General features: G+C 69.6%; 53 protein-coding genes and 1 pseudogene (2 of these 54 cut by a window edge). 24 read left to right on the top strand and 30 right to left on the bottom strand.

Going from position 1 to position 55,080, the window contains the following annotated elements:
- The 3 genes from ACNF49_RS39600 to ACNF49_RS39590 form a co-directional block, all read right to left on the bottom strand.
- A protein-coding gene (locus ACNF49_RS39600) for a prolyl oligopeptidase family serine peptidase (RefSeq protein ID WP_482940896.1) crosses the window boundary here: on the bottom strand, positions 1–399 show its 5' portion. It extends 1,707 nt beyond the left edge of the window; only the first 399 of its 2,106 coding nucleotides appear in the window; it begins with the start codon at positions 397–399; the stop codon falls past the left edge of the window.
- 257 nt (positions 400–656) lie between these two features.
- Entirely contained in the window at positions 657–3,557 is a 2,901-nt protein-coding gene (locus ACNF49_RS39595; protein ID WP_482940895.1) for an AAA family ATPase, read from the bottom strand.
- Positions 3,558–3,570: 13 nt separating this feature from the next.
- Positions 3,571–7,428, bottom strand: coding sequence for a CHAT domain-containing protein (locus tag ACNF49_RS39590; RefSeq protein WP_482940894.1), 3,858 nt, complete (start codon positions 7,426–7,428; stop codon positions 3,571–3,573).
- Between the two features lie 206 nt (positions 7,429–7,634).
- Here ACNF49_RS39590 and ACNF49_RS39585 point away from each other — a divergent pair, with 206 nt between their 5' ends.
- From ACNF49_RS39585 to ACNF49_RS39575, 3 genes are all read left to right on the top strand, one after another.
- Positions 7,635–7,931, top strand: coding sequence for a hypothetical protein (locus tag ACNF49_RS39585; RefSeq protein ID WP_482940893.1), 297 nt, complete (start codon positions 7,635–7,637; stop codon positions 7,929–7,931).
- Complete coding sequence (locus tag ACNF49_RS39580) at positions 7,928–8,821, top strand: hypothetical protein (protein ID WP_357971396.1); 894 nt, start codon at positions 7,928–7,930, stop codon at positions 8,819–8,821. Before ACNF49_RS39585 ends, ACNF49_RS39580 begins: the two co-directional genes overlap by 4 nt.
- A 561-nt stretch (positions 8,822–9,382) precedes the next feature.
- Positions 9,383–9,718, top strand: coding sequence for a hypothetical protein (locus ACNF49_RS39575; protein WP_482940892.1), 336 nt, complete (start codon positions 9,383–9,385; stop codon positions 9,716–9,718).
- Positions 9,719–9,740: 22 nt separating this feature from the next.
- On the opposite strand, the gene ACNF49_RS39570 is transcribed toward ACNF49_RS39575, so the two are convergent.
- The gene (locus tag ACNF49_RS39570) at positions 9,741–11,327 is read right to left on the bottom strand and encodes an MFS transporter (protein ID WP_482940891.1); all 1,587 of its coding nucleotides are present in this window, start codon (positions 11,325–11,327) and stop codon (positions 9,741–9,743) included.
- Positions 11,328–11,436: 109 nt separating this feature from the next.
- On the opposite strand from ACNF49_RS39570, the gene ACNF49_RS39565 reads away from it, so the two are divergent.
- Entirely contained in the window at positions 11,437–12,291 is an 855-nt protein-coding gene (locus ACNF49_RS39565; protein WP_498703301.1) for a TetR/AcrR family transcriptional regulator, read from the top strand.
- A gap of 134 nt (positions 12,292–12,425) precedes the next feature.
- On the opposite strand, the gene ACNF49_RS39560 is transcribed toward ACNF49_RS39565, so the two are convergent.
- From ACNF49_RS39560 to ACNF49_RS39550, 3 genes are all read right to left on the bottom strand, one after another.
- Positions 12,426–13,187: an alpha/beta fold hydrolase gene (locus ACNF49_RS39560; RefSeq protein ID WP_482940889.1), complete on the bottom strand. Its 762-nt coding sequence runs from the start codon at positions 13,185–13,187 to the stop codon at positions 12,426–12,428.
- 26 nt (positions 13,188–13,213) lie between these two features.
- Positions 13,214–14,191 (bottom strand): alpha/beta fold hydrolase, encoded by a 978-nt coding sequence (locus ACNF49_RS39555; protein ID WP_482940888.1) that lies wholly within the window; start codon positions 14,189–14,191, stop codon positions 13,214–13,216.
- Positions 14,192–14,285: 94 nt separating this feature from the next.
- On the bottom strand, positions 14,286–15,131 hold the full coding sequence (locus tag ACNF49_RS39550) for an AraC family transcriptional regulator (protein WP_482940887.1): 846 nt from the start codon (positions 15,129–15,131) through the stop codon (positions 14,286–14,288).
- Positions 15,132–15,207: 76 nt separating this feature from the next.
- Here ACNF49_RS39550 and ACNF49_RS39545 point away from each other — a divergent pair, with 76 nt between their 5' ends.
- The gene (locus tag ACNF49_RS39545; protein WP_482940886.1) at positions 15,208–16,431 is read left to right on the top strand and encodes an FAD-dependent monooxygenase; all 1,224 of its coding nucleotides are present in this window, start codon (positions 15,208–15,210) and stop codon (positions 16,429–16,431) included.
- 324 nt (positions 16,432–16,755) lie between these two features.
- Here the strand turns inward: ACNF49_RS39545 and ACNF49_RS39540 are convergent, their stop codons facing one another.
- Positions 16,756–17,739, bottom strand: coding sequence for a serine hydrolase domain-containing protein (locus ACNF49_RS39540; protein WP_357971389.1), 984 nt, complete (start codon positions 17,737–17,739; stop codon positions 16,756–16,758).
- Positions 17,740–18,149: 410 nt separating this feature from the next.
- Here ACNF49_RS39540 and ACNF49_RS39535 point away from each other — a divergent pair, with 410 nt between their 5' ends.
- Together ACNF49_RS39535 and ACNF49_RS39530 are read left to right on the top strand one after the other, a co-directional pair.
- Entirely contained in the window at positions 18,150–18,713 is a 564-nt protein-coding gene (locus tag ACNF49_RS39535; protein WP_482940885.1) for an RNA polymerase sigma factor, read from the top strand.
- A 181-nt stretch (positions 18,714–18,894) separates the two neighbouring features.
- Positions 18,895–19,878 (top strand): hypothetical protein, encoded by a 984-nt coding sequence (locus ACNF49_RS39530; RefSeq protein ID WP_482940884.1) that lies wholly within the window; start codon positions 18,895–18,897, stop codon positions 19,876–19,878.
- 363 nt (positions 19,879–20,241) lie between these two features.
- Here ACNF49_RS39530 and ACNF49_RS39525 read toward each other — a convergent pair whose 3' ends face one another.
- A complete protein-coding gene (locus ACNF49_RS39525; RefSeq protein WP_482940883.1) occupies positions 20,242–20,826 on the bottom strand; it encodes a TetR/AcrR family transcriptional regulator in 585 nt (194 codons plus the stop codon).
- 94 nt (positions 20,827–20,920) lie between these two features.
- Between ACNF49_RS39525 and ACNF49_RS39520 the strand changes: the two genes are divergently transcribed.
- A complete protein-coding gene (locus ACNF49_RS39520; RefSeq protein ID WP_482940882.1) occupies positions 20,921–22,123 on the top strand; it encodes an alpha/beta hydrolase family protein in 1,203 nt (400 codons plus the stop codon).
- Between the two features lie 22 nt (positions 22,124–22,145).
- A complete protein-coding gene (locus tag ACNF49_RS39515) occupies positions 22,146–22,763 on the top strand; it encodes a TIGR03086 family metal-binding protein (RefSeq protein WP_482940881.1) in 618 nt (205 codons plus the stop codon).
- Between the two features lie 207 nt (positions 22,764–22,970).
- Here the strand turns inward: ACNF49_RS39515 and ACNF49_RS39510 are convergent, their stop codons facing one another.
- The 4 genes from ACNF49_RS39510 to ACNF49_RS39495 all read right to left on the bottom strand — a co-directional run bounded on the left by ACNF49_RS39510 (position 22,971) and on the right by ACNF49_RS39495 (position 27,340).
- The gene (locus ACNF49_RS39510; RefSeq protein ID WP_482940880.1) at positions 22,971–24,707 is read right to left on the bottom strand and encodes a CocE/NonD family hydrolase; all 1,737 of its coding nucleotides are present in this window, start codon (positions 24,705–24,707) and stop codon (positions 22,971–22,973) included.
- A 231-nt stretch (positions 24,708–24,938) separates the two neighbouring features.
- Positions 24,939–25,943: a hypothetical protein gene (locus ACNF49_RS39505; RefSeq protein ID WP_482940879.1), complete on the bottom strand. Its 1,005-nt coding sequence runs from the start codon at positions 25,941–25,943 to the stop codon at positions 24,939–24,941.
- A 4-nt stretch (positions 25,944–25,947) separates the two neighbouring features.
- Entirely contained in the window at positions 25,948–26,445 is a 498-nt protein-coding gene (locus ACNF49_RS39500) for a SigE family RNA polymerase sigma factor (RefSeq protein WP_482940878.1), read from the bottom strand.
- Between the two features lie 160 nt (positions 26,446–26,605).
- The gene (locus tag ACNF49_RS39495) at positions 26,606–27,340 is read right to left on the bottom strand and encodes a TetR/AcrR family transcriptional regulator (RefSeq protein ID WP_482940877.1); all 735 of its coding nucleotides are present in this window, start codon (positions 27,338–27,340) and stop codon (positions 26,606–26,608) included.
- Between the two features lie 97 nt (positions 27,341–27,437).
- Here ACNF49_RS39495 and ACNF49_RS39490 point away from each other — a divergent pair, with 97 nt between their 5' ends.
- The gene (locus ACNF49_RS39490; protein ID WP_482940876.1) at positions 27,438–28,124 is read left to right on the top strand and encodes a GNAT family N-acetyltransferase; all 687 of its coding nucleotides are present in this window, start codon (positions 27,438–27,440) and stop codon (positions 28,122–28,124) included.
- A gap of 42 nt (positions 28,125–28,166) precedes the next feature.
- Here the strand turns inward: ACNF49_RS39490 and ACNF49_RS39485 are convergent, their stop codons facing one another.
- The gene (locus ACNF49_RS39485) at positions 28,167–29,234 is read right to left on the bottom strand and encodes an oxidoreductase (RefSeq protein WP_482940875.1); all 1,068 of its coding nucleotides are present in this window, start codon (positions 29,232–29,234) and stop codon (positions 28,167–28,169) included.
- A 91-nt stretch (positions 29,235–29,325) separates the two neighbouring features.
- Between ACNF49_RS39485 and ACNF49_RS39480 the strand changes: the two genes are divergently transcribed.
- Positions 29,326–29,955: a TetR/AcrR family transcriptional regulator gene (locus ACNF49_RS39480; protein WP_482940874.1), complete on the top strand. Its 630-nt coding sequence runs from the start codon at positions 29,326–29,328 to the stop codon at positions 29,953–29,955.
- 281 nt (positions 29,956–30,236) lie between these two features.
- Here the strand turns inward: ACNF49_RS39480 and ACNF49_RS39475 are convergent, their stop codons facing one another.
- The 9 genes and pseudogenes from ACNF49_RS39475 to ACNF49_RS39435 form a co-directional block, all read right to left on the bottom strand.
- A complete protein-coding gene (locus tag ACNF49_RS39475) occupies positions 30,237–30,638 on the bottom strand; it encodes a hypothetical protein (RefSeq protein WP_482940873.1) in 402 nt (133 codons plus the stop codon).
- The gene (locus ACNF49_RS39470) at positions 30,635–31,762 is read right to left on the bottom strand and encodes a hypothetical protein (RefSeq protein ID WP_482940872.1); all 1,128 of its coding nucleotides are present in this window, start codon (positions 31,760–31,762) and stop codon (positions 30,635–30,637) included. Before ACNF49_RS39470 ends, ACNF49_RS39475 begins: the two co-directional genes overlap by 4 nt.
- Before the next feature lie 11 nt (positions 31,763–31,773).
- Positions 31,774–32,361: a hypothetical protein gene (locus ACNF49_RS39465; protein ID WP_482940871.1), complete on the bottom strand. Its 588-nt coding sequence runs from the start codon at positions 32,359–32,361 to the stop codon at positions 31,774–31,776.
- Positions 32,361–35,498, bottom strand: a complete 3,138-nt coding sequence (locus ACNF49_RS39460; protein ID WP_482940870.1) for an ATP-binding protein — start codon at positions 35,496–35,498, stop codon at positions 32,361–32,363. Before ACNF49_RS39460 ends, ACNF49_RS39465 begins: the two co-directional genes overlap by 1 nt.
- Positions 35,495–35,935 (bottom strand): hypothetical protein, encoded by a 441-nt coding sequence (locus ACNF49_RS39455; protein ID WP_482945727.1) that lies wholly within the window; start codon positions 35,933–35,935, stop codon positions 35,495–35,497. Before ACNF49_RS39455 ends, ACNF49_RS39460 begins: the two co-directional genes overlap by 4 nt.
- Before the next feature lie 144 nt (positions 35,936–36,079).
- Positions 36,080–36,202, bottom strand: a pseudogene (locus ACNF49_RS39450) (double zinc ribbon domain-containing protein); the annotation flags it as partial.
- A 191-nt stretch (positions 36,203–36,393) separates the two neighbouring features.
- Entirely contained in the window at positions 36,394–36,630 is a 237-nt protein-coding gene (locus ACNF49_RS39445) for a hypothetical protein (RefSeq protein WP_482940869.1), read from the bottom strand.
- Between the two features lie 407 nt (positions 36,631–37,037).
- On the bottom strand, positions 37,038–37,655 hold the full coding sequence (locus ACNF49_RS39440; protein ID WP_357971372.1) for a LysE family translocator: 618 nt from the start codon (positions 37,653–37,655) through the stop codon (positions 37,038–37,040).
- Positions 37,652–38,401 carry a metallophosphoesterase gene (locus ACNF49_RS39435; protein WP_482940868.1) on the bottom strand — a complete coding sequence of 250 codons (750 nt, stop codon included), beginning with the start codon at positions 38,399–38,401 and terminating at the stop codon, positions 37,652–37,654. Before ACNF49_RS39435 ends, ACNF49_RS39440 begins: the two co-directional genes overlap by 4 nt.
- 73 nt (positions 38,402–38,474) lie before the next feature.
- Here ACNF49_RS39435 and ACNF49_RS39430 point away from each other — a divergent pair, with 73 nt between their 5' ends.
- Together ACNF49_RS39430 and ACNF49_RS39425 are read left to right on the top strand one after the other, a co-directional pair.
- The gene (locus tag ACNF49_RS39430) at positions 38,475–39,113 is read left to right on the top strand and encodes a CGNR zinc finger domain-containing protein (protein WP_482940867.1); all 639 of its coding nucleotides are present in this window, start codon (positions 38,475–38,477) and stop codon (positions 39,111–39,113) included.
- A gap of 80 nt (positions 39,114–39,193) precedes the next feature.
- Complete coding sequence (locus ACNF49_RS39425) at positions 39,194–39,562, top strand: MFS transporter (protein ID WP_482940866.1); 369 nt, start codon at positions 39,194–39,196, stop codon at positions 39,560–39,562.
- 37 nt (positions 39,563–39,599) lie between these two features.
- Here the strand turns inward: ACNF49_RS39425 and ACNF49_RS39420 are convergent, their stop codons facing one another.
- Positions 39,600–40,154 carry a TetR/AcrR family transcriptional regulator gene (locus ACNF49_RS39420; RefSeq protein ID WP_357971368.1) on the bottom strand — a complete coding sequence of 185 codons (555 nt, stop codon included), beginning with the start codon at positions 40,152–40,154 and terminating at the stop codon, positions 39,600–39,602.
- 86 nt (positions 40,155–40,240) lie between these two features.
- Between ACNF49_RS39420 and ACNF49_RS39415 the strand changes: the two genes are divergently transcribed.
- Complete coding sequence (locus ACNF49_RS39415) at positions 40,241–41,692, top strand: alpha/beta fold hydrolase (protein WP_482940865.1); 1,452 nt, start codon at positions 40,241–40,243, stop codon at positions 41,690–41,692.
- Here the strand turns inward: ACNF49_RS39415 and ACNF49_RS39410 are convergent.
- The gene (locus ACNF49_RS39410; protein WP_482940864.1) at positions 41,682–41,891 is read right to left on the bottom strand and encodes a hypothetical protein; all 210 of its coding nucleotides are present in this window, start codon (positions 41,889–41,891) and stop codon (positions 41,682–41,684) included. The genes ACNF49_RS39415 and ACNF49_RS39410 overlap by 11 nt on opposite strands.
- Positions 41,892–42,122: 231 nt before the next feature.
- Positions 42,123–43,196, bottom strand: a complete 1,074-nt coding sequence (locus tag ACNF49_RS39405) for a twin-arginine translocation signal domain-containing protein (RefSeq protein WP_482940863.1) — start codon at positions 43,194–43,196, stop codon at positions 42,123–42,125.
- A gap of 349 nt (positions 43,197–43,545) precedes the next feature.
- On the opposite strand from ACNF49_RS39405, the gene ACNF49_RS39400 reads away from it, so the two are divergent.
- Positions 43,546–44,052 carry a hypothetical protein gene (locus ACNF49_RS39400; protein ID WP_482940862.1) on the top strand — a complete coding sequence of 169 codons (507 nt, stop codon included), beginning with the start codon at positions 43,546–43,548 and terminating at the stop codon, positions 44,050–44,052.
- Positions 44,053–44,174: 122 nt separating this feature from the next.
- Here ACNF49_RS39400 and ACNF49_RS39395 read toward each other — a convergent pair whose 3' ends face one another.
- On the bottom strand, positions 44,175–44,396 hold the full coding sequence (locus tag ACNF49_RS39395; protein ID WP_482940861.1) for a hypothetical protein: 222 nt from the start codon (positions 44,394–44,396) through the stop codon (positions 44,175–44,177).
- Between ACNF49_RS39395 and ACNF49_RS39390 the strand changes: the two genes are divergently transcribed.
- Positions 44,383–45,225 carry an NAD(P)H-binding protein gene (locus tag ACNF49_RS39390; protein ID WP_482940860.1) on the top strand — a complete coding sequence of 281 codons (843 nt, stop codon included), beginning with the start codon at positions 44,383–44,385 and terminating at the stop codon, positions 45,223–45,225. The two genes, ACNF49_RS39395 and ACNF49_RS39390, sit on opposite strands and share 14 nt — an antisense overlap.
- A 31-nt stretch (positions 45,226–45,256) precedes the next feature.
- Here the strand turns inward: ACNF49_RS39390 and ACNF49_RS39385 are convergent, their stop codons facing one another.
- The 3 genes from ACNF49_RS39385 to ACNF49_RS39375 form a co-directional block, all read right to left on the bottom strand.
- Complete coding sequence (locus ACNF49_RS39385) at positions 45,257–45,475, bottom strand: EF-hand domain-containing protein (RefSeq protein WP_357971362.1); 219 nt, start codon at positions 45,473–45,475, stop codon at positions 45,257–45,259.
- A 229-nt stretch (positions 45,476–45,704) separates the two neighbouring features.
- Positions 45,705–46,316, bottom strand: a complete 612-nt coding sequence (locus tag ACNF49_RS39380) for a hypothetical protein (RefSeq protein ID WP_482940859.1) — start codon at positions 46,314–46,316, stop codon at positions 45,705–45,707.
- A gap of 1,024 nt (positions 46,317–47,340) precedes the next feature.
- Complete coding sequence (locus tag ACNF49_RS39375; protein ID WP_482940858.1) at positions 47,341–47,502, bottom strand: hypothetical protein; 162 nt, start codon at positions 47,500–47,502, stop codon at positions 47,341–47,343.
- Between the two features lie 573 nt (positions 47,503–48,075).
- Between ACNF49_RS39375 and ACNF49_RS39370 the strand changes: the two genes are divergently transcribed.
- The 8 genes from ACNF49_RS39370 to ACNF49_RS39335 all read left to right on the top strand — a co-directional run.
- On the top strand, positions 48,076–48,468 hold the full coding sequence (locus tag ACNF49_RS39370) for a VOC family protein (protein WP_357971358.1): 393 nt from the start codon (positions 48,076–48,078) through the stop codon (positions 48,466–48,468).
- 32 nt (positions 48,469–48,500) lie between these two features.
- The gene (locus ACNF49_RS39365) at positions 48,501–49,721 is read left to right on the top strand and encodes a hypothetical protein (protein WP_482940856.1); all 1,221 of its coding nucleotides are present in this window, start codon (positions 48,501–48,503) and stop codon (positions 49,719–49,721) included.
- A gap of 13 nt (positions 49,722–49,734) precedes the next feature.
- The gene (locus ACNF49_RS39360) at positions 49,735–50,583 is read left to right on the top strand and encodes a hypothetical protein (RefSeq protein WP_357971356.1); all 849 of its coding nucleotides are present in this window, start codon (positions 49,735–49,737) and stop codon (positions 50,581–50,583) included.
- Entirely contained in the window at positions 50,583–51,275 is a 693-nt protein-coding gene (gene ccmA, locus ACNF49_RS39355) for a heme ABC exporter ATP-binding protein CcmA (protein WP_482940855.1), read from the top strand. Before ACNF49_RS39360 ends, ccmA begins: the two co-directional genes overlap by 1 nt.
- Positions 51,256–51,927, top strand: coding sequence for a heme exporter protein CcmB (locus ACNF49_RS39350; RefSeq protein ID WP_357971354.1), 672 nt, complete (start codon positions 51,256–51,258; stop codon positions 51,925–51,927). Before ccmA ends, ACNF49_RS39350 begins: the two co-directional genes overlap by 20 nt.
- 3 nt (positions 51,928–51,930) lie before the next feature.
- Positions 51,931–52,692: a cytochrome c biogenesis protein CcsA gene (gene ccsA / locus ACNF49_RS39345; RefSeq protein WP_482940854.1), complete on the top strand. Its 762-nt coding sequence runs from the start codon at positions 51,931–51,933 to the stop codon at positions 52,690–52,692.
- Positions 52,693–52,804: 112 nt separating this feature from the next.
- Positions 52,805–53,182, top strand: a complete 378-nt coding sequence (locus tag ACNF49_RS39340; protein WP_357971352.1) for a cytochrome c maturation protein CcmE — start codon at positions 52,805–52,807, stop codon at positions 53,180–53,182.
- Positions 53,183–53,339: 157 nt separating this feature from the next.
- On the top strand, positions 53,340–55,080 hold the 5' portion of the coding sequence (locus tag ACNF49_RS39335; protein ID WP_482940853.1) for a heme lyase CcmF/NrfE family subunit. 56 nt of this gene lie beyond the right edge of the window; 1,741 of the gene's 1,797 nt are visible here — the first part of the coding sequence; the start codon lies at positions 53,340–53,342; its stop codon lies off the right edge, out of view.

The following is a 55,080-nucleotide window of genomic DNA, read 5'->3' as shown; positions in this document are numbered from 1 at the left end:
GGGAGAGGGCACGTACCAGGCGATGGCGTGGTGCGCCGCGCCGGGCACGGTGTCCGGGTCGAACAGGACCCTGCTCGCTCCCTCGGGCTCACGCACCATCAGCACGAGTACGCCGGCGCCTGGTTCGCGCGCCAGGTAGAAGATCCTGTCGCCCGCCGGCGTGAAGTGCGAGTACTGCGGGAGCGCGCCGCCCAGCTCGCGGATCCGGGTCAGCAGCTCCTCCCGGCGGGGCAGGGTGTCCAGTTGCTCGCGGGCATGTCCTGCCTGGCCGTCGAGCCAGCGGTGGAACTCCTGGCCGTCCGCCTCCATCCACCGGTAGGCATCGTCGAGCGTGATGCCGTGGTGAACGTCGCGCACCACGTCCACTCGGGCGACCGGGGGCCCGCTGATGTCGGTCATCCGCATGATCATAGGCGACGCTCGCGAAGCCGGATGAGCTGGTGAGGGCGACCGAGATCGCCCCGTGCCGTCGCGCTCGGCCATGCGAGTCGACGACGCGGCCACATCCGCCCTGGCCTGGCCTGTGCCGCAGGCCGAGTGGCAGCAGGTGGGCCGTTACTGGCCGATCCCGTCGGGACGACTGCCTGAAGAGCTTGAGGCGACTCAAGCACGTCCGGGCCCCTGCTCGGCCGACAGCCGGGGGCGCGGCGGGTGGGCTACGGCTCCCCGAGGTTGCGCAGCAGGGCGCTCTCCAGGTGGGCGGGGATGTCGGCCAGCCGCCAGCCCTCCCGCTCGGCGCGGCGGGCCAGGTCCTCGTGCAGCTCGGCGCTCACCGGGACGACCTGGTGCCGCGAGTCGAGGATGGGCTGGTACTTGCGGCGGATCTCGTGGTCCTGGCGGCGGATGAAGTCGAGCAGCCCCTCATGGTCGTGCGTCAGATCGGTGACCGCGAGCACCGCGCGGTCGGCGAGCCAGGCGGGCATCGGGTAGTGCGCCGTGACCTCCTCGGCCACCCCGGCGGCGTCGGCACGGCCGTCGTCCTCCCCGGGCGGCGGAAAGGCGCCTGCGAGCACGACCAGCAGCCGGTCGGTGGGGAAGCCGCCGGGCAGGGGACGGCCCTCGACGAGGGGCCTGACCACGCCCGTCAGCGCCCGCCCCGAGTGCCCGCCGAGCAGGACGTCGACGCCGTCCACCAGCACGACACCCCGGTGGATCGCCGCCGGCCGGCCCGAGGAGCGGGAGACCAGCTCCTCGACGATCTCCGTCACCCACCACGGCTGCCCGCCGCCTTCGTTGACCGCCTCCGCGTCGCCCGCGGTCAGCGCGGCCCCGTCCAGCACCGCCCATGGCACGTCCCAGACCTCGGCCAGCGCCCTGACCAGGGCGGTGCGCTGGCCGGTGCGCGGGTCGACCAGGACGACGCACTGGCGGGCGGCGTCGCCGCCGGGAGAGCCGTAGTGCCTGCTGCTGACCACCGCCAGGGTCTCCCTGGCGCGGACGGCCCCCGGCAGCAGGTCGCCGAGCTTCCTCGCCACCTGGTGCGGCGTCAGCGGGCGGCCGCCGGCGGACGGGGAGACCAGGGCGGCGGTGTTCAGCCCCCTGCCCACCAGCGCCGCGTCGACGATCAGCGGCGGCGCGCCGGGCTCGGGCCGCTCGAACATCGTGGCGGCCAGCGCGTTCTCCAGGACGCCGCGCAGCCCGCGCGCCCCGACGCCGCGCAGGAGCGCCTCCTCGGCGACGCGCTCGACGCCGTCCTGGGTGAAGACCGTGCCCTTCCTGCCCTGGAGGGCCAGCAGTTCGGCGTACTCGTGGGTGAGGCCGTTGTGCTCGTTCTGCAGGATCTTGACCAGCTCGGCGTGGCCGAGGGGGAGCGTGGCGGTGATCACCGGGAAGCGGCCGACCAGCTCGGGCAGGAAACCGTACTCGATGACGTCCTCGGGCAGGATGTGGTCCATGAGCGCGGCCCGGTCGCCCAGGGCGTTCTCGGGCAGGCTGAGCCTGCGGGCCACGTGCTCGGCGAGTCCGTTGAAGGCGCCGAGGCACACGAAGAGCACGTTCTTGGTGTCGAACTGGTAGAAGTCGAGATTGGCCGACAGCTCCGAGCCGCCCTTGGGCACGTCCACCACCGACCCCTCGACGAGCTTGAGCAGCTCCTGCTGCACGGCCCCGCTGGAGGCTCTGCTGCGCTCGCCGTGCCCGAGGGCGAGCTTGTCGAACTCGTCGACGCAGACGATGCCGTACTCCGCCCGGCGCAGGTTGAAGGAGCTGGCGATCAGCAGCCGGTAGAGCATCTTCTCCACCGTCGTCCCGCCGTAGCCGGTGCTGCTCAGCACGGTCGCGTTGGTGATGACGAACGGCACGTCGAGGAGGCGGGCGATGGTCTCGACCAGCATCGTCTTGCCGGTGCCCGTCGGGCCGAGCATCATCACGTTCGCCTTGCGGATGGCCACCGGCGGCGCCTCGAACCGGTTGGCCATCGTCAGCCGCAGGTAGTGGTTGCCGACCGCGACGGCCAGCCGCTCCTTGGCGGTGCGCTGGCCCTCGATCCTGCTGTCCAGGTGCCGCACGATGTCGGGCGGGTCGCGCAGGTCCACGCGCGGCAGGATGCGCGTCTTGGCGTCGATGAAGTCGTCCAGCGTCAGCCGCGTGGCCGCGCGGGCGCTCGCGGCGGCGGCCGCCCAGTGGACGAGCTGCCGCAGCTCGGCGCCGGTGAACCCGGCGACCCCCGCGGCGATGGCCTTGAGGTCCACCGCCGCGGTGAGGTCGTGCTCGGCCAGCAGCAACCGCAGGATGTCGGCGCGCTGCGCCTCGTCCGGCGGCTCCAGGTCGATGCGCAGGCCGAAGCGGGCCGGGGCGAACAGCGCCCGGTCGATCACCCGGGGCCTGCTGGTGGCCGCGATGACGTAGACCCTGCCGTTGGCGCCGAGGTCGTCCATGGCCGTCATCAGCTGCGCCATCGTGCGGTGGGCCTCGGACTCGCCGCCGACGCCGGAGCCGGGCTCGCTGCTGCGCTCGACGGCGATCAGGTCGATCTGGTCGATGAAGACGACGACCGGGCTGCCGCTCCCGGCGCTCCTGCTCGCCTCCTGGAAGGCCTGTCGCATCCGGCTGGAGCCCATGCCGATGAGGATCTCGTGGAACTCGGCGCCCGAGTAGGCGTACAGGCGGACGTTCGCCTCACCGGCGACGGCCCGGGCGAGGACGGTCTTGCCGCATCCGGACGGCCCGGTGACGAGGACCGCGCGGGGCACGTCCGCGCCCAGCTTGCCGTGCGGCTTGCGCAGCCAGGCCACGACCGGTTCGAGCTGTGCCTTCACTTCGTCGAGCCCGCCGAGCCGGTCGAAGCGCTCGTCCGGTTTCTCCGCCGGCCGGCCGAGGGTCTGCCCCTGTTTAGGCTGGTTGGCGGCGAGCTGTTGCAGGCCGCCCGCCAGCATCCTGATCGCCAGCCCGACGAAGATCAGCGGAAGGCTCACCGCCAGGACCAGCGCCCACGGCACGCCGAGCAGCCAGGTGACCGCCGTGCCGACCCAGGTCCCCACGTTGCGCCATTCGCCGCTGAACAGCAGGTAGAACGCGAACGCGAGAGCGGGCACCGCCAACGACCGCAGGAACTTCACAGGGGCCTCCCGCTCAGGGTCCGGTATGAGTGAACAACGCCCAGACGAGCGGCGCGTACGGCATCCGCTCGCGCAGCTCCAGCACGGCCTCGTGGAGCGCTCGAGCCGTGCCGGACGGGTCCAGGCCGCCCTGCCCGTCGCCCAGCCGCCGGTAGACGCGGGCCGCGACGTCGGGCGCCGTGCCGTCCTCCAGCTGCCACTGCGCGCCGATCACGTGGCGGTACCCGGCCAGGTGCACGGCCGACGACAGCGTGATCGCCTCGTCGGAGAGCCGCTCGTCGCCGCGCGAGGTGTCGCAGCCGGACAGGAACGCCAGCCGCGCGTGGTCGGACAGGTCGAGCGCGGCCAGGTCGCGAACCGTCAGGGGCCCGTCCTGGAGCACCAGCCAGGCGTGAAACGGGCTGGCCGTGTCCTGCGCCCCGTGGCAGGCGAAGTGCGCCCAGGGGCTGGCCCGCAGCACGGTGAGCACGGCCTTGCGGGTGGCGCTCGCGCCGCGCAGCAGGCGGGCGCCGGGGAAGCAGCCGAGGAAGATCTCCTCCTCGCGGGCCGCGCCCGGCAGGTCGGCCGCGTCCGGCGTCACCGGCATGGACACGACCAGCGGCCGGCCGTCGGGCCGCGAGACGGGCGGCGGCAGCGCGCGGACGTGGGCCAGCGCGCGCACGGTCGGCGTGTAGGAGGACACCACGCGGTCCATCACCGTGCTCGGCCGGGCGTCGTGCCGGGTGCGGTGGTCGCCGGAGGCGTGCAGCGGCAGGAAGACCGCCGGCCCGGTCGGGCACCACCACACCCGCCGCGCGCCGGGCAGCCGGTCGAGCACCGGCTCGGTGATGGCGTCCCAGGTCCAGCGCAGGGTGTCCTGGACGGTCTGCCGGGCGGTCAGCCGTTCCTCGAACTCCTCCGCCGCACCGCCGAGCGCGTCGATCGCCTCGGTGAGTCCGGTCACCTGGGCCTCGGCCGCCTCCGCCGTCAGGCGGGGCAGCGGCACGACGGTCACCTCCCCGGCCTCGACGACGAGCGCGTCGCAGCGGTAGGGGCTGACGTTGACCACGACCACGGGGCCGTCCGAGGCGGCCGCCGCCAGCCGCCCGAAGTCCATCGACCGCTGGAAGTCCTCGAACCCCGGCTGCCGGCGGATCTCCGCCACCAGCGCGGCGCGCCGCCGGGCCGCGAGGTGCCGGCGGTCCATGTCGGCGGAGCGGGCGTCGAGCTCGGCATGGACCTCCGCGAGGCGCCCGGCCAGTTCGGGCAGCTCCCGGGCCAGCCGGTCCCGGTCGGCCCGGGCGTCGAGCGCCTGCGCCAGCAGCACGCCCCGGCCCTGCTCCAGCAGCTCGACGGCCAGGCGGGCGTCGCCGGTCTCCAGCGCGCAGGCGGCCGCGTCGCTCGCCGCCCCCTGGAACTCCGCCAGCAGCCGCTCCTGGTCGCCGCGGTTCAGGCCGCGCCAGGCCATCGCCTCCAGCAGCCGGACCATGATCGCGAACCCCTGCACGGCCAGCGCGAAATCCCGCCGGCCCGCGGCGAGCCGCCCCCAGAACCGGGCCGCGCCCGCGCGGGTGGTCGCCGGGGCCGCCTCGACGGCCGTGCTCTCGCGCAACGCCTCGATCGCCTCCGCACGCAGGCGCCGCGCGTCGGCCGGCTCGTCGTCGGCCCACCGGTCGAGCAGCAGGGCCAGCTGGTTGAGCACGCTGGCCCTGAGCGGCTGCCCGGGGGAGATCAGGTCCAGCGTCTCGCGCAGCAGGCGCACCGTCTCGGCGTACGGGGCCGGCTCGCCGGTGGCCTTGGCCCTCAGCGACAGGCTGAGGCCGAGCATCGAGAGCCACAGGGGATACTCGGCGTGCGTGACGGGCCCGGCGGCGACCGCGTCGCGCAACATGTCGACGGCCTCGTCGAGATCGTCGGCCACGTGGGCCGGCTGGGGGCCGCCCCGCATCTCGTGGACCATCCGCGCCAGCGCGTCGGCGTCGGCCGGCGCCGGGCTCTCGTCGCCCGCCAGCCGCAGGAGCAGGCGGGCGACCTTCCGCTCCTCGTCCGTCACCAGCGACGCCTCGGCCCGCGCGACCAGCGCCATCCCCAGGCTGGCCATCATGCCCGCCCGGCTCACGTGCGTCCGGCCGAGCCTGGCCAGGGCGGCGCGGAGCAGCTCGACCGCGTCCCCGGACGCCGCCGCCTGGTCGTGGACCATGAGCGCGTTGGCCAGGTTCCGGCTGGCCAGGCCGCTGTCCGGCGTCTCCTTCGGCACGGAGGCGACGGACTCGCGCAGGATCAGCCGCGCCTCCTCCAGCGCCGCCGTGTCGTCGTACTGGACGTAGCGGCGGAACAGGGCGCTGCCGAGGTTGGACAGGTAGGAGCCGCGCAGCGAGTGCTCGCGCGGGGTCAGCCGCACGCACTCGCGCAGCGCCTCGATCGCGTCGTCCAGGTCCTTCTCCACCCCGAGGTCCTCGAACCGGGCGAGCAGGGAGCCGCCCAGGTTGGCCCGGTAGAGCGCGGCGTCGTAGTGATGGTCGGGGGTGGCCCGCACCGCCTCGGAGTGCGCCCTGATCGCGGCGTCGATGTCCTGCTCGCGATGCCGGCGCTCGAAGGCGGCGTGCAGGGCGCTGCCGAGGCCGGTCAGGGCCATGCCGCGGTTGGCGTGGTCGGGCGGCGTCGCCGCCACCCCCTCCCGGCACAGCCGCAGGCACTCCTCCAGGTGCTCCTCGCGCCCGGTGATCCGGTACGCGATCAAGTAGGTGTTGGCGAGGTTGGCCAGGTGCAGGCCGCGCTCCGGGTCGCCCTCGGGCAGGCGCTCGACGCCCGCCAGGAGCAGGTCCTGGGTCGCCTGGAGGTCGGCGGCGGACCCCGTCGCCTGCATCCTGCGTCCCATCGCGGTGCCCAGCGCGGACAGCAGCTCGCCGTGCGCGGGGTGCCCGGCGGGCAGGCCGGCCAGGCTCGCCCGCATGGCCGCGATGACCTCGTCGAGCAGCGTGAGCCGGCCCGACATCATCGCGATGATCGAGGCGTGGTAGGCGATCTCGACCAGGTGGGCGGTCCGGAGGGCGTGCTCGGGCGGCAGCAGCGTCAGCTGCTCGCGGATGTGGGGGATGAGCCGGTCCGCCGTGAAGACCTGCTCCGAGACCTCGATGCCGTGGTCGAGCAGCCAGCCGAGCCCCGCCCTGATGCTGCGCCGCTCCAGCTCCGAAGCCGTGGGGAAGCGCCGCCGCACGATCTCCAGCAGGTCGCGCAGGCGCCGGTTGCGGCCGGGCAGGTCCGGTCGCCGGGCGAGCAGCATGGCCAGCTTTACCACCCGCGACAGGTAGTAGGTGTGGCCGGGGTCGGTCTCGGCCACCAGCCGGCTCAGGATCGCGTGGGTCTCGTCCTGGTACTCCCTGAGCCGCTCCGGGTCGAGCTCGGCCTGCCTCTCCAGCGCCAGGACCAGGTTGGCCATCGCCGAGTCGCGCAGCTCGGGATCCAGCTCCGGGCCGTCGCGCAGCTCGCGCAGCAGGGCGACCGCCTCCGCCAGCACTTCGCGGTTCTCCGCCGCCATGCTGTGGTCCGGGTGGTGCAGGTCGTAGGTGTTCAGCAGCGCCGCGGCGCGGCTCAGCCGGGCCACCGCCCCGGCGTCGGCGCCCCCGGCCAGCCGCACGACGTCACGGTGGGCGGTGAGCGAGTCCTCGATGTCCTCGATCCGTCCTATGTGGTCGAACCGCATCGACAGCCCGTCGCCGAGCGCCGACAGCCACTCCGCCCGTTCGGGATGGTCGTCGGGCAGCCGGTCGAGGGCGTCCCTGAGCGCCGCGAGCGCCTCGTCGAGCTGCTGGAGGTCCTGGCTCGACGGGTGCTCGCGGATGACCCACACCGCGTGCCGGGCGGCTCGGACGGCTCGGCTGCGTCGAAGCATCGGTGTCCTCCCGCCGGGGCCGGGCCGAGGCGATCCTCGTCGCATCGGGGCGCTCTCCTGCGCTTCGCTTTCCGCGACGCGGGTGTTACCGTCCGTCCGTCTTGCCGACGTCGCCGGGCGGGTGGTAGACACCGAGCCATGGCAGATCCGCCGGACGACGGCCGCGCGCTCGCGGCCCTGTGCGAGAGCCTCCCCGACTGGTCCGCATGGCCGGGTCGGAGGGATGGTCGGCCGAGCTCGACGAGGCCAGGCGCGCGCTGCGCGGCGGCGAGCGCCGCCCCCAGGAGATCGTCGACGACCTGAGCCGCATGCTCGGCCTCGACGTCCTGGCCCGCGGCAAGCCGGTCGTCCCCGCTCTGCCGACGGCCGGCGACCTGCCGCCGCCGCCCGGCGGGTACCGCTGCCCGCTGGGCCGCTGCCGGCGCGAGGCCCGGCCCGAGCCCGGCGGCGCGATACCGGCGTGCGACGTCTACGAGCTGCCGCTGGAATACGCGCCGGGATGACGGGGTTCCTGTCGAGCCTCGGGCAGAAGCTCGCCGAGCGCTGGCTGACCGTGCTCGTCCTGCCCGGCGCGCTGTTCGAGGGCGTGCTCTGGCTCGCCGCCGTCCTCGGCCACCGGCGCCCGTGGGACGTCCCGTTCCTGGCCGCCCGGGCCACCGCCCAGACCAGGGCCCTGGACGGCGAGCCCGTCGCGCAGGCGCTGCTGCTGGTCGCCCTCCTGCTAGGCGCGTTCGGGGCGGGGCTGGCCGCGAACGCGCTGGCGGGGCCGGTCGTGCGCTGCTGGTTCGCGCGGGGGCCGCGCCGACTGGCCCGCCCCCTGGTCGAACGCCGCAGGCGGCGCTGGGACGACGCCCACCGCGCCTACGAGTCGGCGACGGCGGCCGAGGGCGAGAGCACCGCGGACTTCGAGCGCCGCCGGGGCGAGCTGGCCGCGCGCCGCAACGCCATCGCGCTGGCCCGCCCGTTCCGGCCCACCTGGATGGGCGACCAGCTCGACGCCGTCGCCGTCCGCGTGCGCAACCGGTACGGCATCGACCTCGACGCCGCCTGGCCGCGCCTGTGGCTGGTCGTCCCCGACCACGCGCGGACCACGATCGGCGACGCCCGCGCCGCCCTGACCGGCGCCGCGACCACCGCCGCCTGGGGCGTGCTGTACCTGGCGGTCGCGGCGGTCACCCTGTGGTGGCCGGCGGCGCTGGTCGGCGTGGTGACGATCGCGGTCGGCCACCGCAGGGGGAGGTCGGCGACGGGCACGCTGGCCCAGGTGTGCGAGGCCACCGCCGACCTGTACGGGGCGGAGCTGGCCAGGGCGCTCAACGTGCCGCTCGCCGACGGCAAGGTGACCCAGCGCGTCGGCTTCACCATCACCGAGCTCCTCCGCAAGGGCGCCTGAGCCCGGCCGGCCCGCCGGCCGGGGGTGCGCCGCCGATCGCGACGTCGCCCTCCCCGGCGCACGAGAGATCATCCGGCGGCCACTGCTCGTGCCATCGCCCACGAGACGGCCTGGGGATCAGCATTGGGCGGCTCCCGGACGGCGATATCTGCCCGCACACCGGCTACGACCGCGCCCGCGGACGCCGCAAGGTCGAGGCGCGGGCGCGGCTGCGCAACGCGCTGCTTCCGTCGGTCCACTGAGTGGACCGAAGATTGCCCGTCGCCGTCCGTCACCAACACTATGGACCTGTCAAGGGGCGATTACTGTCTGTGACCGACCGAAGGTCGAGCGGTCGGACGGCAGGCGCTCCAGCCTGAAGGCCCGGCGTCCGACCGCCGTCGACGCGACACCCATATCCGGCGGCGGCGATCAGGCCGTTCACGAAGGGAAGACCACGATGAGCATCCGATCGGCGAGGGGCCTGTCACGAGCCCTGATCGCAGCGGCGGTGGCGGGCGCTGTGACGATGGCGCCGGGCCTGACCGGCACGAGCGGCGCCCTGGCCGCGGCCGACCCTACATGCGGGAGCTGGATCTCCAGTCTCGTCTTCCCCGGTCTGTCAGCCCGAGCCTGCATCTGGGGGCCGGTGCCGCCTGGAAGCAGGCCCAGACGGAGGTCTTCAACGGCACGGGTTTCTCGGTGGAGGTCGAGAACCTCACCGCCCGCCTGGAGTCTCTTCCCGCGGACGCCCGCTGCGTCAACATCAGCCTCCAGAACGGGCAGACGGCGTTCTGCGGCACCCGCAGCGTGCCCGACAACAACCCCTTCCAGTTCGACCGCGCTCTGGGCTCCGCCCAGGTCACAGATCTGGTCAGGCGGGAGCAGTTCTCCTTCGAGTCCCCCTTCGTGGGCTGAGCAGGGCTTCTCGCCGTTCGGCTCAGCCGGCACCGGCTCCGCTCATGCCCGCCTCGCAGCCGCCGTCATGGTGGGCAGGGGTGTGGCGCCCGTGGTCGCGGCTGCGGATGAGGGTCAGCACGACGACGACGGTGATGAGGGCCAGGCCCGCGGAGCTGTAGAGCACGGCCGACGCGCCGGAGGCGATGGCGTTGCTCAGAAGGTCTTCGACGGCGGCTCGGGCGGCGACGGGAGTGACGTCGAGGGCGCGCTGGATGTCGCCGTCGGCGGCGAGGACGGCCTCGCGGGATGCCGCGGGCAGGGACGGTCCGGTGGCGACGACACCGGCGATGCGAGTGGTGTAGACGGCCCCCAGGACGGCGGTGCCGATGCCGGCTCCGGCGGAGGCCAAGCCGGTGATCGTTCCGGCGACCATGCCGGCTCGCCGCTTGTCGGTGACGTTCATGGCGACGGCCATGACCGGTGCGCCGGCGATTCCGCCGCCGATCCCCCAGACGAGCAGGGGGATTGTCAGGAGCCAAGGGGTGACGGTCGGGGTGAACGCCAGTGCCAGCGCGGTGGCGCCCACCGCCTTGCACGCGTAGCCGCCTGCGATGACGTAGCCGGAGGGGAACCGGCTCAGGAGTTTTCCTCCGAGCATGCCCGCCGCCATCTGGGCGAGGAAGACGGGCGTCAGCAGCAGTCCGCTCTGTGTGGGGTTCAGGTGCAACGACCACTGAAAGTACTGCACGAAGTAGACCGTGCCGCCGATGGTCAGAACGCGGGAGACGAAGACCGCCAGGGCGGCGCCGGCGAAGGCGGGCCTGCGGAACAGGGCGACGTCCAGCGTGGGCGCACCGATCCGGCTCTGGAGGAGAAGGAAGGCCACGAACAGGACGACCGCGATCGCGAGCTGCGTCAGTGTCGCCGCCGATCCCCAGCCCTGGTCCTCTCCGCGCAGCAGGGCCAGGTTGATCAGGGCGAGTGAGGCGATCAGCAGTGCGGTGCCCGTCCAGTCGATCCGGCCCTGTCGGGCGGAGGCGGAGCCGTCGGGGGGAAGGATGCGCAGGCAGAGCACGAAGGCGACCGCGCCGATCGGGACGTTGATCAGGAAGATCGCGCGCCAGCCGAGCGTGTCGACGAGTGTGCCGCCCAGCAGGGGGGCGATCAGGCCGGCCGCGGTCGCCGCGCTTCCCCAGGTGGAGATGGCCATGTTGCGCCGTTCTCCGTCCAGGTGCTGGGAGAGCAGGGGGAGTGCGTTGACCATCAGGATGGCGCCGCCGATGCCCTGCGCGGCGCGAGCGAGGTCGAGCACCATGGTGGTCGGCGCCGCGCCGCAGACGATCGACGCGGCCGTGAACAGGGCGATGCCGAGCAGGTACATGCGGCGTCGGCCGATGCGGTCGGACAGGCTGCCGACGACCTGGGTCACCGCGCCCATGGTGATCATGTAGCTGATGATCACCCATTGGATGCCGGCGAGTGTTCCGCCGAGGTCGGCCTGAATCGCGGGCAGGCCGACGGTCACGATCGTCATGTCGATCACCACCAGCGCGGTGCCCGTGATGGCCAGGCCGAGAACGGCACGCCCCCGGGCGTCGGTCGAACGGGCGACCGTCGGCGGGGTCATCGGAGAGCTCCGGGAAGGTGTGCGGAGGTAAGGGTCACCTAAGGAGAGTGGCGCAGGCCGGAGGTTAAAGTCAACATAGTGTGAAACTCAAGGGCGGTATGCTCGGATGGTGCTCCACGATCCGGACCAGCCCGGCGCCTCCAGCCCTGATGCCACCAGCCCGGGCGGGCCGCGTCGCCGCCGGCGGCCGCTCACGCGCAAGGGCCGGCCGACCCTGACCAAGGACCTCATCGCCCAGACGATGCTCGACCTCGCGGGCGTTCACGGCTTCCGCGCGGTGACCATGCGACTGCTCGCCGAGCATCTCGGTGTGACTGTCCGGGCCCTGTACAACTACGCCGACGACCGCGGTGAGATCGTGGAGCGCGCGGTCGCGCTGTTCCTCGAGCAGTGGCCGGCGCCTCGTCTGGATCCCGGGAACTGGGAGCGCGGCATCAGGGAGTACGGCGCCGCCCTGCGCGCGGTCTACCGGCGCTACCCGCGGGCACTGCTGGTGTCGCTGGACGAGCAGCTCGGCGACGTGGCAATCCACCAAGACCGCCTGATCCACACCGACGCCTTCCTGGGCATGCTGCGTGACATCGGGCTGGGTGTCGCGGAGGCGCAGATCGTGCACCGCGATCTGACGCTGCGGCTCTTCGGGTTCGTGCTGCTCGTGGACCATCGTCAGGACCAGGGGGAGTCGGTCATGGAGCACACTCCCGTCCCGCCGCTCTGGTTGCGGGCACATCCCGACCTGGCCGTTCCGCACCTTCGCGAAGCGGCCGCCGCCGCTCCCGTGATGACGGTGGACGAGGCGTTCGAGCACGTCATGCACGGGGTGATCGTCATCGTGCGCGACCTGCTGGCTCCTGCCGGGGAGCTTCACATGGAGGTCGCAGACCAGGTCGAGGTCTTCCGCAGCGCGGGCCCAGGGACGGGCGGGGGAAGTGCCGGCATCACGTCCAGGCCGCCCGTCCGGTAGGGGACGTCGAGAACCGCCACACCGTGGCGATCCGGATGGGCCTCGTCGTCGTGGAGGCCCCGGAGCCCGTCCAGAGGGAGCTGGCCGAACCGGCCACCCAGCTCACAGCGCCGTACCAGGACGGGTGACCCCCGTCAGGAGGGTGCGGTGCGCCGCAGGAAGGCCGAGATCTCGTACGCGACGACGTCCGGCCGCTCCAGGCCGCACAGGTGGCCGAGCTCCTGCAGCAGGACCGCGCGGCTTCCGGGGATGCGCCGCACGTCGTCAAGCTGCTTCGCCTGGTCCACCACGACGTCCTTCCCGCCCAGGAGGTAGCAGGTCGGTACGCGCATCCCGGGCAGCTCGTCGGCCTGGCTGGTCAGCGCGCCGCCGGCCAGCCAGCCGTGCCACATCCGTTCGGTGACGGTCAGCATGCTGCTCGTCAGGCCCGATGTCCTGGACGGGTCCACGGAGATCGCCGCCACCGCGTGCGTGAGAGCCTCGACGTCGCCGTACGCGGCGTCGAAGCCGGCGATCATCGCGTCCTCGGCCGTCGTCCCCCCGGCGTTCCACGGGACGACGCCGATCAGGGCGCGTACCTCGTCCGGGTGGTCGAGCGCGATCCGCACCGCGATCGCGCCGCCGAGGGAGTAGCCGACGAGGCAGTAGTCGTCGGCGCCCGCCTCTTTGATCGCCTCGTGCAGGATCGCCGCGAGCGAGGGCAGCCGTCCGTCCGCGGGCGCGCGTACGGACCGGGCGTGTCCGGGCAGGTCGAAGATCAGGACGCGGAACCCGTCAAGGTGCCGCGCGATCCCGGCCATGAGATCGGCCGAGGCGCCGAACCCCGGCAGCATGACAACTGTCGACGGGCCCTGTCCGTGTTCTTCCCAGTGGATGCCGGAGCTGGTGTGCGGCATGGCGATCTCCCTTGGTCGGACGAAGGTCAACGGTGTGCGTGGCGGGCGGCGAAGGCCAGGAGGAGCGCGGCGGTCCGCGGCGGATCCTCCATGATGGGCGAGTGCCCGACACCGGGCAGCACCTCGACCGTCGCGCCTGGGACGGCGCGGTATTCGGCGGCGGAGGAGGAGCGCCACCTGCGGTCGTCGGCGCCGAAGATCACCAGCAGCGGCTTGCCGAGGGGGATCAGCCGGTCAGGGAGCGCGCGTCGGTTCACGTAGTCGTCGCCGTCCTGCGAGGTCGCGACGAAGGCGTGGTAGGTCATCTCGCGCGCGTCGTCCACGACCGCCTGTGGGACCTCGTAGCCTGGGCGGCTGAACGCGCTGCTCGCGGCGTCGCGGATCAGGCTGTCGGTTCGGAGCCGCCACAGCAGCTGCCCGATGACGGGCTTGTCCAGGAGCCCGCCGACGAAGCCGGTTGAGACGGCGGCGTTCAGGCGCGGTGCCGTGTCGATGATCGCGAGCGCGGACACCAGGTCGGGGCGCTGCTCGGCGAGGGCGGTGGCGACCGCGCCGCCGGTGGAGTGCCCGACCACCACGGCGTGCCTGACGCCGAGCCGGTCCATGACCTGGCCGACCCGGCGTCCCTGCTCCGGCATGCCGTAGCCGCCGTCGGCCGGTTTGGCCGACCGGCCGTGTCCCAGCAGGTCGAGCCTGATGACGCGGTAGGACCCGGCCAGCAGCGGGACGAGGGCGTCCCACGAGCGGGTCGAGGCGGCGAGCCCGTGGATCAGCACGAGCGCCGGGGCGTCGGAGGGGCCGTCCTGGCGCACGTGGACGTTCCCGCCGTCGAGCGGCAGGGTCGGGCTTCCGCCGGCGCTCTGGCGGGTCACCACCGCCGCGTTGGCCAGCAGCGATCCGGCGATGACGAGAAGGACGGCCGCGGCGATCAGGAGGCGCCGCCGGCGCCGTGTCAGCCTCCGGGGCGGAAGGCTGCGGCGAGTGGCGCGATGGAGAGTGGTCATGGACCCACGGTCGCCGCCGGCGCGCGCGGGTGTCTTGAACGAATGTCCTCAGGCGCGGGAGGGCGTGCTGCCGGGACAGGCGGTGCGAACGCGCTCAGGCGGGCGAGGGCGCGCTGCCGGGCCAGGCGATGTCGTCGACCGCGAGGAACGGCTCGGCGGCGACGGTGGCGGGGGTCGCGCCGGTGAACGCCATGACGTCCCGATGCAGATGGGACTGGTCGGCGTAGCCGGTGTCGGCCGCCACCCGGGCCGCGGCCACGCCCGCGACCAGCCGGTGGGCGGCGTGGTCGAAGCGGACCAGCTTCTCGGCCTGCTTGGGTGCCAGGCCGAGCTGCGACCGGAACCGCGACCACAGCCGCTTACGACTCCACCCGACCTCGGCCGCGAGCCCATCGACCCTGGCCCGACCCCGGCTTCCGACGATGCGCCGCCAGGCCCAGGCGACCTCCTGGTCCACCGGCGGCTCCGCCTCGTGCCGGCGGGCGAGCAGCGCGTCGACCAGGGCGAAGCGATCCTGCCACGACGGGACGCCGCCCAGCCGCTCACGGATCCGTGACGCCTCTCGCCCCCACAGGTCCTCCAGGGACACGACGGCGTCTCCGAGGTCGGCGGGCGAGACGCCCAGTACCGCGCGGGCGATCAGCGGCGACAGGCGTACCTGCACGCACTCGACGTTCTCACCCCAGACCCGGACCGAGCCGCCGAATCCGAGCCCGGGCCCGGCGACCATGCTGCCGCGCTGCCGCCGCCCGCCGTCACGGTCAAGGACGGGCGAAGCGGCGCCGAACTCCACCAGCAGCGTCATGGCCGGATGGGGGACCATCCGGAGCGCGTCCAGGTCACGGACGCGGAACCCGGCCATGGTGACACCGGCCACCCGGCTTGGCCGCGAAGGGCACGCGACGTCCCACACGGCCGTATCGCGCACGAATGTCCGCATCGTCCCATGCTAGCCAGCCGACTCGTGGGAACATTCGTCCAATCCAGCGGCGTGCACCGGCGGCGACAGTGAGTGCATGACGACAAGGATTCTCATCTCCGGAGCCGGCGTCGCCGGCCCGGTCCTGGCCTACTGGCTCACCAGGCACGGCTTCGAGGTCACCGTCGTGGAACGGGCCCCGAGCCTGCGCAAGACGGGCGCGCACGCGGTCGACCTGTTCCGGCCCGCGATGGACATCTCGGAGAAGATGGGCGTGCTCGCGCGCGTCGAGGAGCGGGCCACCGGCACCAGCCGGATGAGCGTCCACCAGGAGGGCGCGCGGCGTCCCGTCCGGGTGGACCTCTCCAAGATCTTCGGCGCCGCCTCCGGCCGGCACGTCGAGATCATGCGCGACGACCTGAGCGAGATCTACCACGATGCCACCCGCGACGACGTCGAGTACGTCTTCGGCGAGTCGATCACCGCCATCTCGCCCGACGGCGAGGTGCGGTTCGAGAACGCCGCGCCGCGCCGCTTCGACCTCGTCGTCGGCGCGGACGGGCTGCACTCGAACGTGCGCCGCCTCGTGTTCGGGGACACGTCCGGCGCCTTCATCGGGGCCTACTTCGGGGTGCTGACCCTGCCGAACGTCTCCGGCCTCGACGGCGAGCTCGTCATGCACGTCGGCGTCGGCCGTACCGTCGGGGTCTACGGCGCGCGTCACCTCGACGGGGCGCGGGCGTTGTTCCTGTTCCGGAGCGCGTACGAGCTGGACTGCCATCACCACGACGTGCCCCGTCAGAAGAAGCTGCTGCGCGAGGCGTTCGACGGTATGCACCCGGCCGTGGACGGCTGGCTGGACGAGCTGGACCGCAGCCCGGCGTTCTACTTCGACTCGATCAGCCAGCTCCGCATGGACTCCTGGTCGCGGGGGAGGGTGACGCTCGTGGGCGACGCGGGCTACAGCCCCGGCCCGGCCGTCGGCGGCAGTACCAGCTTGGCCGTGGTCGGCGCGTACGTCCTCGCCGGGGAGCTGGCGCGGGCGGGCGGCGACCACGAGCGCGCCTTCCCCGCCTACGAGCGGGCGATGGCCGAGCACGTGCGCGGCAGCCGCGAGGCCGCGCTCAGCGCGGCGAAGACCCTGATTCCCACCTCACGACTGGGGGTGGCGGGACTGGCGCAGGGAGCTCGCCTGATCTCCGGCCTGCCGTCCGGGATCGGCCGCGCCCTCCTCCGCCTCACCACGAAGAGCGCGCGCCTCCACAACTCCATGACCGTCGAGGACTACTCGTTCCCTCCATCACGGGCCCCGCTCGCGTAGGCGCATATGACGGCAGGGACACAGTCCAATCCGTTCACAAAGAGGGGGAGCTTCGGGATCGTGGTGGGGACCCTTTCGGGGGCGAGAAGGGAGTCCGCAGGAATCAGCGGTAGCGCACCGAGCTCATGCGGTGGTGGCTCGCTTCCGGCGGCGTAGGGGATCGCGGTTGGCGACACGCTTCGACGCTGGGCCGCACGTAGCGCTCCAGGGAGCGTACGGAGGCGTGTCGGGAGCGGGCCAAGAGGGTTGGGGCGTTGGTGCCGTCCTCGCACCGCCGAGACGGGCTTGGACTTCCAATCGCCCTGACCTCAGCCTCAAGGCTCTCTAAGGGCACAGTGCAGAGGTCAGCAGGGTCATGGCCGCCTGATGAGGGTCGCCGGAGAACGGGGTGATCGACAATGTGACCTGTCGCGAACCGTCGGCTGAGTTGAACGCCACCGTGAGGTAGCCCGGGGCACCGCCGCCGTGGCCGAACGCAGTGCCGCAGGGAAGAGGCGCCAGCTCCAGCCCCAGCCCGTACCCCCCGGTCGTGCCGGGATCCTGCATCTCCTTCAGCAGGCCGGGGCGGAGCAGCTTGCCCTGGAACAGGGCGCGGTAGAACCGGTTGATGTCCCCGGTGGTGGAGATGATCTCGCCCGCCGCGCCGGCCATCGTGGGATTGAACCGTGTGACGTCAACGGGGACGACCTTGCCGGCCCTGGTGACCGGCACATATGCGTGGGCGTGCGGGCCGTACACCTCCGGTGAGGCTCCCGGCACGCGGGTGTGCCGCAGGCCGAGCGGCCGCAGGATCCGCTCCCTGATCTCTGTCGCGTACGGCCTGCCGGTGACCCTCTCGATCAGCATGCCGAGCACGATGTAGTTGGTGTTGGAGTACCTGAACTGGGACCCGGGTGGGAAGTCGCGCGGGAGCTTTTCCGCTCTTTCCACCAGTTCGCGTGCCGACCAGGTGCGGTAGCGCTCCTTGGGGATGCCCGCCTCGTCCATCATGTCCGTCGAGTACTCGGGAAGGCCGCTGGTGTTCTGGAGGAGGTGCCTGATCGTGATGTCGGCGCCCCCGTCCACGAGCTCCGGCAGCCACTGCTCCACACTGTCGGACAGGTGCAGCCTTCCCTCTCCCACCAGTTGCAGCACCGCGGTCGCCGTGAAGGACTTGGTCACGCTCCCGGCCCGGAAGCGCCCGTCCACCGGGGCCGGCCGGGCGTTGTCGATCTTCGCCTTGCCGCTGGCGGCTCGCCAGGTCCTGTCCCCGTCGCGAACCTCGGCGATCGCGGCGACCGCACCGCCTGCGACGACCTTGTCCAGCATCGCCTGCAAACTCGGCCGACCGCTCGGGCTCGCGTCTGCCGCCGCGGTGGCGGTCACGGCAGGCGTTGCCGCCAACGACACGGTCAAGCACGCCACGACGGCCGCGCTGATGCGTCTTCCCTTCACGTTGCTCCTCCGATTCACGGAGTCCGGCTCTCGGTCTCCGCCGTATCAAGATCCGACACGAGAGGGCGGTACGGCGTCGGAGTTGTCCCCTACGGAAACCCTGGTTCCACACCGACGATCTCCGACTTGGGAAGGACGCCTGTGCCGGCCTTCAGGCCAACCTCACAGCCCTTCGCCTGGAGCCGGGCGATCAGAAGAGAGTCGGCGGCCGTCCGTGAAAGCATCGAGGCACTTCGGGCAAGAAAGGGCGACCATCGTTCACTTGACCCAGCGGAGACGCCTGCATGGCCGTTCCACCTGACCTGGCCGACCCACCCGATCTACGGGTGGACTTCGAGCAGATCTTCAATGCGCACTTCTCCGAGATCCACCGCTACATCGTCAGGAGGTTGTCCGACGACGTCGCTGACGACCTGGCCGCCGAGGTGTTCCTGGCGGCCTATCGGGGTGGCTATGACGCCTCGCGCGGCGGGGTGCGTCCGTGGCTGTACGGCATCGCCACCCACCTCATCGCACGGCACCGCCGTACCGAGATCCGTAGATGGAAGGCGCTCAGCCGGACGGCTGAGCGCGCCGGGCACAGTCCCGAGCACAGTCCCGAGGACGCAGCCCTGGCCCGCGTGGCCGCAGGCCGGCTGACCGGCAAGCTGGCGGGGGCGCTGGCCGGGCTCAATCGTGGGGACCGCGACGTGGTGCTGCTGAGCGTGCTGGGCGACCTCAGCCACGCCGAGGTCGCCGCCGCCCTGGGGGTCCCGGCGGGGACGGTGGCCTCCCGGCTCAGCCGCGCTCGCAAGCAACTCCGCAAGGCACTCGGCGACGTCAACCCGTTGGAGGAGACCCATGGATGAGCTGAGACTCCTGGCGAGAGCGCTGCCTGACGCGCCGCCGCCCTCGGCGGAGGTGGTCGAGAAGGCCCGCCTCCGACTTGCCGCCGCCCAGCGCAAGCCGGTACGGCCAGGTAGGGCGAATCGGCGGGGCCTCGCCTGGGGATGGACTCTGGGAGCGGCCGCGACAACGATCGCCGTCGTCATGGCCGTCGTCACGCTGGTGTCGAACATGACCGCTGTTCCCGCAACGATGCTCGCGCCCCCGGCCGGCAACGATACCCTGCTCCGGCTGGCGGACCAGATCGCGAAACTGCCGGACGAACGCGGCGACTACTGGCGCAGGCCGCTACTCAACAATGGGCTGATGAGGGTCCGGGCGGGCGGCGAAACGTTCAACGTCCTGTCCTCGTCACGAATCGACCTCTGGCAACCGCGCGACCCCGGCGACCCCGTTCAAGCGGAGCAGCGGCAGCAGTTCGTCCGTCCTGCCACAGCGGCCGACGAGCGTGCGTGGCGAGCGGCGGGTTCTCCGGTCACGGTCCAGCGCGTGTGCACGCCGGGCGGCATGCCGGACACCTGCGCGAGAGTCCAGTTGCGGTCCAAGCCCTCACAGTGTGTTTACACGCGCGCGGCCGAGCCGGGCGGCGTGCTCGGTGACAGACGGCTGGGTGAACTCACGCTGGCCGACCTCGCGGCGCTGCCCGGCGACGCCGAGCGACTCCGGGAGAAACTGCGAACCTACTGGAAGACCCGAAAGGACGGCCAGCCCAAGGAGAGCTTCGAAGAATTCCTCTCCACCTCCTCCCACCTGCTGGAGCTCCCGGTCAAGCCCTCGGTCAGGGCAGCCACCCTGCGTCTCCTCGCCGGCCTGCCGACGACCAAGGTGCGCGGCCCGATCACCGACCCTCTGGGACGGAAGGGAATCGAGGTCACCTTCACAAAGAGCGAGGGCTTCACCGCCGGATTCGGTTCCGATGGCGAGGTGGCGCAGCGGTACACCACCATCCTCGACCCGCGGACCGGCACCGTCTTGGCGGTGGACGTCGCGATCGCCGTCGAGAGCACGGAGGGGCTCACCAAGGGGACGTTCATCGACTATCAGGCATGGGCACCTGAGGCGGGCTGGACCAGCGAACGCCCCGAGCGGCCGCGCGGCTGCCGGCTCAGCGACCGTCCGCTCCCGTGACGGGACGCCCCGGGCACGCACGCTCACCACCCTCCTTTCCATCAGAGCCTGCGGGCGGCGAAATCGCGTCCGGCTTGTCAGCGCGCAAGCGGCTTTGCCGGAGACTCCCGAGGACAAGCGGCGAGGCAGCAGGCGAGCCTCCAGGGCGCAGTCGCTCATACCGGGGTGGGAACAGGCTGTCCTCCCGCTGCGCCGCGCCCGCCTGCCTGCGTGCGACCAGGCCGGACAGGTCGGCGCGCAGAGCGTCGATGGCCTCGACCACCAGCTGGTGGTTGTCCACACGTCGCGGGATCGGGAGCGGCAGTCTCCTTGCCCGGGGGCGGGCAGGAGTCCGCCGGCGGCACTGGCCCCGATGACGTCTGGTCAGGCCGCCAACGCGGCGATGATCTTGTCTGCCAGGCGCTGCGTGCGCTCCGGGCTGGGCGGGGCCTGACTGATGTTGACGCCCCAGTAGAGAGGCCCGGCCAGCAGGTCCAGGCCGAGTTCGATGTCGATGTCGGCAGGAAGTTCGCCGCGCTCGATGGCGCGGTACAGGATCGCCGCGACCTTGTTGCGGCGCGCGCCGCCCACCTGTTCCCGCAGGACCACTGCCACCTCGGGAGAGCGGGTTGCCTCGGCGAACATGTCGGGCACGATTCGGGCGACCAGAGGGTGGCGCAGCGCCTGGTCGGTGATCGTCAGGAAGGCCAGCACGTCGCCGCGGAGCGTCCCGGTGTCGGGTGTGTCGGCTGCCCGGACGGCGACTTGGGTGATCAAGTCCATGACCATGGCCTGCTTGGAGCTCCAGCGGCGGTAGACGGCCGTCTTGCCGACCCCGGCCCGGCGCGCTACGGACTCGATGGACAGTCGGCCGTACCCGGTCTCGGCCAGTTCGGCGAATGCGGCGGTGGCGATGGCGTCCGTGACGTCCTGCTGCAGGACGGCCGCTCCGGCTGGTTTGCGCGTCATGAGCCTATCTTAGCGATGCGACGCAACGGTTGCGTTCTATCGTTGGGTTCCACTAGCGTCGATACGGCAACGTTTCGACGTGAGGAGTGACGTCATGAAGTTCCTCTTTGAGGATGAGTCGTTCTCCTTTGAGGCGCTACGCACCGCGTGCTTCGCCACCTATGGCGGCGCCGATCTGGGGGAGGTTCTGGTGACCGCGCGCGCCATAGGTGACGGGGACGAGGCCGCCTGGCATCGCGAGTGGAAGAACACAGCCGGACGCGTGCACGAGCTCGGCAACCGCTCACTCGCAGCCGGGCACCGGGTCAGCGCCCGGGAGGCGCTGCTGCGGGCGTCGAACTACTACCGCACCGCGGAGTTCTATCTGCGCGACAACCCGTTCGACGACCCCGACGCCAAGGAGCTGTCGGCGCTGGCCCGCGACACCTTCGCCACCGCGGCCGGCCTGATGGACACCCCGGTCGAGGCGGTGGCGATTCCCTACGCGGACACGACGCTGCCCGGCTGTCTGTTCCTCGTCGACGACTCCGGGAGACCGCGTCCGACGGTGGTCTTCACCAGCGGCTTCGACTCGATCCTGGAAGAGGCCTACTTCGCCGTGGCCGCCGCGGCGCTGCGGCGAGGCTACAACTGCCTGGCCTACGACGGCCCTGGGCAGGGTGCGGCGCTGCGCGAGCAGCGCCTGTTCTTCCGCCCCGACTGGGAAAGCGTGCTCACCCCCGTACTCGATCACGCCCTGACTCGCCCGGAGATCGACCCCACCCGCATCGCCCTGCACGGCTACAGCTTCGGCGGTCTACTGGTCGCCCGCGCCGCCGCCCATGAGCACCGGGCCGCCGCACTGATCCTGGACGACGGCATCTACAGCTACTTCGAGGCCACCACCCGGCTCATCCCGCCGTTCCTGCTCCAGTGGATGCTGGAGGGCCGGGACGAAGAAGCCGAGCGGGTGCTGTCGCTGATGCTGCCCCGCAACACCGCGTTGCGCTGGGCCCTGCGCAACGGAGTCTGGACCTTCGGCGCCGACTCTCCCTCCGACTATGTACGCCGCTCCCGCCCCTACACCCTCGACGGGCTCGCCCACCAGGTCACCACCCCGGCCCTGATCTTCGACCCGGACAACGACGCCACCTTCAAGGGCGAACCTCAGCGGCTGCACCAGGCGCTGACCAGCCCGAGCACCCTCATCACCTTCCCCGAGGCGGAAGGGGCCGGCGAGCACTGCAGCTACGGCGGGCGCGCCACGCTCCACCAGCACCTGTTCGACTGGCTCGACGACACCCTCGCCATCGCCTGAACCCCGAGCGGAGACCACCACCATGACCACCGTGATCGATCAGATCGACCGTGCCCTCGACATGACCGCCGCCGTCGTCAAGGGCATCACCGACGCGCGGCTCACCGACCCCACCCCCTGCCCGGAATGGGATGTCCGCACCGAACTCAACCACTTGGTCGGCGGGATGCGCATCTTCGCGGCCGAACTGTCCGGCGCCGACCCCGGCGGCGCCCACGAAGACGACTGGCTGGGCAGCGACCCGCACGCAGCCTTCGTCACCGCCGCCGAACTGGATCGCACCGCCTGGCATCGCCCGGAGGCCCTGAACACGACCGTCCGCTTGGGGTTCGGCGCCGTCCCCGGGCCGATGGCCGCGCTCGTCCACCTCACTGAGGTTCTGGTGCACGGCGCAGACCTGGCCGTGGCCACCGAGCAGGAACATCTCCTCGACCAGCCTGCCTGCGATCACCTGCTCGCGATCATGCGCGAGATGGACTTCGCAGCCTTCCGCCGTCCCGCCATGTTCGGCCCCGAGCGCGAGATCCACGCCGACGCCCCTGCCCACCAGCGGCTACTGGCCTTCCTCGGCCGCGATCTGCGCAGCGCGGATGCCGCTGCTTCGGAGCGGGCGCCGCAAGCGGCACGGAACATGTCCTGACTCCTGCTGCCGGTGGTGGCGGGTCGGAGAACGTAGAGCGATCTGGTCGCGGCAACCGGATCTGCGGCCTGGCCTGGCCGGGCCGGCAGGTAGGGCGGCGCGGCACGTTCGGCCGCCGCCCGACGACTTGGGGGATGCTCCTACTCGTCGGCGTTTCCGGGACCGGGCGAGCGGCTGCCCCGGGCGGCGGTCCCAAGCGGTCCGAGGTCAGTTCGCCAAGGGGAGCAGCACGTTGCTCGGGCCGAGGTCGATGGTCACGGACTTGGCGGCCGGGTCGGTGGTGACGTAGTCCTTGTCGTTCGCGACGATCACGATCCCGATGCGATGGCCGGCCGGGAAGACGTAGTCCGTGGCGTGCAGGCGCCAGCTGACGGTGTACGCCTGGCCGGGACGGACGGCCCTCGGACGGGTCACGGAGTCGCGGTTCTTGACGTCGATGGAACCACGCGTGACGACCGGGAGCTTGGTCGGCTTGCCTCGCGGGGAGGGGGCGAACAAGTCGGCGCTCTCCGGCTGGGCCGCCGTCGCTTGCGGAGCCGCCGGGCCGTGGTCGACCAGGAGGGCCGTCAGCGGAGTGCTGGTCGACGTGCTCGTCATGCGTACGCTCACCTCTGCCGTACCGGAGAGGTGTGTGGGCCGGGTCAGGGGAGCCGTGAGGTAGGCGAGCCGGTAGGGTGCGCCGACCGACGGGTCGGCGATCATTTGCGCTTCGTACCGCGTGGGGTCGTCGGTGAAGGTTTGGGTCGCGCTCGTGGCGGGCGTGTCCGCGAGGGTGCCCACAGCCGACGAATCGGCCGGACCGAACCACATGCGAACCGGCCGGGAATCGGGATGAGGCCAGCTGGCGGCGGTCTGCCAGGAGTTGTCCGATTGCTGGACGGTCACCCGCGGCTCTCGCATGATTCCGTTGTCGAGGTCGTAAAGCCAGTGGTCCATCCAGCGGTGCAGGGTCTCCTGCCAGTAGCCGGCGCCGGTGACGAGCGGGTCCTCGTGTCCGCCGTTGTGCAGCCAGAGCTTGCGCGGCACGTCGTTGTCCTCGAGCCGCTGCCACCATTCGGCGAACTGGCGACCACGAACCTTCGTGTCGTTCAGCCCCTGCGCCGGCAGGACGGAGGCCCGTACGCGAGAAGCATGCCGCCGGTAGTTCCGTTCGGCCCAGAAGGGGGTGTAGTCGGCGGTGTCGTCGGCCGCGTCATCCCCCAGCTTCGTCAGAACGTCCCCGCACTTGGTCTTGGCGCTTTCGCTGATGACCCGGTTCGCCTGGTACTCCGGGTAGCGGTCGCCGAGCGAACCGCCATAGGCGATCCCCTGGTCTCGCGCGTAGTCGTACCAGCTGGAGATGGCTCCTTCCGGAACGATGGTCCTGAGCCCCTTCACCCCCTGGGCGGCGGCCGCCTCGGCGAGGGTGCCGTCGTAGGAGAGACCGATCATGCCCACGGCGCCGGTGCTCCAGTCGGCGACCACCGCGCGCCCGTTCGCATCGGTGGCACGTGCCCGGCCGTTGAGCCAGTCGACAGCCGCGGTCGCGCTGAGGACGTCCTCACGGCCACCGGTCGTCGGGCATCCTTCCGATGCGCCCGTGCCCTGCACCTCGACCTCCACCGCGGCGTAACCCCGTGGCACGAAGTACTCGTCGTACCAGTCGTTGAACACTCCCGGGTCGGGCACCGCCGATTGTGCCTCCCGGCCCGAGTAGGGCGTCGCCTTCAGGATCGTGGCGACCCTCATCCCGTTCAGGGTCTCCGCAGGGCGCATCACGGCCACGGCGACCCGGTCGCGGCGGCCGTCGCGATCACTGTCCATCGGCGTCTCGACGTACACCGTCTCGCGCACCGCCTCCGTGTACGAAAAGGCGGGCTGGGTCTGCCCGTTCCGCACAAGGAGGGTCGGCGCGGCCGACGCCGGCGCCGCGGGCAGGACGGAGACTAAGGCGAACACCGTCATGCCGAGTCCCGCGACCTGGCGCGTAGTACTGGCAGGGCAAGCCAAGCCCTTGGTGGTCGGACGGGTGTGCGGTCGTGCAGCAGCCGGCTGGGCTGTTCGGCCAGTGCCTCCTCCGGGTCGAGCGGCAGGCGGTCCGCCACCGTCGGATCAGAGCAGCTGGAACACAACGACCGCAACTAGCTTTACCACACCGCCTACCGTCGCCTACGACTGGGACGGCGCCGCGCCCTGTCACAGGTCGTCGTCATAAACGGCCACCGTCAGCGTTCCAGGGCGCCGCAGGTACTCGGGGATGGACGTCTCCAGCCGGACTCTGATCGTTGTCGTCTTCTCACCGCGCGGCCGTTTGCCAATGTGGACGTACCCGGCCAAGCGGGTGGTCGGCGGGGCGGAGCAGGGGAGGGGGCTTTGGTGCAAGCGCCCGTTCACCCACATCTTGTTGCTGAGCCGCTCGGTGAGGCCGTCCCCGCAGTAGGTGACGATGGCCAGTCCGCGGCCCCGGTTCCGCACGGTGAGCGTCACCTCGCGGGTGCCGGGCCAGGTGGCGCTGCCCTTGGTGACCAGGTTGAGGTTCTCCCCGATCTTGGCGGGCGGTTCGACCGGGCGCGAGGCGGTCCTCATCGTGGCCGGCGGGGTCCACTCGTACACGCCGAACCGCCATTTCCCCGGAGGTGTGCGCCCGAGGTCGCGCTTGACGGTGAATCTCACCGTCCGCGTCCCGGCGGGGAGGGGCTGCATGTCGACCGCTTCGCCCCGCTCGCACGAGTTCATCAGAAAGGGCGCCGGTGACAGCGTGTAACTCTTGTCCAGGCCCGGTACCCACGCGCTGACAGGCGGTGGCGCTGCCTTGGGGTGTGGGCAGTCGGGCAGGATGGCCACCGGCTTGCCGCTCACCTTCACCTGGAACGTCGTCGATTCCTCGCGTGATGGGTCGAAGGTCGCCGTGGCTAGCCTGCGGTAGACGGTGCCGTCGGACTCCTCGTACTGGATCGGGAGCTTGTCGGTCACTTTCGCGGTGGTCGGCTGATCGACTTGCGCCGGCCCGCGCAGGCTGACGATCGTTCCCGCGGTGACGACCGCGGCGGCGCAAGTGACAGCGACAGCGACGGCCGACAACCGGCGCCGCCGTGCGCCGCGCGTCCTGGCCCGCAGCGAGTGCCACGGGATCGGGCGGTCGAGCGCCGGGCTGCTGCGCTCGTCCAGCAGGCCGCGGAGTTCTCCCTGGTCGATATGCATCGCGCTACCCCCTCCTGTCGTACGCGAACGACTCGTCCACCCGAAGCTTGGCCAGCGCCCTGCTCGCCTGGCTTTTGACCGTCCCGACGCTGCAGCCGAGCGTCGCAGCGGTCTGGACCTCGGTCAGGTCCTCGAAGAACCGCAGCACGACGACGGCCCGTTGCCGGGCAGGCAAGCGGCCGAGCGCCTGCCAGACCAGTTCGCGGTCGTCGGCCTGTCCCATGTGGTCGGCCGCCTGCGCCCGGTCGGGCGGCGACTCGCTGGTCAGCTCGGCCTTTCTCCAGCGCCGCCGCCACCAGGAGACGTGCAGGTTCACGATGATCTTCCGGACGTACGCCTCACGCTCGTCGCCCAGGCGTGGCCAGGCCTGCCACGCCTTCAGCAGCGCCGTCTGCACCAGGTCCTCGGCCGCTCCCCAGTCGCGGGCGAGCAGGTAGGCGGTGCGGAGCAGCCGGTGCCACGACGCCTCGACGAACGCGTCGTACTCCGATCTATCCGCCATGTACGGTCCTTCCTCAGGCGACAGTCACCCGTCCTTACGCCGCCGGAAGTACAGAAGGTTGCTCAGCTTCTTGCACTCTTGTGCAGTGGGTGTTCGTTGCCCGTGAACCCTGGAAGCTCGATTGGGACACGGTCACACGCGGCTTGGGACAGAGGGCCGGTTACCGGGCTGGGCGGGTGATCAGCACTTCTATGCCGTCCAGCAGGAGGTCGAGGCCGAACCGGAAGTCGGCGTCCTCCGTCCAGCCGGTGGAGTCCCTGAGCAGGCCGGAGCGCATCATGGCCGACAGTGCCGGGTACGTCGCGGGGTCCAGGACCTCGGTGAGTATCTCGCCGTACTCGGCGGCTCCCTTGGCCCTGGCCGCGAGCTCATCGCCGCCGGCGCCGAGCGAGTGCGTGAGTGTGGCGTTGGTGAGGGCGTAGCCGGTCAGGGCCGTGGCGGCGTTGAACTTCTGGCCGTCGTCCAGCCCGGTACCGGACAGCGCGTCCAGGGCCCGGTCGAGCCAGAGCAGTCGCCGCGGGCCCATGGGCGGGGTGCTCTGGCGCAGGTCCAACAGCCAGGGCCGGGACAGCAGGAGGTCGCGGGTGAGCCGGGTCCACGTGGCGAGGTAGTCGCGCCAGGGCAGGTTCCCGCGTTCGGGTGGTGGGGGCACGGCGCTGTCCGCCATGACGGTCAGGAGTTCGTCCTTGTTGCCGACGTACCGGTAGAGCGCCATCGGAGCGACGCCCACCTGGGCGGCTACGTTGCTCATGGAGACGGCGGCCAGCCCCTCGGCGTCGGCGATCTCGATGGCGGCCGTCGTGATCGTGGCCAGGTCCAGGCGCGGCCTCGGGCCTCTGCGCGTGGTGGGTTCGCGGTCCCACATCCGCGCCACGACGGGTGGCAGCTCTGCCATCGAACATCCTCTCGTGCGGTCGGAATCTGTGTACGTCATATAGCCTAATAGTCGTGTATGTCATACAGAGTAGACCGTACATAATGAAGGAGGCGGCATGGAGATCCGTACGTTCGCGCCGAGCGACCGCGCCGAGCTGCGCGAGCTGTTCGAGCGCGCGGGCGAGGGCGCTCCCACGGCGTCGCTGTGGGGGCACGTGGACTCGGAGGCGGCCGTCTACCTGGACCCCTACATGGAGCTGGAGCCGGACTCGCTCTTCGTCGCCGTCGCCGGGGGCGCCCTGGTGGGCTACCTGACGGGATGCCTCGACAGTGCGAGGTTCCCGGGCGAGGGCGAGCGCATGGAGCAGGCGATGCGGACCTACCGGCTGGTCTTCCGGCCCGGGCCCGCGGCCTTCTTCGCGCGCAGCCTGGCCGATCTGGCGTGGGCCGCGGTCCGCAGGCAGCCCGGCGTCGGCGAGTTCGCCGACGCCAGGTGGCCCGCGCACCTGCACATCAACGTGGCACCCGAAGCGCGAGGGACCGGCGCCGCCGACGGGCTGATGAGCCGCTGGCTCGACCGGCTCAGGCAGGCCGGATCCCCTGGCTGCCACCTGCAGACCCTGGTCGAGAACACCCGGGCGGTGCGGTTCTTTGCGCGCATGGGCTTCGCCGAGCACGGCCCGGCACCACTGGTGCCCGGCCTCCGGCACGACGGCCGGCGGGTCCACCAGCGGACGATGATCTGGAACGCCGGCCGCGCTGCCGAGGAGGCCGGAGCGCCGACGTCCGCCGAACGTCAATAGGTCTTGAGGCTCGCCTTGCTGAACCTCAAGATCGTTCGTCGCTCAGAGCGGATCATCTGATCGTTGAACCTCGCTCATGTCCAGCTCGAACCTGCCGTACAGGTTCAGATGGGACGGCCGCGCGTCATCGGCCACGCTGCGCCGCCTGGCCGACGGTGGTGTCCCGGTCGCCGAGGAGGCGTAGGTGACTCCGGTCAGGCGTTCGGACAGTTGCCACAGGTGAGCGGCCGTGTCGGTGTCGCGGATGGCGCGTTCGCGGGTGCGGCGTACGGGCTCGCCGCGCAGTTGCAGCGGCCCGTCGGGAACGATGTAGCTGCCGCCGGACAGGTCCGGTACGGTCGCCGCGTACAGCGAGGTCTTCGCTCCTTCCGGCGTCGGGCGGAAGGCTGCGCGCACCAGCAGGCGCGTGAGAGTTGCGTACAGGCGTCCTCTGCCGCTGTTGGCGCCGCCGGTGAGCACGTTGGTGCGGGTGAGCCCGGGGGAGACGGCCATGCTGCGCAGCCGCAGCCCGGCAGCGTCGGCCCGGCGCTGCAGCTCCATGGCGAAGTAGAGGTTGGCGCGCTTGGACTGCACGTAGGCGAACGCCGTGCGATATCCGCGCTCGGCGTTGAGGTTGTGCAGGTCGAAGCGGGCGAAGCGCTGGCCTTCGCTGCTGACGGTGATCACCCGCGGGTCGGGCGCGGCGAGCAGGTGCGGCAGCAGCAGGCCGGTCAGGGCGAAGGTGCCCAGGTGGTTGATGCCGAACTGCGACTCGAACCCGTCGGTGGTCCGGGCGTACGGCACCATCGCCACCCCGGCGTTGTTCACCAGCAGATCGAGCCGGCCACGGTCCCACCCGGCGGCGAACTCGCGGACGGAGGCCAGGCTGCCCAGGTCCACCCGGCGCAGTTCCAGGCGGGCGCCAGGCGCCTCGCCTTGCATGCGGGTCAGCGCGCGTCGGCCCCGTTCAGGGTCGCGGCAGGCCAGGACGACCTGGGCGCCACGGCGGGCCAGTTCGCGGGCGGTGATGTAGCCGATGCCGCTGTTGGCTCCGGTCACCACCACGACCCGACCGGTCTGGTCGGGGATGTCGTGGAAGGTCCAGGGGGAGGGCTGTGCATGATGTGCCACCTCGGAGGAGTGGGGACCAGCGCATCGCAACTTTGAGTTGCGATAGATTGATCCTGTCATTCGCCCTCGAATATCGCAACTTGGAGTTGCAATGCGGTCTGGTCAACCCCCTGCCCGGCCGGTCGGCCGCGGCGCCAAAGTACGCGCCGCCGTCCACGCCGCCACCCTCGCCGAGCTCCTCGACAGGGGCTACGCCGCGCTGACCGTCGAGAACGTCGCCCAGCGCGCCGGGGTCCACAAGACGACGGTGTATCGCCGGTGGAAAGATCGCGAGAGTCTGCTCATCGACGCCCTGGCCGAACACATGGCGACGGACATCCCCGTGCCCGACACCGGCGCGATCGAGACCGACCTGCGGGCGCTGGCGCGCTCGATCGTCCAGGTGTTCACCAGCCCGGCCGGGCAGGCCATCCTGGCCGCCATGTTCACGGGGGCGGCCCACCTTCCGGAGATCGCCGCGGCCCGCCGGCAGGTGTTCGACGACCGGCTCGCCAGAGCTGAGCCGATGCTGAGGCGTGCCGTCGAGCGCGGCGAGCTTCCCGGGGACACCGATCCCGCCGAGGTGCTGAAGACCCTGGCCGCGCCGATCTACCTCCGCCTGCTCATCACCGCCGAACCCGTCGACGAGAGGATCGCCGACCAGGCGGTGCGCGTCACGCTCGCCGCCGTGCGCGCGGGCGCCCTACGGCCGGGGCACGACGATGCGCCGGCCGGCGAGTGAGGACGCTGGTCCGGCGGGCCAAGCTTGGCCTGATCGCACATTCCGGTGGCCCCCGGGGAGGATCCGATCTCCGCCATCGAGCTGAAGCGGGATGCGCTCCACATCGCGAGAGCATGTATTGATCGCCAGTTGTGCAGCGAACAAACGGTCGCTTGGCCGCCCCGGACGTCGGAGGCAGGACGCTCCGGGGACAATGCCCGGGAGGGCGCCGACCTTTCACCGGCATGGCCGCTGTCATCAGCGGAAAGTGGCCGCTCGCCGTAGCAACGGCAGTGCCAGGTCTACCGCGAGCGGTAGTCAGGCCGGTCGAAGGTGTGCACGTTGTCGCTGCCCAGCACCTTGCCGGCCGCTTCCAGGACGACCTTCGGAGTGTCCTTGGTGAAGTACGCCTCCGCGTTGACACCACGGGACTCCGCCGCCCGCTGCAGATGCGTGAGGTCGCTGATGGTCTTCGACAGATTCTCGGCCTTGCCCGGGCCGCCGACCTGGATCAGCTCCCCTTTGGGCCCCAGCACGTCGACCTTGGCGACGCCGCCCTGGCCGTTGGGCAGGGTGTAGCGGATCTCGGTGTCCTTCAGCGCACCGCCTTCACTGATCGAGGCGGCCCGGTTGTCCCTGGCCAGGCTTCCGCCGGTGAGCTGGGCGACCGCCTTCTCGTTCTGGAAGCCCTTCGCGGAGCTCATCTCGCCTGCGCTGGGGCCTGCCATCGAGCGTACGGTCGAGGGCGCCTCCGGCTTGTAGGCTCCCTGCCTCGGTTCGTACGTCTGGGCCGGTCGCGGCTCGTAGCCGCGTGAGACCTCGGGCGCGGGCTTGACCAGCCCTTCGGACGCCGAGCCCGGCTTTCCCCGGCCAGGCCTCCGGCGACTCCGGACACGAAGTCCTTGCGAACGGCTTCCTGCCCGGCCTTGGCGGCGGCCTCGACCTTGGACTCGGGCCCCACCCGGCCTTCGGTGACGTACCGGCCGGCCTGGTAGTCATGCGGGACGAGGACATTGCGGATGACGGTCGGTTCCTTGGTGTCTCTCGTGGGCAGCGCCTTCTTGCTCTCCAGTTCCTGCTCCACCTGCCGGGGCGAGATCTTGGCCGGGTCGAGAGGGCCGCGGCCGAGTTCCATGACGAGCTGGGCGTAGCTCTTGCCGGACCGCTGTTCAAGGTCGGCGCGGATCTGGGATTCGGTCCGTCCGTCCGGGCCGGGGGTCTCCGGTTTGCCGGCCTTCTCGCCGGTCTTGCCGGGGCCGCCGGTCTCCGGGCTCTTGCTCGGCGCGCCGGCATCCGCGGACTGACCCACGCGGGGGTCGGCGGTCTGCGTCGCGTCCGCTGGAGAGGTGCCCTTGGAGGAGGTGGCTTCCGGGCCGCTCATGCCGCCGGCACCGGTGTACTGCTGATCGCTGCACAGTTGTATGGCGTTCTCCGAGGCCGAGCCCCGGGAGACCCCGTCGCCCCACCGGGCCGGCTCGTTCGGGTTCCACGGCAGCTTGATCGCCTCCGGGCCAGCGAGACCCCCGGCACCTCCGGATTCGTGACTCGACCTGTCCGGCAGGGCGGGGCGATCTCCGGGCCGGGACGGTTCGTGCCCCTCCGGCTTAAGCTGCTCGGTGGTTGACTCGGGTGAGTTCAGGCCAGGCCGTTCTGAGCTGGCGGAGCCCTCCGAGCGTCCGGAGACGGACGGTTCGCGGCCCTCTGGCTTGAGCTGCTCGGTGTTCGATTCGCGGGAGTTCAGGCTGGGCCGTTCGGAGCTGGCCGAACTCTCCGTCCCTCCCGGTTTGTCGGTGGAGTGTTGGGTGTGCTCGAGGTCTCGTTCCGACATGGCCGCTCCTCCTATCCCGTGCCGAGTTCCTTCTTGCGGAAGGAGTCGATCTGTTCGGGGTTCGCCGACGGCTCGGCGGGGCGGGCCGCCAGCCCAGGCTCGGGCACCTTGGTGGAGGTGTCCGACTTATCGGGAAGGGAGAGGGCCCCTTCCTTTGACTCGTGCTGCTCGTGGTCGGAGCCTGGGGCGCTGCGCTCGCTCAGGTACTCGAATCCCAGCGTCTGCTGGTTCAACCCCTGTGGTGCGTCGAGGCGGGCCCCCAGGTCGATGCCCTCACCGAACTGCGTCTTCGACGACCCCGCCGCGAGCATGGAGCTTCCCGATGCTTTCTCGGCTGACACGTCGGCTTCGCCGCCGGTTCCGATGCCGAGGCCCCCGGTTTTGCCTCCGCTGGAGCAGAACTTCTGCCCCTCTTGGAGCTGTGCGCCGGCCGCGTCGTAGGCGCGCCGCATCGCCGCCGCGGCCTCGCCCGCCCCCTGCATGCCCGACGCCTCTATCGCCTTGGCGGCCAGTTCCATGCCCTCCCGGTTGAACTTTTCGAACTCCGCCTGGCGCTCCTGCAGCGCATCGCTGCCCTCGTGCGGACGTTTCCCGGCCATCACAGACCCGCCTCCTCGATCACCCTGGCCACGATGCGCCGGCCGCTGCGTGGGGCCTTGCGGCGGTCGTCGGCGAGCATCTGCTGCTCGAAGCAGAGGCACACCCGGCGGGCCGCGGTGTCCAGTGCCGCCCGGGCTGGCTCGGGCAGCTCGTCGGAGGGGAATTCGATCAGCTCGTACGCGGCGTCCTGACAGACCTCCCAGGTGCGGCGCCGCCGCTTGTCCTCCGAGACGGCGTCGATGCTGTCGGCCTCCAGCCATCCGGCCTGGTAGCGGCCGCTGTTGACCAGGTCGGCGACCGCCGAGCGGTACAGGCACAGGGCCGGGTCCTGGGTGCACACCAGATGACAGGCCGGGTACGGCTCGCCCTGTCGGGCATGCAGGCGGTGGGCCGTCTGCTGCAGCGCGCCGATGAGTGCGGCCTCGTTGCGGCCCTGGTTGTCGAGCCGGTCCAGCAGGACGGCGCGCAGCCGGTCACGGAGCTCGGCCGTGTCACTGTAGGACCAGGCGCGCTGGGCTCCGCGCCGGGTGGCCAGCCAGTCGGTCCCGTGACCGGCGAACGCCCGCAGCAACGCGTCGGCGGGAACGGTGGGCGGGCGCCGGGAGTGAAGGGTGGAGACGAGGTCGTCCCACAGGCGGTCCAGGGCGCCCGCCTCGTCGATGACGGAGGTGACGAGGCGGGAGATGACGCGCTGGACGTACTCGTCGCCGGCCAGCAGCCGGGCGGTGTCGCACGTCACCGGATCGGCGCACGTCTCGGCGCAGAACGGCTGCGGCAGGAAGAACGCGGCCAGCGAGCCCTCCTGCCGCCAGCGCGCCATGTGCTGCTGCACCCGGTCGTCCGGCGGCGGCTGCGGCGACAGCGGATCCTTCACCAGCGGCACCCGTACCAGCAAGGGTGCGTCGTCGCCCCCGCCGAAGACGGCGGCCTCGCCGGTCTGAAGGGTGATCAGGGCCTTGGCCTGCTGTTCGTCCATCGCCATGGCTCCGGCCAGCGCAGTGCGGTCGTCGGCTGCGATGATGCGATGCGCGATCTTCAGGTTGGTGTTCTTGATCACGTCGGGCGCCAGCCGGACCGGCACCTGGTCGGCGATGACGACCCCCTGGCCGTAGGCGCGGATCTCCGACAGCAGGTTGGAGAAGGTCTCCACGGCCTGACCGCGCGGGTTGCCCGACTCCTCCGAGCTTTCCGTGCGCACGTTGGCCAGCAGCCGGTGTGCTTCCTCCACGACCAGGAGGTGCACCAGATCACGGCTCTGGCCTCGGGCGCGTCGATGCTCGGCCAGGCGGATCAGCAGCAGCCCGGTGAAGAACGCCTTGTCCCCCTCGTCGCCGAGGGCGTCGAGTTCGACCACGGTCGGCCGGTCGAACAGCACCTCGGGCGGCAAGGACCGGGCCACGTCGAGCATCGCGCCCTTGGCGCCGTGGCGCAGTGACTCCAGGCGGGTGAGCAGGGCGGCGCGCATGTCGCCGGCGATGCGGTCCTCGTAGCCCAGTGCGGGGATGACCTCGCCGACCTTGGCGATCAGATCGGTGAGAGAGGGGAAGGCGTCCTGCGTCCCGGTCAGCTCGCCGAGCCGGATGTTGGCGTTGGTACGCAGATCCCAGCCCCGATCGACGTACACCTCGTGCAGGCACCGCTCAAGGATCTGGGGGAGCGGGGTCCACATCCCGAAGGCCGCGTTGAACACGGCCCTCAGCAGGTCGAGATGCTCGCTGACGGTGGTGCCCGCCGGCACCTCGAACGGGTTGAGGACGAACGGCGCGACGGTGGCCTTGCCCGCGGTGAAGATCTGCACGTCCCGGCCGAGAACGGGATGGTCGATCAGTGCGCGGTACTCCGTCTTGGCGGGCTCGATCACCATGAACGGAATGCCCTGCGCGGCCGCTTCCACCAGCAGGCCCATGATGGTGTTGGTCTTGCCCGAACCGGTGGTGCCCGGGACGAAGACGTGGCGGGTGAGCGAGCGCAGCGGCATCATGTAGGCGCCGCCCATCGGCTGACGATGCTGGAGCACCTGTCCCAGGGGCACCTGAGGCTCCCCGCTGTCGACCCGCGGGGCCACCGTGTCGAAGCGCGGCGCCCGGGTGATCGCGAAGCCGGGCGTCTCCAGGTTCGGCAGGTGCACGTATGCCGACAGTTGCGCCGAGCTCAGCAAAGTCTGTGCTCCGTACGGGTGCTGGTACAGGTTGGGTCCAGGCTGCTCGGGAGCGTCGGGCAGCGCCCAGCGGGCTCCCAGCTCGGCGGCCAGGGGGTGCGGGATCGTCCGCACCGGCTCGGGGATGGACCTGACGCCCGAGTGCACCGCCCGCCATGCGGCGGTCAGGGCGGTCAGGTCGCCGGGCCCGGCGCCGAACAGGTACACGGCCGTACGCCAGCCGCCACGGGCCTGGGCGTCGGAGAGTGCGTCCAGGCGCGCTTGCAGCATGCTCAGGTAGTGCTCGGCCAGCGGGCTCCTGATGCCCGCCGCATCCACGGCCACGGCGACCGCGCGCATCTCGTTGAGCACCCGGTTCCGGTCGGCGCCGAGGGTGTCGGCGTCGACCGGTGTGGCGAGCACGAGAGCGGCCCACCGCAGGCCGTTCATCGACCGCACCAGCCGGTCGATCGGCAGCCCTCCGTCCCGGGGATCCACCGTGGCCGGGCTGGGTACGCCGAGCACGAGCGCGCCATGGTCCAGCCGTGGTGTGGCGACTCCGGCGGCGTTGATGCTCAAGGCCGGGTAGCAGCCGTCCAGTACGGCCAGCAGCATGGCCTGCCGTGCCTCGGCCGCCGCCTCGACCGCCGTGTCGTCCGCGGCTCCCGGCCCGTCGCCGGCCCAGGTGCCCATCCGCACGGACACGTTGTCGCCGTGACCGTCCAGCAGGAACGCCACCGGCGTGCCCGCGCCGGCCAGGCCGACCAGGAGAGGCAGCGTGGGAAGGGTGAAGCTCGGCTCGGGAGCTCGCTTGCCGTCCGGCGGCGAGAGGTCCGGCTCCGGTACGGATTCACGCACCGGCTGCCCGGCTCCGGCGATGTGGACGAGACGGCGCGCGGCCAGGGGCGCCATGCTCCCCGTGGCGCCCGGCAGTGGTGGCATGAGCCGCACCCGCTGGAGATAGTCGACGGCGGCCGTGCTCACAGGATCGACGGTCATGGCAACTCCGGTGGCCATGGAGATGAACACATGGAGATGACGTTGCTGAGGATGATCACGACAATGACCACGAAGAAGAAGATGACCACGACACCCAGCACCATGCGCAGCTGGCGATAGGACTTGGCGCGGACGCGGGCGTTGGTGGTGAGGTTGGCGACCTCCTCGACGCGGAGCGTGCCTTCGCGCCACTTGCCCTCGACGGTGACATGGTCGCCGTTGCTCAGAGCGCCCACGAAGGACAGGCCCGTCATCTCCACGGGGATCGGGGTCAGGCGGTTGCCGTTCGCGTCGTACCGTTCGATACGGAAGTGCCAGATCTCTTCTTCGAGATCGGTGTTTCCCAGGGACCGGTCCTGGCGTTGCTGGAAGTCGCGGACAATGCCGGTGAACCGGGCGGTCTGACCGGCTTGAGGTTCTTCCACCGAGGCGGGCATGTCGCGGGCCCGCCTGGAAGATGCCCCCGGTTTCGGCGGCGTGGGTCGTGTCTTGGGCGGCGTGGATGGTGTCTGGGGCGGCGTGGGTCGTGACGGCGGGGGTGGGCGCTGCCGCGAGGTCGCGGGCGCGGCACAAGCGGGACAGCGCTCCGCGTCCGACGGGACCGGTTCGCCGCAGGAATGGCACGGGCGGGTCAGCGCCGCTCGGCAGCGTTCGCAGTATGCCGAGTCGGCGAGGCTTTCGTACCCACAAGATCGGCAGTGCATTGTTCCCCCAGGTCAAGGATAGCTCGCGCCTCTTGGGAGGGTCACGTCCACCTCGATGGGCGGGAGCGCGGGCGTCTCCTGCTGCCGATCAGAGTGGGTAGCCGTCGTCGATGGCCCACGGGAACGCCGGCGGCGGGTTCGCCGGGATCGCGGTGGACCCGCCCCGCGAACGTCGAGGTCGGCAAGCCGGTCTACTTCAAGGTGACGTTCTTCGGCCTGCCCACCGCGCCGGTCACCTGGAAGGTCACCGCCGGGCCTGGCACCATCGACGCGGCCGGCAAGTACGTCGCCGACCGGCCCGGCGTCGCCGAGATCACCGCCACGACCTCCGGCCGTACGGTGTCGGCGCTGGTGTTCGCGCAGTGCCGGCTGGAGGCGTCCCCGCCGGCCCTCGGCATGCTGGGGCCGCCGCCCAACGCGGCGGCCACGGCTGGGACGGCCTCCGCGCGCGGCCGGCCCGGAACCGGCCGCGTGCCTCCGGGAGCTCGTCAACGCAGGTCGAAAGCCCGGACGGTGGTCTGCTTGACGGAGTTGCCCGCCTCGTCCTTGAGGGTCACGGCGCCCGTGGTGGCGCCGAGTTCCGGATGGCGGGACCGTGAAGGAGTGCGTACGCCCGGCGCGCACGCTATTGGCGGCGTCCAGCGTGTCGCCCAGGTCGTAGCTGACGAACACGACCGGAGCCGGGCGGCAGGGCCGAGCCGTCCCGTACAGCGCTTCCGGCGAGCAGAACGAGCCGGGCAGGCGCTCGGTCCCGACCGGGACGGTCCCTCGACCGTGTCGCCGTTGGCCATCATCGACTCCGCTCACCTGCCCCTTGCTGCGACCGCGACCTCGCCTACGTCGTGGCGGCCCGGACACCGAGGACGACGAGCACCACCGCCGTCACCTTGCCAACCGCACGCTTGAAGCGGGCCTTGTGCAAAATGTGCGCCCCTTGGCGGACAAGGGCCGTCCAGGTCAGCAGCCACACCGCCATCAGCAGGGCATGGGCGGTGGCCAGGGTGAGGATCTGCCCGCTGAGGGGAGGGCCGGGCACGATGAACTGCGGGACCAGGGTCAGGTAGATGGAGGCCGCCTTGGGGTTGAGTACGTTCGCAAGCAGGGCCTGGGTGTAGACGGAGCCGGTACGTTCCGGCCGGTCCGTCAGCTTGGGAGGCGGGGGCAGGGTGGTGGCGCGCCAGGTCCACAGGCCGAGGCCGATGAGGTAGGCCGCCCCGAGGAGTTTGACGACGGTGAAGGCCTGGCTGGAGTGCATGACCAGGGCCGACAGTCCGGCGATGGCCAGGGTCGCGTGGGCGTACAGGCCGCTGACCGTACCGAGGATGATCGGGAGGGCCTGCCGGTGACCGCCGGCCGTGACGTGCTGGATGAGCAGGGTCAGGCTGGCGCCCGGAGTGGCGATGACGGGCAGGATCGCCAGCAGGAACCCAAGGACCGCGTACGTGTGGGTCATGCCTGGAGCACGACGCGGAAGTGAGTGGTGAGGCGGTGGTCGTCGTCCAGGATGTGGAAGGCGAGGCCGGGCGGTTGGTCGCGGTCGGCGGGCTGGTCGCCTTCCCACGGCAGGCGCAGGGTCCAGGTGACGGCCGGTGCGACGATCAAGGGACGACCGGCGAAGGCGGAGGCGGCCGCGGTGTGAGCGTGGCCGGTGAGCACGGCGACGACCTGCGGATGGGCGTCGAGCAGCGCGGCCAGGTCGCCGGGCGCCTCCAGCCGCCCGGAGTCGGGCAACGGGTGGTGGAGCACGACGGGCGGCTGATGGAAGGCGATCAGCGCGGGCGTGTCCGGGGCGAGCCCGTCGAGGGTGGCGTGCATCCAGGCGAGGGTTTCGGCGTCGAGCCGGCCCTCGTCGCGCCCGGGGATGGTCGAGTCGCACATCAGGATGGCGGTGCCGGCGACGTGGTGCACCCGGTTGACGGGGCCGGGCGCGGGTGACCGTCGCAGCAGCGCCTTTCGGTAGGCCGGGCGGACGTCGTGGTTGCCGGGGCAGGTGAGCACCGGGAAGGGGGCGGCCAGGATCTGGGCGGCCTGCTCGTACTCGGCCTCCTCGCCGTGATCGGCGATGTCACCGGTGACCAGCAGGGCGTCGACCGGTCGGGGCAGTGCCCTCAGATAGTCCATGACCTGGGTGGCGCGTCGCGTCGCCCTGTCGGTGCCGTCAAGGTGCAGGTCGCTGATCTGGGCCAAGAGCAACGTCATCGTGCGGTCCTCCCGAGCTGTCTAATGGTTAAATGGGATTTAGCGTTAGGGACCATAGAGGACGGAAGAGGACGTGAGCAACCGGGAGGTTCGAGTGGAGCGCTGGCCGGCACTGGAGCTGGCGAGCACGATCCGCCACGACGGCAACGGCGGTGTCGCCGACGACCTGGCAACGGCGCAGAGCACGACCCGCTGGATCCGGCAGCAGGCCGAGCTGCTGGCCGGCCGCGCCGACGTCGCGGAGCTCGCGGTGGGGGAGGAGCTCAGGAGCGAGATCGTCGGGCTCCGCCGGGCCGTGCGGGCGCTGTTCGCGCACGCGGTCAGCCCAGCGCCCCCGAGCCCGGCCGACGCCCACCGGCTGATGCCGGTCGAGCAGGCGCTGGCGCACCTCAACGCGGTTGCCGCCCGTGAGGCGATCGTCCCGCAACTCGACTGGCCCACGAGCGGAACGCCCCGTACGGCGGTGTTGTCGACCGAGCGCGACGCAGGCGTCCAGCTGATCGCGGCCCTGGCGCGGGCCGCCATCGATTTTCTGAGCGGTCCGCAGCGTGAGCAGTTGCGGGCCTGCAACGCGCCGCGCTGCGTACGCTACTTCGTCAAGAGCCACGGGCGGCAGGAGTGGTGCAAGCCGTCATGCGGTAACCGCGCCCGGGCCGCACGCCACTACCAGCGCCACAACGCCACGACCGCCCGAGAGCTGCCCGGATCCTGACCCCGCATGCTCGGCGCCCAGCTGGTCACCGGCCGCCTCATCAGTGCCAACAGCCGCTACCGGATCTGGGCGGGGGGCTCATGACCGTGGGTGCGCCGGCCCTGCTGCTCCTCGACGGCGACACCCCTGCCGCCCTCGCCTCAGCCCTCACCCTCCCCAGCGGAGCGGGAATCGGGCTGGTGATGCAGAGCACCACCCTGATCGCCATGAACAGCGCCGATCCCCGCGACATGGGCACCGCCAACGGCACGCTCACCCGGGCGCGCACCGTCGGCGGATCGCTCGGCATCGCCCTGCCGGGCACCCTGTACGCCGCCCGGATGAGGGACGGTCTTGCCGCCCGCCTGGGCCCGGCCGAAGCCGACCGCCTCACCAAGGGAGGCGAACTCACCCCTGCTCAGCTCCCGGGCCAGTGGACACCTGTACCGACGCCGCCGGGGTGGCGCTGACCTGGTGGTCACTGCGCTGCCGACCGGGTTTCGGCGGTCAGCCGGGGTGGCGGTCGAGCAGGTCGGCGAAGGCCGCCGCCGCGTTGTCGGCGCGCGCCGGGTCGGCGGCGACCATGCGATCGAGCGCCAGGCCGTCGAGTGTGGCGAGGATGAGGTCGGCGAGCGGCTCCGCGTCGCCCGCCGCGATACCCAGGGCGACGAGGCCGCCCCGCAACGGCTCGCGCCACGGCCCGCGCAGTTGTTCGACGGCGGCACTCCAGCGTTCGGGTTCCTTGGCGGCGAGGACGGAGAGGTCGAGATAGAGCCGGGTCGTCTGCGTGCCGCTCGGGTGCGCGAGGCTGGACCACAGATGCCTGACGAGGTCGGCGACGCTGCGTACCGCCTCACCAGGAGGTTCGGCCGCCGCGGCCAGCCGCTGCTGTGCGAGCGCGAGGGCGGCGCCGACGAGCCGTTCCTTGCTGCCGAAGTGGTAGATCAGCATGCGGTCGCTGGTGTTCAGGGCGGTGGCCAGCGGACGCAGCGACAGCCCGATGAGACCGTGTTCGAGCACGTAGTCCAGCACCTGTTCGGCCAGCTCGGCACGACGATCCATGCCTCGACCGTAGCAGTCTCACCCACGTATGTAGCGCATGCTACATTCATGTGCATGTAGCGACTGCTACAGGCAAAGGGGTGGCGATGATTGTGAACAGACTGGCGCCCGTACTCGCACCGCTGGTGTGGGGAGCGGTCGCGGGGGTGAGTACGCCGCGCGGGCCGCTGACCCCGGCAGCGGCGCTGACCAGCATCGGGCTCAGCCTGGTCGTGGGCGGGGTCGCCGGATACCTCGCGAGGTCGCGATGGGCGATGATCGTGGCGCCGGCGGTGTTCGCCATGGTCTTCGAGATCGTCCGGATCGGTGCGGAAGGGCCGAGCGTCGACGCGCCGCAGGGTGGGCTGTTCGGCGTGCTCGCGTTCCTAGCCGGGCGGGGCGTGCACGGGCTGCTCGCGTTGCTTCCGATGCTCGTCGGCGCTGCCTGCGGAGCCGGCCTTGCCCGATCAGGGCGGGGAACCGGCCTTACCCGATCGAGATCGGGAGCAGGGCGCGTCCGGCGCCGGCTCGGCCGGACGCTGATCGGCGTGCTCGCGTTGATCGTCGCCGCGCCGGCGGTCGGCGTCGCACTGCCCGCGAGCACCGCTCCGATCACCGGTGAGCGTGCCGTCGCCGAGCTGACGGTCATCCCGAGCGGCTCCCATCGGCTCGGGCTGATGATCCGCGGCCGGGACACGGCCAAGCCGGTCCTGTTGTTCGTCCCCGGCGCGCCCGGCGCGGCCGAACGCGGAGCGGTGCGCAGGCACCTGTCCGCGTTGGAGGACCACGTCGTCGTCGCCACCCTCGACCGACGCGGCGGCGGCAGCTCGTACCCGACGCTCGAACCCACCGCCACGCTGACCCCGGCGAGCGAGACCGGCGACATCCTCGCCGCCGCGAACTACCTCAGAACCCGGTTCGGCAAGGACCGGATCTACCTCCTGGCACACTCCGGGGGCACCCTGCCGGCGTTGCTCGCCGTGCAACGGCAGCCGGAGCTGTTCCACGCCTACGTCGGCGTCGGTCAGGCAGTGAACACCGGCGCCGCCGACCGCGTCCAGTACGCCGACACCCTCGCCTGGGCGCGCGGCCACCGTGACCGCGACCTCGCCGCCGCGCTGGAAGCCGTCGGGCCCCCGCCCTATGCCGGCATGTACGGCTACGAGCCGATGCTGCTCGCCGAGAGCAAGGTCTACGCGACCGGGAACGGACAGGGCGGCCTCGACGAGAGCCTGGCGGCGCCCGAATACTCCTTGCTGGACAAAGTGCACCTCATCACCGGCTTCCTCGACGCCTACGATCGCTACTACCCGCGGGCCCGCGACCTCGACCTGCGGACGCGCGTCCCGCGGCTCGCCGTCCCCGCCTACTTCATCGACGGCGCCGACGAGGTCCCGGCACGCAGCCGGCTGCTGAGCGACTGGTACGCCGCACTCGTGGCGCCCCACAAGGAACGCCTCGTCCTGCCCGGCGCCGGGCACCGGTCGCTGTTCGAGCAGCCGGACAGGTTCACCGACATCCTCGTCGGGCGCGTCCTGGCCACAGGCGTCAGAACCTGAGCACCGCGGCCACGTCCGAGACGGCTAGCTGGTGGGGGTCGTCGCGCTGCTCCAAGTGGTCGTCGAGAACCACGCCGACGTCCGGCCCGCGGTCGCGGACCGGACGCCCCCGGCGGAGGCGGTTGCGACCCTGGGTGTGGGGAGCGGCATGGAGGCCGCGGTGCGAACTCGCCGCCCGCAGGACGGAAATCGTGATCATTGAGCACCCTTATCCATGGTGACAACAGCGCGTCCTCGGATGCGAGCATGCGCGCGGTTGACCGGGCGCAGGTGCCCGCGACCGCGGCGGCCGTAGCCGGTGGCCTTCAGCCCGACGGACCGCGGGGGCGCGCCGTTCCTCGCCGGCAGGTCGGGTGGCTGCCTGCGGTGGTTGCGACGTGGCATCTTCCACAACGTTGCGCTGATCGGCGGCCGCGCGAAGACCAGGGCATCAGCATGCCCGATCCCTCGCGCCGGGCGCGCGGCCGAGCAGTCGCAGGATCTCGTCGGACAGAAGCTCGTCCGGGCCCTTGAGAGCGTCGGCGAGCTTCGTGTCCGTGCAGAAGATCATCTCCGCGGCGATGTTGTCCTGCACGATCCGGGCGACGTTGTCCAGGGCGACGGGGATCGGCTTGGAGGGGATCTCGGCCGTGCACAGGTCGATCAGGTGGTTGTCGGCCTGCGCCGGGTCCATGAACTTCTTGATGATGACGGAGTTCTGGTTCAGGGAGGATGTGGTCCAGATCGTGAAGACGACGACGTACAGGCCTTTCCAGGCGTTATCGCCGAGTTGTCCGCGCCAGCGGGTCATGACGTCCGCGACGCCTTCGATCTGCACTTTGGACGCCCAGTACATGTTCGTGCGGATGTTCGGGTACACGCTGCCCGAGTAGTCCTCGAAGGACTCCATGTCGAAGGAGCGGCTTCGTGTGGTGTCCGCGATGAATTCGCGTGATCTGTCGAGAATGTTTGCGCACGACTGCTGAAGGCCGGGTGGAAGTTTCGCCTCGTCGAGTTGCCGCCGGGCCGTGGCTATCGTGGCGGAGACGTCCTGGAGCGGCTGGATCCAGCCGTCCTCCGGCCCCTTGAACGCGACCATGTCCAGGTCGTGCGGATCGATCCTGGAGCTCTGGAACGCCGGGACCCGTTTGGGCAGGTATGGGGCGATGACTGTGAAGATGCCCAGCGGGAGGTGGGCGATCGACTTCGCCAGCTCGAAGATCTCGTCGACCGGGTGCAGCGACTCCAGTGCCTGCCCGTTCGAGACAAGGCTGTACAGACCACCCCGATGGTCGTTCTGGACGACGATGACCGGGCTCAGGTGGTTGATGAGATCGGCTTTCAGGGTGGCGTAGTTCCGCCGCGTGTCGGCGTTGACCGCACGGATCGCGTCGCGTGCCGGCCGTTGTCCGGCCGCATCCGACGGGGATGTGCCGGCGCGCGCGGCGGGGAGGACGTTGCCGCCGAGCAGCGTTGTGGCACCGGCTGCGGTGGCGGTGCCGAGGAATGTTCTGCGTGTGACCACTGTCTGACCTGCCTCTCGAAAGCCGCCGTACCTCACGCGGCAGGACCGGCCAGGGCGACCCTCGTACGTGCGACCCCGCTCGGCCAAGCCGCCACGCGCCGCAGCGACGGCGAGTCCGTCCGCCGACGCCAGGCCCTCCGTCACGTCGTCACTCCCACTCCGGCCCGAGCCGTCGTGGACCGGAGAATTGACGTAATGTTTGTGTATGGTAACGGTAAGTAATGGGTCTGTGGGTTTTCCGGCCCGGGACCAGCGAGGTCCGACAACCGTGGCCATTGCGTCGTAGGCAGGAGAGGGAATGTCAATCCTCAAGGGCGTGTCCACCTCACGCGGGCCTCGGTTCGCCGGGATGGCGATCGGCGGCCTTGCGTTGATCGTCGCCATGCTCGTCCCGGCCGCGACCGGCGCACGTGCCGCGATCGGGTTCACCAAGTGCACTGGTTCCCAGACGGTGACCTACACCCCCGGCCTCACCGACCAGCCCCGGGAGGTCACGGTCAGCGGGAAGGCCCCCTTGATCGAGTGCGTCTCCAGCAGTGATCCCACCATTGTCCAGGCCGCGTCGACCTTCTCCGCGACAGGGTCGTTCTCCTGCACCTCTGGCACGAGGGCGGGGAGCCGGAGGATCACCTGGAACAACGGCAACACCAGCACGCTGTCCTCGACTTCCACCGTCTCGCTCGACGGCGCCGAAAGCCTCGTTCTGCTCAAGGGCGTGGTGGTCGACGGCGAGTTCGAGGGAGCGCGGTGGACCGGCACGTTCATCATGTTCAGCACGAAGCCTCAGGCCTGTCTCACCGCGGAAGGGCTTGCGGGCGTCTCCGGCTCGCTCACCCTGAGCATCGGCTCACTGTGAACCGGGCCGACTTCGGTGGACACCTTGGTGTGTCCCGGGTCGAGTGTCGTGGAGTGGGTCGTGTCCGTCGCGGGAGGCGCCCCACAGGTCCCCGAGGCGGACCACCCGGTCCACGACCTCGCTCACCGGGACGCCGAGCAACGGCCTGGTGGCGCCGGGCGCAGCCGCAACCGCAGGCAGAACGGGAGGTCCTTGCCGACGTGGTACGAGGCACGGGTGCGCGGGCCGATCACGAGCAGGTCGCTGTGCCCGGCGCGGGTCGTACGGAAGATCAGGGACGTGCCGGGGACGGGGAGGTGCACCAGCGGCGGCCGCTCACCCGCCGCCCGCATGATTGTTGTCACAGGTGCCACGGGCACGGTCGGCGGTGAGGTGGTCCGGCTGCTGGCGGGTCGTGGCGAGCGGGTCCGGGCGATGACGCGGGAACCGTCGAAGGCCACGGTGTCGCCGGAGGTGGAGGTCGTACGGGGGGATTTCGGCGATCCCGGGTCGTTGGCCGGAGCGGCGCGCGGCGCCGACGCCGTGTTCCTGCTCAGTGCCCCCGGTCCGTGGCTCGCCCGGCATGACGAGGCGATGGTCCTGGCGGCGCGGGCCGCGGGGGTGCGGAAGGTGGTGAAGCTCTCGGCGATCGGCACGGGAGAGGAACACGGCGGCGCCAAGGTCGGGGACTGGCATCGGGCCGGGGAGCAGGCGTTGCGCGCGGGTGAGCTGGACTGGACGGTGTTGCGTCCGTCCAGCTTCGCCTCCAACGCGTTGAGGTGGGTTCCGCAGGTCCGGCTGGGGCGGCCGGTGCCGAACACGACGGGCCAGGGCAGGCAGGGGGGCGTCGATCCGCGGGACGTCGCGGAGGTGGTGGTGCGGGCGCTGACGTCCGACGAGCACGTGCGGTCCGTCCTCACGCTGACCGGGCCCGAGCTGCTCAGCGTCCCGGACATGGCCAAGATGCTGGGGGAGACGCTCGGGCGGCCCGTCGAGACGGTGGACGTGCCGCTGGAGGGCCACCGCGCGCAGCTGATCGCCGCCGGGATGGATGCCGAGTTCGCCGACGTCGCGGTCGACGGCTCCCGGCTGGTGGCGCGGGACGGCAACGCCCGGCTCACCCCTGACGTCGAGCGGGTGCTGGGACGTCCCCCTCGCACGTTCCGCACCTGGGCGGCCGATCATCTCCGGTGACGCCGGCCGCCGGGTCAGGGCGAGTGTGCCGTCACTTGTTCCAGGCCACCAGGAACTCCGCCAGCGAGATGCGCCCGTCCACGTCCCCGTCGTGCTCGTCCGAGGAGTGAAAGATCGAGTCGAGTTCGGCCGCGGTGACCTCCTCGCCGCGGGCGTTCATGGCGAGCGCGAACTCCTCGCGGGTGATGTATCCGTCCCGGTCGCGGTCGAACTCCTTGAACGTGGCGGCCGGGTCGTCAAGGTCTGGCATCGGTGACCTCTCCTTCGAAGTACTGACAAAGCAACATCGAAGCACAAGCTCGAACCCGGGCGAGGGACGACGGGCCGAAAACCCGTGCCGGTGCGCGGGCGGCGCCGTCGTCAGGCGAAGATGTCGTTCCCGGCCCTGCTCACCTCCGCGAGGGGTGAGGTGGCCGGAGGCCCGTAAGGTCGCATCGGTGGTCCCTTCGGACATGGGGAGCCGAGCCGCGGGTCCGGGCTCAGGCCGAAGGGGACGGGACCCTATAGGCGCGGCCCACAGCATGGAACCAGTCCTCGTCGAGGAAGCGGCCCGTCATCCGTCCCACGACGGTGAGAAAGGCGTGCGCCAGCTTCTCCTCGCCCGCGTTCAGGTCTTCGCCTCGGGGGAGACCGTGGGCATAGGGCTCGAATTCCGGTCCGGGCATGAACTCGCCGGAGGGGAGAGCGGGGATCTCGGCGACCACGTTTCCGTCCCGGTAATAGGCGAGGTCGGAGAGGCCGTCGATGTCCCGGTCCCAGTCGACCATGAACATCGCACGGTTTCCCGAACTGAGCCACCATCCACCTGTTTCCGGACCGCTGACGCCGATCACCACGGACCAGCCGGGACTGTGGGGCCCGATCCAGAGGCTGTCTTTCTCGTCGATCGGGACGGACGGGTTCGTCATAGTGGCCGCTTCTTGAATCAACCGCACATCGCGCCGGGATCGCGGGTCGAGGCGCATCAGCTCGGCGAGCTCGTCGAGGTCGTCCCGTTCTGTCCAGAGCCCGAAAAAGGTGGTGTCGAACCCGTGCGCCGCCAGCAGTTCATATTGGTCGTGCTGCGGAAGCGCGGTTCGAATGTCGGTCATCTCGTCTTCTCCATGTGGTCGGGCGCTCCGGACACGGCGTCCACAGATCAGGGCGATTCTGGAATCAGGTGACGATCCAGCCCCAGAACTTGTCGTCGGGCAGAACTCGGTTGCGGTCGTAGAAGCTCTACAGGACCTTCCCGTGGCTACCGCGAGCGGTGCTGTTGCGACTGTTCCCGATCGCACGGAGAGAGTAATGGTGCTTCATGCCCCTGTCCGCCGCATGGCCAGCTCCGTCCTTGGTCGAGGCGAAGGGTACTCGTCTTCTTCGGCCTTGCCGGCCTTGATGCTCACCCGCCGATCTCCACGTCTTCGGTGGCCAGCCGGGAGGCGAGCCCGTCGGCGATGATCCTCCACGGCCATGGGCGTGTGCGGTGCCAGAACGCGGATACTGCTGTTGAGCTTGGCGTTCGTAGATCGATCAGGCTGCTCTGCGGTACTTGTTGATCAGTTTTGTGACGATCCTTCGTCAGCGGATCCGGGAAGTCATGTCGATCACCTGGCTGGGGCGTGCATAGGGCGGGCGGAGGGAACGGCCCTGACGCGGGCGATGGTGGCCGAACAGCTGTTCGTACTCAGTCAGGACCTCGCTCAGGTGCCGCTCGCCATGGATGAGCAGGTGGCCGAGGCATTCGCGGCGTAGCGTTCCCACGAACCGTTCGGCGAACGCGTGGGCCCGTGGGACCGGACGGGCGTCTTGACGACCCGCACGCCGGCGGCGGTGAGCACCTCGTCGAACGAGCAGGGAACTGGCCGTCACGGCCCCGGATGAGAGATCTGAAGGCGCTGGCGCGTTCTCTGAGGTTCATGAGAAGGTTTCGGGCTCTCTGGATGGTCCAGGCACCGGTCTGGTTGAAGGTGATGCCCAGTATGTGCACTCAGCGTGTTCGACCTCCATGACGAATAAGACGTACAGGCGTTGAGGGACACGGCGTTGGTGTGCATGAAGTCGCAGGCCAAGATGCCGGAGGCTGGCGAGGTGGGGGGCTGTCGCCAGGTCGGGTGAGGCCTGACGTGGCGCTGATCACTGGCCGACTGCGGCGAGGATCCGACGCGGCACCAAATCTCCGTCCTTAGAGGTGTCGCCGCGCGCGAGAAGCGCCAACCAGCCGAACAACTGGACGATTAGCAGATACAGCAGGCGTAGGAACACGAGTGCTGAGGAGAAGGGCAGGTCAGATGCCATGGACGAGTGTTGGCACCGCGCAGGGCGCGCGGTTGGGGCAGTGGTCGGGTCAATATCGCCGGGTGCTGTCCTTCCGCCCCGGGCAGTGGCCGCATCTGCTGTACCGGCTGCACGCCTACCGCGGACGGCGGGGCGAGCCCGAGACGTTCGGCTGGCAGGACTACCGCGACCTGATCGTCGCGGCAATCAGCAACTCGGCGCGCCGCTCGTGTGGTTCTGGGACATCTGTACGTGCATCTGGCCGCCGAGCCGGACGACTTCGCCGCCGCCAACACCGACTGGCTGCGCAGCTACCGGATGCCCGCCTACGCCCCGCCGCCTCGTCAAACGCAAACTGTAGAAGATCCGGCATCGTCCGCATCCGCTCACCGGAACCTGACCGGGACCGGCTTGACTGTCGAATCGAGATGATCCCCGTTACATGCCTCTACAGGTTCACCCGGTGTAGGTGAGGTGGCGAGTCGATTTGTAACGGGTTGAGTGGGTTTACTCCTATGACAGACCGACACGCACCCTGAAAAGCAATCCGTAAGAAGACGCATCTTAGAGGCTCGATGTCAAGCTGTACGCATAATGGAGGCTCAAGAGCGTCTGGAGCATGTTGTGGGGAACGCGTTCGGTTATGTGCAGCTGCATACGCCCGATATGCAGGGTGCGCAGAGGTTCTACGGTGAGCTGTTCGATTGGGAACTGGAACCGACCGGTCCTGCGGATAAGCCTTACGTGGAAATCCGTGTAGGTGAAGGAGTCGCGGGCGGAATGATGCCGGTGACAGATCAGGATCCCGTTCCCCGATGGGTTCCATATGTGCAAGTCCATGATGTGGCCGACATGTCCATGCGTGCGGCAGCGCTCGGAGCGACTGTCGTCGTTCCTCCCACCGGCCTGCCCGATGGCAGCTTCTACAGCCTGCTCTTCGACCCGGAAGGTGCACCCTTCGCGTTGCATGGGCCGTCCTCGGGCTGATTCTTGCCGCTCTCCTGGAAGGTGGAAGCACGGTGCATGTATCGAATGGCGCGCGGTTGCCGGTTGCCGCCGGGGTTGTTTCAGCGGTTGTCGGACTGTCCATGGTGGCGTGTTCAGAAACAACATCTGACAATGGTGTCAATGAGACGCGCGTTCCGAAGTCCGAGAATAACGGGAATAGCCAGGCCGCCAACATTATGATCACTCGAGGCCGCTATCTTGCCACGATCGGTGCATGCGAAGCCTGCCACACTCCACCTGAAGTGCCGCAGAATCCACCTGACCCCTCGGACAAGAAGCAGATCGCTCGTGAGAGAAATTTCCGCACCGATCCCGACTGGGTGAAGTACCTAGACCACGACCGGCCCAACGCGGGCGGTGTTCCCTTCGTCATCCGTTTGTCGAAAGATTCGAATGCTGTGGTTTATAGCCGGAACATCACTCCGGACAATGAGACCGGGATCGGCAGCTGGAGCGAGGACGACATCGTTAAGGCATTGCGAACGGGAGTGACGAAAAATGGGCGCGTGCTGTTCATGTTCCCGCCCCACTCGTTCTATCCGAATCTGGCCGATGATGATGCATATGCACTCGCCCGCTATTTGAAGAGTTTGAAACCAGTGCGGCACGAGATCCCTGATCGCGTGTTGCCGTTCGACCCGCAACCAGCGAAAAGCGACCCGCCCGAGAAAGCTCCAAGCAGCCGAGACCCTAAACGGGCGGACTACCTTCTCTCAGCCTTGGTCGGATGCACGGAGTGTCACTCTCATCATGAGGGTGGGACTTTGAAGAAATTCGTCGGCGGCGACCCGAAGGACGCGACCACCGGGGTCTTCCGATTTGGCCCGGATCTTCCGTTGCGAGTGCACGAAAGAGGGCTGGCCACGTTTCCATACCCGGGATATGCGGTCTTCTATGCCGACAATCTTACGAAATTCGGTGTCGGCGGGCCGCAGAGTAAGACTTCTGTCAAGAAGATCATGCGCGCCTTCCGTGAAGGTGTATCGCCCGAACCCGACGAGTACGGTCGGCCGAGCCCTCTCAACCACATCATGCTCTGGCAATTCTACTCGCGAATGAGTGATGACGATTCGTATGCTATTGCGCGCCTGATAAAGAAGCTGCGGTATGAACCTCACGAGGTTCCGCGCAGCCCGATCTATTTCGGTGAAGACTGGCGTGCTGCATTCGAGCAGGTATTCGGTGAGCCGCCGTCCGGTAACGACGCAAAAATATTCGGCAAAAACCCGTGAAAGGAAATGGACGATGACTACGGGCGACGAATCCGCGAGACTCGCGCAACTCAACGAAGACTACGACGAACTCCTCGCGCAGATGGGAGACCAGATCGGGCCATATCCTGATGCGGGCATCGACGGTTTTCTTAGCCACTTCATCATCTCACTGGAGATCCTGCAAGGGCCGGCGGCCGGGCAATCGGTGATGTTCACGATGCCCCCCGCGGTTCAGACGGTCTCAAGGTCAGCTCCGTTTCGCTATCGAAGCGGTGGCGACCATTCAGTGCAGATTCCACTCCCCGCGAGTTGTACCTTGCCCAGCACGATTCGTGAGAGCGACTTCATCAACAGGCCGGATGGTTTCTTTCAGGAGGGGCGGGAAACGGTCTGGATGCAAATCCTGAACCTCGACGCGCGTGCAGAAGTTGATGCCCTGGGCCCAGTGCGGATCATACTCGGCGAAACTCTCAAGCGGGAGTATCCTGACGTATTCCAGCCGTCGCTGGGCGTCGCGCAGTCTCTGGGCCCCCGGCGCGGCGGGTTTCCGGCGAAGCTGTTCTTCAATCCTTACGCTCTGATCGAGACGCCTGCCGGCGCGTTTCGCGCCATCCACGGCACGCTTGCCTATGGTCGTATCACCAGCTTCCCACCCATCGGCACTCCGGTGAGCATCTGCGACTGCATCCCTCTCGAAAGCGTCGAGGAAGTGCGCAGAACGGGTTCGCTGCATTCTGTAGACGAATCCATCGAGCCTTTTGCTCGACTGGTTGCACTCTCTCATCCGATCGACGTAGCCATGCAGATTCCCGGTGAAGAAGCATTTCTTCACGTTGAGCGGCGGATCGAGCTGGCGGGTCCGTCCCCACGGCAAGGGTGATGGATGCAAACGGACCGGCCATCGAGTTGTTCCAGCTCACCCGGATGTATGGCAAGGTCCCTGCACTGATCCGCGCCTCCGTGCGGATCGAACGGGGCGAAGCTGTTGTGGTGAGCGGACCAAACGGGGCGGGCAAGAGCACCTTGCTGAATGTCATCACGACGCTGGCCTCGCCTACCTTCGGCTCAGGACAGGTGGTCGGTTTCGACCTTGTGCGCGACCGGATGGCGGTTCGTGAGCGGGTAGAGCTGCTCGGACACCAGACCCGTCTATACGATGATCTGAGCGCGCTGGAAAACCTTCACTTCGTCTGCCGGCTTCATGGCGTGGAGCCCGCGCGTGCGATGTGGGCTGTTGAGCAGGTCGGCCTGATGGACGTGGTCACTGAACCGGTTCGCGCATTCTCAAAGGGAATGCGGCAACGTGTCGCGCTCGCTCGTGCGCTCATGAGGGAGCCGGAGGTGCTGTTGCTCGACGAGCCTTACGTCGGTCTTGACGATGACGCGAAGGGCTTGGTCGACGCGATGGTCCGCACCACGTTGCATGCGGGCCGCACGGTTGTGGCGGCCACGCACGACGACGGCCGCTGCCGATGGACCAGCCGGACGGTGCACATGGAGAATGGACGCATCGCAGCCGGGCCTGGCAACGGCCGGGCCGACGAGGTGAAGCATGACGGCGTATCTGCGTAAGGTGGCGGCGTTGGCCGCCAAGGACCTACGAACGGACCTGCGGGCCCGCCACACTATGGCGATCGTCATGCCGTTCGCCGTCATGCTGCTTGTGACATCCGGCCTCGTATTCGGGCCAGGGCGAACGATGCTCATTCAGGTTCTGCCTGGAATCATCTGGCTCGGCGCGCTGTTCGCAGCTGTGCTCGCATCCGAGCGGTCCTTTGAGAACGAGTGCGCTGACGGTGCGCTGCTGGGGTTGATACTCGCTCCGGTACCGAGGGGGGCAATTTTCACCGGTAAGGCGATCGCTCTCACGGCGCAGCTCATCGTGCTCGAAGCAGGGATGATGCTGCTTGGGGTGATGCTATTTGACCTTCCGGCGATGGCTCGCCCCCTAGAATTGACCGTTGTCATGTTCACGGGTGCGGCTGGACTCGCTGCACTGGGCGTGTTGTTCGGCGCTTTCGCAAGCGCAACGCGGACTCGTTCGGGCGTTTTCCCGCTGCTAGCACTTGTGTTGGCCGCCCCCATGCTGCTCGGTGCGACACGCGGAACCGCCGCAGCCCTCGGTGGCGAGGATCCTGGCGACTGGTTGAGCCTTCTGGTTGCCTTCGACCTCATTGCCTGGTCTCTTGGAGCACTGCTCTTCGAGTCTGTTCTGGAGGACTGAGGAGTGCAGATCCTGTGGCGAACGGCGATTTGGATGTCGGGTGCGGCGGGGCGCCGCGCACTGGCCGTCGTCGCCAATGCCGGTGTGATCGCCGCCATGCTGGTCGCGTTGTTCCTTGTGCCCGCCGACGGGGAGCAGGGCATAGTGCAGCGACTCATGTATCTGCACGTACCCACAGCGTGGGCTGGGTACATGAACTTCACTGTGGTGTTCATAGCCAGCATCGCGTATCTGCGGACGCAGCGGGTTCATTGGGATCGACTCGCCGCTGCCGCGGCGGAGGCAGGCGTGGTGTTCACCGGTCTCACGATCACGCTCGGGGCGCTCTGGGGACGGCCAGTGTGGGGCACTTGGTGGAGTTGGGATCCGAGGCTTACGACGACTTTGATTCTTTTCCTCGTATATTCGGCCTATTTGACAGTCAGGCGACTTCCGGATAATCCCGCTCGCTCCTACAGGTGGGCAGCCGTGGTGGGGATCGTAGGGTTTGCCGATGTTCCCCTGGTGCATCTGTCCGTCTTGTGGTGGCGCTCCCTACACCAGGAACCGTCGCTACTACGCCCGGAAGCGCCGGCATTGGCGCCATCGATGTTGGCAACCCTGGTAGCCGCCACCATGGCCTTCACCGTGATGTCGGTGTGGCTGATCATCATGCGCCTGCGTCTTCGCAGAATGGAAGACCGCACTTTCATCGATGCTTCTGGGCGACTCATCGAGCGGGTCAGGCCGGTGGTCATCCCTGCCATGCCAGAACGGAAAGACTGATGGGCTACCTTGTAGCGGGTTACCTCATAACCACGGGTGTCATGGCCGCGTATGCGATCTCGATTATTCGCCGAACATCTGAGCGCTCCGGCGAGACCAGAGCCAGGCGACGATGAAAGTCCGTCTGGTGCTGCCGCTACTGCTCACCGCCGGCGCGTTGGGTTGGATACTGATTCGCGGCCTGGGTGGCAGCCTCACGTATTACCTGACTCCTGGCCAGATATCCGGTCGCACCGAGGTAGGTACCCAAATACGGATCGGCGGGCAGGTGCAGCCAGGTTCCGTGCGGCATCGGGACGAGCAGTTGCTGTTCGTACTACAGGACGATGTCGGAACGGTTCCTGTGATCTTCAAAGGTAGCGTGCCAGCGATCTTTCGTTCGGGCCAGGGAGCGATCGTTGAGGGGGTCTATGGCCGCGACCATGTGATGTATGCCGACACCCTTGTCGTACAGCACGGCAACCGCTATGCCCCCGACAGTAAGGGGTGAGGTTGTGAGTACAGCACTATTTGGGAGGGTGGCGCTGACCCTAGCTCTTGTTGCGGCGTGCTGGGTCGTAGCTGCCGCGGTTGCGGGCGCACGTGGCCGGGGCACCATGCTTGACAGCGCGAGGAGTGCCACCTACGGGGTTTTTATCGCCGTTGTCGTGACTGTTGCGACCATGGTGGCAGCCCTGCTCGCCAACGAGTTCCGCATTCACTATGTCGCGGATAATTCGAGTTCCGCCACGAGCGCCTTCTACCGCGTGATTGCACTGTGGGCGGGCGACGCCGGCTCGCTGCTCCTATGGAATTTGTGCCTGGCAGGCTACCTGGCGCTCTTCGCGCGTCGCCATCGGCTGCACAGAGAGATCGCGCACGCCTGGGCGTTGGCCGTGATCGGAGTGGTGCAAGTGTTCTATTTGACGCTGACACTCGTCATTGATCCGTTCGCGACCACGGAATCGATGACCGACGGTCGCGGCCCTCAGCCACTGCTCGAGAGCAGTTTCCTTATGGCGTATCACCCTCCGCTGCTCTATTTGGGCTTCGTAGGATTCACTGTTCCATTTGCCCTGGCGATGGGAACCTTGATAGCGCGCGACCACAACCTTCTGGTTCGCTGGACTCCTATGTTGAGACGGTGGTCGCTCATCGCTTGGTGTTTTCTCACCATCGGCCTGGTGCTGGGGGCGTTGTGGGCCTATGAGGTACTGGGCTGGGGCGGGTATTGGGCCTGGGATCCGGTGGAGAACGCGGCGTTCATGCCATGGCTCACTGCCACAGCATATCTTCACAGCACGAGGCTACGAGAACGTGGTGGTCCGCTCGGCAGGTGGAATCTTTATCTCTTGGTCGTCACCTTGTCCCTGATCACCTTGGGTACGTTTCTGACCCGAGGCAGCCTCCTGACGTCGGTGCACGCCTTTGCGGAGTCACCCGTGAGCGGGATGTATCTGGCATTTTTGCTGGTGATCCTGGGAGGTGGTATCTGGCTCGTCCGGACTCGTGCTGGAATGGCCATCAATAATTTCCGCATGCGGTCGCTGCTGTGTCGAGAAACCGCCATCATGGCAAACAACTTGGTATTGATCGTCTTGTGTGTCACCGTGCTCAGCGGAACGCTGTATCCGTTGGTGGTCGAGGCGCTGTCTGGGCCGCGGGTGAGCGTCGGCAGGGCCTACTACGAGGAGATGGCGGGCCCATTGCTGATCCTGCTCGTTCTGCTAGCCGGAGCCGGGCAGTTGCTCGCCTGGCAGGTGTGGTCACCACAGAGGGTCATGGCCCGGGCTGTTCCTGCTGGGCTTGGCTCCGCTGGCGTCGCGGCAGCCGTCATGGCCGCAGGCGTCCGGTCCACGGCCGTTGTCGCGGTGCTTGCGGTAGCCACGTTCACGCTTCTGGTCAACACCATCGAGACGTGGTCGATATGGCGGGCGGGCGGCAAACGCTATAGCGCCTGCGGAGCATTCCTCGGTCACGCCGGATTGGCGATTGCAGCGGCGGGAATCGCCACTTCGATGGGTTTGGCAGGACAAGCAGAGATCACCTTGTCGCCGGGAGAACAGTCGAATTTCAGGGGCGAGATCGTTCATTACCAAGGCGTACAGACTCAGACACGGCCAGAACATACGGATCTGATTACCAAGCTCACCGTAGGAAAGGTTGATCTGTCGCCGTCCCTCCGGCTGGTCCAGCGGTCAGCCGATCCGGTGGGCATGCCGGCCATCAGGCATGATCTCACTGGCGATCTATACGTCTCTGTGCTCGCCATCGAACAACCAGGCGGACGTGCCAACTTTCACTTCTACAGCAATCCCGGAATTGGCCTGCTGTGGGCAGGTGGAGCATGCGCCGCTGCAGGTGGGCTGGTGAGCGTATGCCGCCGACGCCGGGTAAGGGGCAAGCATA

This window comes from Actinomadura sp. ATCC 39365 (genome assembly GCF_054392275.1).
The sequence above is the reverse complement of the archived record's forward strand: the minus strand, read 5'-3'. Positions and strand labels throughout refer to the sequence as shown.

Excerpts from the sequence above, each read along its gene's own strand:
- ACNF49_RS39515 (WP_482940881.1), top strand. The coding sequence starts at position 22,146 with ATGACCACCGTGATCGATCAGATCGACCGTGCCCTCGACATGACCGCC.
- ACNF49_RS39380 (WP_482940859.1), bottom strand. The coding sequence starts at position 46,316 with ATGACCGACATTCGAACCGCGCTTCCGCAGCACGACCAATATGAACTG.
- ACNF49_RS39540 (WP_357971389.1), bottom strand. The coding sequence starts at position 17,739 with ATGCTGGACAAGGTCGTCGCAGGCGGTGCGGTCGCCGCGATCGCCGAG.
- ACNF49_RS39400 (WP_482940862.1), top strand. The coding sequence starts at position 43,546 with ATGGCGATCGGCGGCCTTGCGTTGATCGTCGCCATGCTCGTCCCGGCC.
- ACNF49_RS39575 (WP_482940892.1), top strand. The coding sequence starts at position 9,383 with ATGCGGGAGCTGGATCTCCAGTCTCGTCTTCCCCGGTCTGTCAGCCCG.
- ACNF49_RS39465 (WP_482940871.1), bottom strand. The coding sequence starts at position 32,361 with ATGGCCGGGAAACGTCCGCACGAGGGCAGCGATGCGCTGCAGGAGCGC.
- ACNF49_RS39560 (WP_482940889.1), bottom strand. The coding sequence starts at position 13,187 with ATGCCGCACACCAGCTCCGGCATCCACTGGGAAGAACACGGACAGGGC.
- ACNF49_RS39415 (WP_482940865.1), top strand. The coding sequence starts at position 40,241 with ATGATTGTGAACAGACTGGCGCCCGTACTCGCACCGCTGGTGTGGGGA.
- ACNF49_RS39385 (WP_357971362.1), bottom strand. The coding sequence starts at position 45,475 with ATGCCAGACCTTGACGACCCGGCCGCCACGTTCAAGGAGTTCGACCGC.
- ACNF49_RS39370 (WP_357971358.1), top strand. The coding sequence starts at position 48,076 with ATGGAGGCTCAAGAGCGTCTGGAGCATGTTGTGGGGAACGCGTTCGGT.
- ACNF49_RS39500 (WP_482940878.1), bottom strand. The coding sequence starts at position 26,445 with ATGGCGGATAGATCGGAGTACGACGCGTTCGTCGAGGCGTCGTGGCAC.
- ACNF49_RS39580 (WP_357971396.1), top strand. The coding sequence starts at position 7,928 with ATGACGGGGTTCCTGTCGAGCCTCGGGCAGAAGCTCGCCGAGCGCTGG.
- ACNF49_RS39585 (WP_482940893.1), top strand. The coding sequence starts at position 7,635 with ATGGCCGGGTCGGAGGGATGGTCGGCCGAGCTCGACGAGGCCAGGCGC.
- ACNF49_RS39590 (WP_482940894.1), bottom strand. The coding sequence starts at position 7,428 with ATGCTTCGACGCAGCCGAGCCGTCCGAGCCGCCCGGCACGCGGTGTGG.
- ACNF49_RS39525 (WP_482940883.1), bottom strand. The coding sequence starts at position 20,826 with ATGACGCGCAAACCAGCCGGAGCGGCCGTCCTGCAGCAGGACGTCACG.
- ccmA (WP_482940855.1), top strand. The coding sequence starts at position 50,583 with ATGGATGCAAACGGACCGGCCATCGAGTTGTTCCAGCTCACCCGGATG.
- ACNF49_RS39495 (WP_482940877.1), bottom strand. The coding sequence starts at position 27,340 with ATGGCAGAGCTGCCACCCGTCGTGGCGCGGATGTGGGACCGCGAACCC.
- ACNF49_RS39570 (WP_482940891.1), bottom strand. The coding sequence starts at position 11,327 with ATGACCCCGCCGACGGTCGCCCGTTCGACCGACGCCCGGGGGCGTGCC.
- ACNF49_RS39510 (WP_482940880.1), bottom strand. The coding sequence starts at position 24,707 with ATGACGGTGTTCGCCTTAGTCTCCGTCCTGCCCGCGGCGCCGGCGTCG.
- ACNF49_RS39550 (WP_482940887.1), bottom strand. The coding sequence starts at position 15,131 with ATGCGGACATTCGTGCGCGATACGGCCGTGTGGGACGTCGCGTGCCCT.
- ACNF49_RS39475 (WP_482940873.1), bottom strand. The coding sequence starts at position 30,638 with ATGAGCTCCGCGAAGGGCTTCCAGAACGAGAAGGCGGTCGCCCAGCTC.
- ACNF49_RS39350 (WP_357971354.1), top strand. The coding sequence starts at position 51,256 with ATGACGGCGTATCTGCGTAAGGTGGCGGCGTTGGCCGCCAAGGACCTA.
- ACNF49_RS39555 (WP_482940888.1), bottom strand. The coding sequence starts at position 14,191 with ATGACCACTCTCCATCGCGCCACTCGCCGCAGCCTTCCGCCCCGGAGG.
- ACNF49_RS39460 (WP_482940870.1), bottom strand. The coding sequence starts at position 35,498 with ATGACCGTCGATCCTGTGAGCACGGCCGCCGTCGACTATCTCCAGCGG.
- ACNF49_RS39340 (WP_357971352.1), top strand. The coding sequence starts at position 52,805 with ATGAAAGTCCGTCTGGTGCTGCCGCTACTGCTCACCGCCGGCGCGTTG.
- ACNF49_RS39480 (WP_482940874.1), top strand. The coding sequence starts at position 29,326 with ATGCGGTCTGGTCAACCCCCTGCCCGGCCGGTCGGCCGCGGCGCCAAA.
- ACNF49_RS39535 (WP_482940885.1), top strand. The coding sequence starts at position 18,150 with ATGGCCGTTCCACCTGACCTGGCCGACCCACCCGATCTACGGGTGGAC.
- ACNF49_RS39455 (WP_482945727.1), bottom strand. The coding sequence starts at position 35,935 with ATGCCCGCCTCGGTGGAAGAACCTCAAGCCGGTCAGACCGCCCGGTTC.
- ACNF49_RS39470 (WP_482940872.1), bottom strand. The coding sequence starts at position 31,762 with ATGTCGGAACGAGACCTCGAGCACACCCAACACTCCACCGACAAACCG.
- ACNF49_RS39410 (WP_482940864.1), bottom strand. The coding sequence starts at position 41,891 with ATGATCACGATTTCCGTCCTGCGGGCGGCGAGTTCGCACCGCGGCCTC.
- ACNF49_RS39530 (WP_482940884.1), top strand. The coding sequence starts at position 18,895 with ATGGCCGTCGTCACGCTGGTGTCGAACATGACCGCTGTTCCCGCAACG.
- ACNF49_RS39375 (WP_482940858.1), bottom strand. The coding sequence starts at position 47,502 with ATGGCATCTGACCTGCCCTTCTCCTCAGCACTCGTGTTCCTACGCCTG.
- ACNF49_RS39435 (WP_482940868.1), bottom strand. The coding sequence starts at position 38,401 with ATGACGTTGCTCTTGGCCCAGATCAGCGACCTGCACCTTGACGGCACC.
- ACNF49_RS39520 (WP_482940882.1), top strand. The coding sequence starts at position 20,921 with ATGAAGTTCCTCTTTGAGGATGAGTCGTTCTCCTTTGAGGCGCTACGC.
- ACNF49_RS39425 (WP_482940866.1), top strand. The coding sequence starts at position 39,194 with ATGACCGTGGGTGCGCCGGCCCTGCTGCTCCTCGACGGCGACACCCCT.
- ACNF49_RS39390 (WP_482940860.1), top strand. The coding sequence starts at position 44,383 with ATGATTGTTGTCACAGGTGCCACGGGCACGGTCGGCGGTGAGGTGGTC.
- ACNF49_RS39360 (WP_357971356.1), top strand. The coding sequence starts at position 49,735 with ATGACTACGGGCGACGAATCCGCGAGACTCGCGCAACTCAACGAAGAC.
- ACNF49_RS39545 (WP_482940886.1), top strand. The coding sequence starts at position 15,208 with ATGACGACAAGGATTCTCATCTCCGGAGCCGGCGTCGCCGGCCCGGTC.
- ACNF49_RS39440 (WP_357971372.1), bottom strand. The coding sequence starts at position 37,655 with ATGACCCACACGTACGCGGTCCTTGGGTTCCTGCTGGCGATCCTGCCC.
- ACNF49_RS39420 (WP_357971368.1), bottom strand. The coding sequence starts at position 40,154 with ATGGATCGTCGTGCCGAGCTGGCCGAACAGGTGCTGGACTACGTGCTC.
- ACNF49_RS39490 (WP_482940876.1), top strand. The coding sequence starts at position 27,438 with ATGGAGATCCGTACGTTCGCGCCGAGCGACCGCGCCGAGCTGCGCGAG.
- ACNF49_RS39505 (WP_482940879.1), bottom strand. The coding sequence starts at position 25,943 with ATGCATATCGACCAGGGAGAACTCCGCGGCCTGCTGGACGAGCGCAGC.